This window comes from Shewanella hanedai (genome assembly GCF_007197645.1).
In the GTDB taxonomy this organism is placed as follows: Bacteria; Pseudomonadota; Gammaproteobacteria; order Enterobacterales; family Shewanellaceae; genus Shewanella; species Shewanella hanedai.
Genome location: NZ_VKGK01000019.1, coordinates 57,672 through 115,342 on the forward strand (window position 1 = coordinate 57,672; position 57,671 = coordinate 115,342).

Consider the following 57,671-nt stretch of genomic DNA (forward strand, 5'->3'; position numbering starts at 1 on the left):
GCCCATGGCGTTGGCGGGATCACAGGCTCATTACTTATCGGCCTTTTTGCCAGTGACGCGATAGATAAAGTTGATGCTGGGATATCGCAATTTTTTGTGCAGTTGTTTGCGGTGATTTTTATCGTTTTATATTCTTGGCTACTGACGAAATGGATCCTTAAGCTTGTTGATGCTAACGGAGGGTTAAAGATATCTGATGATGAGCAAGATCAAGGTCTTGATTTTGCTGAGTTTGGTGAGGAAGCCTACCATCATGAAGATAACGCCAAAGATCAAGTTATGGATGATGAAAGCAAAAGCGATAAAGCAGATTAAGTGTGTGAGTCGGCCTAAGAAAAAACCGCTCAATGAGCGGTTTATAATTTGTTAATTCCAAACATTATCACTGTACGACGACTATTTATCGTGGCCGTGGTGACGATTATTGTGAGCAGGCTTTTGTACATTCTGCATAAAAGTCGCCCGGTTAGCTTCGATCACCTTGTCTGAAGGGAGTGGTACAATTTCAAATGCAGGATCAAACTCTGTGGTTACTTTGGCTAAAATCTCTAAGAAAGAAGCATCCCCTTTAATGGTAGCGGCCTTACTGTCTAGCAATGCTTTCATCGATGTTTGCTTAAGGTTTAACTTCACGATATCAGATTGATTAATATAGAAGGTTGCTGTTGCTCCAGGCTTTTCTGCCTCAATTTGCGCGCTACTTAAGTTACCGTTGGCCAATTCAACTACATAGATCTCTTTAGTGTCTAAGAGTACTAAATTAACTTCGAATTGATAGTTTTGCGCCTTTATTGAGTCCACTTGAATTGCAATAAAATCAAGTAATGAGCCGATAGGCATTTCAGCAATCACATCGGCAGACGCTGATTTGATGGCACCAGCTTGACGGCCAATACGCAATTCTTGAGCGCCAGATAAATAAATGTTTCTCCACCCCGCACCTTCTGATTGATAACCTAGCTGCTCATAGGTATCAGCGAGTAGATTACGAGCATCATTATTACTTGGATTATTGACGACCACTTTGTTCAGCGCTGTGGCAACAAAGTGATATTCACCTTTTGCAAAATCAGCATTAGCACGCTTTAATATCGCTTTATCACCTCCCATGTATTCGACAAATTTAGCGGCTTCGGCTTTAGTTGGTAGCGGATTAAGATTGGCTGGGTTCATGTCGAAAAACCCTAAATACATGTTATAAACAGCTCGAGCATTATGGGAATAAGTGCCGTGGTAACCATTGGTATGCCACGCATCTTTTATGGATTTAGGCAGCGCTTTTTCAATCTCCCAACCAATATCTTGTATAACAACACCATTGTTGGCTAAACGCAGTGACTGATTATGGACAAATCCATAGTTATCACGCTGTAGTTTAAGGAAATCATTGATGTTATCGTTTTTCCACACAGGTGAACTATGGGCGCCAAAGAGAAATTCAGCTTCACCACCCCACTGCTGAATCATGTTGTTGATCTCTTTTGACCACTTAAGTGCATTTCGTACTTTGGCACCACGCAATGTATACACATTGTGCATGCCTTTGTAGGTGACTTCTGCTGACCATATCGTCTTCATACTGGGAATATAGGCCACGGCTTCTGATACCGCTTCAGTACCTGACGCATCCATAAATATGACTTCTAACCCATCAATGATTACTGTTTCAAACTTACTGTCATGGTTGGTTTCATGGTGTGGTAACACATAGGTTATCTCTCCTTTGGCAATACCATTGGATAGCGCTGCATCGACGATAGTGGTTTCAGATGGCACCATGGTTGCCCCATATTGATATGAGGTTCGACGTGACATCGCATTACCAGCGAGTACGTTTTCATCAACCATCTCTTTCGTTATATTTGCTGAGCCATAAACCTTCACATCAGGGAACAGCTCCTGAACACCTCGAGAGCCACCAAAGTGATCGGCATGGGAGTGCGAATAGACCATTGCCACTACTGGGTCGTTGTTGCCAAAAGGTAGGTTCTTCAAGGCAAATTCAAGTGATGCTTTAGCAGCCTCTTTTGTTGTCAGTGGATCAAATACTATCCAACCATTGTCGGTGCGTACTAAGCTCATGTTGGCTAAGTCAGTACCGCGAATTTGGAAAATATTCTCATTCACTTGATACAAGCCATAAGCTTCATTGTTCATTTGTGCTTGACGATAAAGTGACGGGTTAATGGTATCTGGCGTCTCTTCACCGATGAATTCGAAGGCATCAGCTAAGAGTGCGGATGTTTTGCTATCGAGAGGCGCAATAAGGTTTGCTCGCCCTTCTTGGAAGGAGGTGGTGTCTTTGAAATTAAGGTCTTTAGCAAATGCTTTGTTGTACGCTTTAGTCGCTTCGCTGGCAGGCTTACCTTGATACATAAATGAGGTAGTTAATGCGTGTTCATCTTGACCTGCACCATGGTCATTAGTACCTGCAATAGAGCCAAAAGAAAGAGCCGGAAGGATAATAGACGCGAGTAGAGACTTTTTCATGCTTTGCAACCTAAATTAGAGTTCAATGAAACGATACTCACTTGTCTTTATTTAATGACACGTGAAATGTGATTGATAACAAGCAGGTTACGACCGTGATACTGGAAAGTAACAATTATCAGCTGCTAAGTTATACTAACTAATCAATTCAGGTGTCAATAAATATAGATAAAATTGTTTTAAAACATTGGGTTGAGTTGTTTTTGTTACTTGTACAGGTATGTTTACCTATCAATAACCTTAGTGTTAGCATAATTAGCTGCCACTAATACTGAACAAGCCTTTTTACCCTAATTGGGGTCAATAGACTCCCTTTGAAATCCCTTCAGAGGTCATCGAAGTGAAAAAGTTAGATGTTTACAATTTCAATCAACCTTTCGAATATTGGAACGAACTAGCACATTCCAAGGGTAATTGGAGGCAATGGGTTTTGTAACTGATGAAGTTTAATCACACTTAAAGCTGAACACCTGCTTCATCTTCAACAACTATCTCAGTTTCCTCAAGTGCTGCTGCGATCCAGCGTTGCATTTCAGGGCTTTCAGTCACGTATTTCATGTAGCGGCGCGAGTTGTCGGATACTGCAATGCCGTATGATTGAAAGCGCATCACAACGGGTGCAAACATCATGTCGCTGATGGACCAAGTGTCGAATAACCAGCTGCCAGAGTTGTCGGTGTCGAATGTGTCCATTTGGCTTGACCAAATATCATCGACGCGTTGAATATCCTTTTTGGCGGCATCGCTGAGCTGGATACAGCGGGTGGCGCGGACATTCATCGGCAGTTCATCACGCAGTGCGTTAAAGCCTGAATGCATCTCGCAGGCGATGGAGCGTGCTTTGGCTTTTTGGCTTGGATTCTTAGGCCAAGCAGTGCCAGACATATACGTTTCATTGATGTATTCGCAGATTGCTAACGAATCCCATACTCTGATGTCTCCGTCGACCAAGGCTGGTACTTTTAAGTTAGGTGATATGCCTTCTAGCTGGCGATAAAAGTCTGGAGTGAAGAGCTTTAGTTTTACTTCATTGAAGGGGATGCCTGATTTTTCAAGCATTAACCAAGCCCTCAATGACCAGCTAGAGTAATTCTTATTTCCGATATAAAGTTCCATTCTATCTCCCTAATCTTGTACTTAGTGTTGTGACTGTTTCGCTACTATATGAGCTTGCACTTATGTTGACTAACGAATAGATTTGATGTCATCTATCAATAATTCGAATGGGTTAACTTACCAGTGAGGGAACGATGGATATTGATGCACTAAGGAGTTTTATCGCTTTTGTGGAGACGGGCAGTTTTACCCGAGCAGCAAAACAAACCCATAAAACTCAATCTGCAGTGAGTATGCAGATGAAGCGGCTGGAAGAGGAGTTGGGTAAGGGCTTGTTTGAGAAGGAGGGAAGAAATTTAATCCTCTCAGTTCAAGGGCGACGTCTGGCTCTATATGCTAAGCCGATATTGCAGTTACATGATCAAACCGTGGCAGCGTTGAAGTCACCGGATATTAGGCCGCGTTTGCACCTTGGTTGCCCCGATGACTACGCCGACTCTATTTTGCCGTCCATTGTTAAGTTGCTGCATGGCTATTTACCTAAGCTAGATCTACAAGTGACTTGCGCCTCCAGTTACCTTATTCGAGTCATGCTCGATAGTGGGGAACTCAATGCTGCTATCGTGACGCGCTTACCGGACTCCGATGAAGGTTATCTATTGACGACCGATGTGGGTGTGTGGATTGGCAGTGAAAAGTTTGAACTTACGGTGCAAGATCCGCTGCCTATCATCCTGTTCCAAAAAGATTGTAAGTTCCACTTAGCCGCCATAGATGGCTTGATGAAACAGGGAAGGGGGTACCGTTTGATGGCTTCGAGTAGCAGTGCAACGGCAATTAAGGGCATGGTGAAGCAAGGGATCGGACTTGGAGTGATGGCAAAATTGAGTGCGGGTAGTGATAGCTTAATTATAGAGTCTGAACGGCTACCACCTTTGCCCAGTATTGGTATTGCGTTGGTGATATCCTCTCGTGCCCATTCGCCGTTCTCTGCTGAATTAGCTCAACAAGTGGTGCAGGGGTTTTCAGAGATGAAAATTGATCGGTAAAGCAGGGACCTAGGCGCTAGAAAGCTAGTACTAGCACCTAGGTTATTGAATCTATCAACATCTATTAGGGTTTAGTTTTATAGTCAAACCTCATGGGTAACCCTTTTCTCATCACCAATAGGGTGATCTCCTCTTGAGCCAGTGCATCCCAAAGCGGATTCGCGCCTTCGTGTACCCACTGATTATTTGCCTGTAACACCACATCACCGGATTGAAGTCCTAAGGTTTTGTAAAACTCACTTCTATCGATTTCGGTGAGTTTTAGCAGATGTACCCCTTCAATTTGATGTTCAGTAGCATGAAAATGTTGCGCCAGTTTCTCTTTGTTTTGCAGATGTTGTGATAGCCAGTGCTTGGATAGCTGCATTTTAGCTGTGGTGGGCAACTGCTTAAATCTTTCGGCTTGGGCGCTGGAGTCTGCTCCACGGTGTGGATGGTTTGACTTGTTTTCGGTACTTGGCGATCTCATCGAATCTGTTGATGCGACCCGCTGATTTTGAGTTTGTTTGAGTAATAAAAACTCCATCTGCCCGTTATTGTTCAACAGTACTCGCTCAGGCTCAATGGTCGCTAATGTCACCTGTTTAGCAATCGTGTCGCCATGCTTATACTCAGTGACCGCTTGGGTATTAAGGTCTTTAAGGTGTGCGTTTGAATCTTGTTTAGGTTGATTTATTGAGGTTGAAATTAACCCCAAAGGTAAGCTTGAAGGAATGGGCAGGCCTAAACGGATCAACTCTTGATTGATATAGTAACCATAGCCGTCGGCGGTATTCGCCCCTTTGGTATAGAGGCCGTTGACGAATAATACTGGCACGTTGCCAAGTCCTAGGCGCTGAGCAAGTTCACGATCTGCGTCTAGTTTGTCCTGATATTGGTTGAGATCGATGCAATGGGTAAAACTGCTTTTATCTAAGCCCAGCTGATTGGCAATGATAAGGTATCGTTCTCTATTTAGCTGATTGATATTGCTATATAACGCTGCTTGATAGGCCCACTGACTATCGGATTCCATGGCACAAAGGTTGGCATTAGCCGCGGCTTGTCCGTAGCGGTGGAAGGTTTGCGGAAGATCGTAAAAAACCAGATTGACGAGCTGACCATAGCGGGCTTCTAGCTCCCTGAGTTCTGGTTGAAGTCGTGCGCAGTGGGAGGATTGATAACTGCAAAATAGCGACAGTTTTATCTCTGCATCTGGGCTGCCTTTGATGGCTTTATCTGTCTGGGGTAGGTGAACTCTTGGCGCCGAAGGAGGCGTCAGAAGTATTTCAATGTCTGAGGGAGCTGAGACGTCTGTATCTGAGAGCCGTAGCTCTATTTTTGTGGTTAGAGTGGCGTCAAGGGCTGCTTTTCTCAGCTGGTATTTATGCCACTCGAGATCAAACAGTTTGAGTTGAATTTTGGCATCTATTTCAGTCATCGAAATCAACTCATTATCGAGTTTGGCAACGATATTAAGACCTTGGTTTTTTGAGCCTAACTCTGTGTGTACTGCAGTGGGTTTGTCATTGAGTTTAGCTTGCTCCGGATCGCTGCATCCAATCAAAAACAAGGGCAGTAAAAATCTGAGAGAGAAAAGGCCTATCTGCATGATGTTGAACCTAGTTAATCGTGAGATATCAGATAAAGCCATGGGCGCACACGTGCGTCCATGGCGTACATGCACTGCTTATTGTGGTTTATCTGTATTCGAGTTCCACATCAGTTCAGAGATTAAGCTCTGGGTTGCCACATTGGGGTGGAAACAATCACCGCCATTGATGTGTGATGCACCGAATTGGAAGGTGCCGCCAGAGGGGGTGCTTTCATCAACATACTCAGCCACAACTTCAATACCGTTAGGGTTGAGGCCGTTGCTATTTGCGTTGTAAGCGGTGGCTTCTTCAGCAAGAATGGCGTTATAGCGTTTTTGAGCAGCAGCAACACCGGCGATCCGCGATGCCATGGACTCGCCATTTAAGTTGCCAGACTTGGTGACGATTGAACACACATCGTAACTGGTCCAGATAGATTCACAGTTGATGTACGCATCACCCGCTTGTTTATCTATCCCCGCTTGGCGAATATCTTGCACTCTAGGGACACTACCGAGTAAGACACTGGCGCCTTCTGGCATGCCGGCAACTAAGGTGTTCAGACCTGTTCGTATCGCTTGGCGCCATTCATCATCGCTATAGATAGGATCGTTACAGTTTGCAGGATCGATACAATCACGGCTACACAGATCATTACCACCAAAAATCAATTCAACATGATCCGGCGTCGGTGTTTGGGCGACAATAGTGCTCGCTTGAGCGGCAAAGCTTGGCTCGGAACCATCTTCACGAATACCTGTCAATTCAGCTCCTGTGACTGCGCTATTGTTAGTGTTGATTGAGCTGTCGAGTACCTTGTAGCGGTCGTAGACACTGTTAACCGCTGAGCTTGAACCATCAAACCAAGAGTGCTCAGGCTGATCGCCACCAGCAAGGCATAATAGAGACCACCAAGAGCTGTTATAGGTACAGTCAGCACCAAATGCCCGGGTAATGCTGTCTCCGATTACGGCGATATTAGCCACGCCAGCCACGGGGCCAGGCGGAGGCGTGGTCACTTCATTATAATTTTCGACCAATGAAATACCGTTAAAGTTGGAGTAACCGTTCATCAGCAAATAGTAGGTACCTGCTTGTATGTTGGTGACGGTACAGGTTTCATTGTTACCGCTTTTATAGGGGCGGCAATCATAGGTGCTGGTGGTTGGTTCTGCGCCGAATCTAAGATAAAGATCAGCATCTCCACTGCCGCCGGACATGGCGATATTAAGATCTTGAGCTCCAGCGGGAACTTCAAAAGAGAACATGAGTTGCTGACCACTACTGCCAGTTAGGTTCGTCAACGCAACGCCATTTTCTAGCACCGTGGTGTTCGATGCCGGTGGCGTTGTGCCTAGTTCATCGTAACTTGCCGTGAGTGCTAATGCAGAATAGGCAGAGTAGCCCTTTAGCATGACATGATAGTCACCAGTTTGAATGTTGCTGATGTCGCAGGATTCATTGTTACCGCTATTGTATGGACGGCAATCGTAGACAGTGTCTGTAGGAGCACTGCCAAATTTCACATACAGATCCACATCTCCGCTACCGCCACTGGTATTAACGTTTAAATTGGTGGCTCCTTCAGGTACGGCTAAAGTGAAAAAGGTCTCACTTGCTGACGCCCCGCTTAATCCTGTGACTGTGGTACTGTTTTCTAATGCTGTTGCTGCTAATGCATGACCAGATAGCATTAAGATATTGATCGCTAATATGCTTTTGAACTTTTGACTATTAATTACATTTTTCATCATAGAGCCTCGTCCATTATTCCCCAGAGTATTAAGTTTTTTTATTATTAATCTTGTTTATTTAACAATATTTAACCTAGCAAGAATAAATAATGAACAGTATGTAATAGAGGATAAATGGCTCTAAAGGCGGCAAAAATATCCCTTGAGCTTACTTTGCAATTTCAATCTTGCATTGGATAAGAAGTTCTGTGATATTGGATGCAACAAAAAAACAACATATGTTTGTCATTTATTTAGATAGAGGTGTTAAGTGCAAAACCTCATCGTTTCTCATAACTATTTTTCCTTGATCTCCGGTTATTTAAATCAATTGAAACGACAGCATTCGGATATAGAGGAGCTGTCCGATGCTGGATCGGTAGATACTCAGTTAAATGAATTGAAATCGGTTTATTTTGTTGAAGATATTGAGTGGGTGATAAAGCAGATCACTTCATTTTCTAATGATCTCTCTTTTGGTTTAACAATAGGAGAGAATATTCATCCATCTGACTATGGTCTGGTGGGTTATGCATTAATGAACTGCTCTAATTTGAATACCGCTCTCACACTATCCTCAAAATACAAACCTGTGATGAATCAGGCATTCAAGTCCTGCTTTATTAGAGGGGAGGTGGACTCTAGCTATCAAGTTACGACGGATCTTGATGATAAATACCTTGCCGCATTAATTGAGTTAGATTTCGCATCAGGTATTCAGTTAGCTAAGTTGCTAGTGGATAAACAAGATCTGTCTCAGCTTAAATTACGGCAAGTCAATTTTCGACACGGCCCTTTGAGTTCCCTGTCTCATTATCAACGCGTGTTTAATTGTCCGGTTCACTTTTATCAGCATAAAAGCGAGATCATTATTGATAATAGTGTGCTGGCATTAGAGGTTCGTTCGGCAAACTCAGCGATATTAGATATGTTGATAAGGAAAATAGATCAAGCGGTAAAGTCTTATTCTTTAGGTCTGACATTCTGTCATCAAGTCATCAATTATGTGGCTAACAGTAGAGGAGAAATTCCTAGCGCAAAGCAGGCTGCTCGCCATTTTAATATTAGCTTGAGTACCCTTAAAAAGCGTTTGATGTCAGAAGGTAGAAACTATTCCGAAATTTGTGACTCCATGAGAAAAAGTCTGGCAATTAAAATGGTCGCAAACCCCATCGTCCAGATTAAAGTTGTGCATTGTTCTTTAAATTTCTCCAGTTCAAGTGCGTTTAATCGCGCCTTTAAACGTTGGACATCCATGACACCTACCGAGTATCGGCAAAGAGCTATCGCCAGTCAGCAACCTAAGGTCAAGGCTCTTGTCTCTGATAGTGTAAGCAATTAATAATTTAACTTCTTGATAATAAAATGAAATTATTTAAGAAAGCTTCTCCCCCAAACTTGTCATTTATTCCATTCATAAATACCTATTGCTTGCTAACTGCATGTTTTTAATCAATAGGTTAATTGAAGTGTCAGCTGGTTATCCATGGTTCACAGCATTGGGTATGAAAGCCATATTAATACAGAATAGATTGGTATCGACTCAAAACATATTTGACATGTTCAACATTTGTCGATAAATTGATTGTATCGACTCGAAACTATGTGTTGAAAGTTATTGATTCGAGTTATTTTGAAACTAGCAATGAGGTTGATATGGCAAATTTAAATCCGGTTGATATAGAGAATGCGTCTGATGCACAGAAGCAGTTATTTAATGAAGTGAAGGGAGCATTTGGCGCAGTGCCAAATATGTTCAAGACCATAGGTCATTCATCGGCAGCACTTGAGAGCATGTGGACCTCGTTTGGCGCACTTGGTAAAGGCAGTATTTCACCAGCACTTGGAGAGAAAATTGCTGTGTTAGTGGCGGATATTAATCGTTGTGAATACTGTCTTTCTGCCCACACCGTTCTAGGTAAAAATGCTGGTGTGACTGAGCAGGAAATGAGGTTGGCTCAGCTTGGTTCTTCGGATGATCCTAAGGTGCAAGCAGCTTTAGATTTTGCGAGAAAGCTTGTCACTCAACATGGTCAAATTAGTCGAAATGATTTTGGATTAGTGAAGCAAGCAGGCTTTTCTGATGCGGAAGTGGCTGAGATTTTGGCTCATGTTGCCCTTAACATCTTCACTAACTACACCAACGTAGCGTTTGATGTGGAAGTTGATTTTCCGATAGTGAATTTAAGCTGATAAAGAAATATTTCGTGGTTTTAATTAAAGCAACCTCCTTGCCTTAGTCGGCAAGGGGGTAAATAAAATAAGGAGCTTCTATGCAAGTGCATGTATTTGATACACACGTGACAACTTCAACTTCGCAATATGTTCATTTCGATGTGTTGGTGGATGATAAAAACAAAGATCGAGTAAAAGAGTTTGCTCAGGTTTATTTATCCTCATTAGGTATCGAGGTTGATAGTATTAATCAATCTCGGTGTGACTTTTGTCATTCTGAGATAGCAAACCCTGAGGTGATAACAGCAATAGAAAAACATGGCTATAGTATTATCCCTTTATAAATCAATTGAGGATATTTCGATGATAAAGTGTGACGTACATGATTATGTTGAAATAGCTTGTCTATACAAGATTGAGGTGCTGTTGACACTGCACTCCGGTGAAGAGATAACAGGAGTGGCGAGTACCACAAGTATTAATAGTGATAAGCAGGAGTTGCTGGTCATTATTCAAGGCGATGACACGACAGCAGTGGTGTTAGAGACGATCAAAAACATGCAAGCTTTGACGTCTAACCCTCACTTTTCCAGTGTTGATATCTACTGATATGCTAATTCGAGTGAAAATGAAGCTGTGACAGGAGCTCTCTTGTCACACTTGCAACTGCACATTTCTGTTTATAAAAGAAACTTATGTTATTCCATATAGCGAATTGCTCTGATAAGCGGATGCTTTATTTGTAGATTAGGTTAAGATCGGGAGTCTGCCATTTATGCCGTCACTAAAAGAGCTAAACACTATGCGTTATGAAGTTTGGGAACAGTTGAAAGTCGAGGCCGAAACCTTGGTTCGAAAAGAACCATTATTGGCCAGCCACGTGTATTCATCTGTATTAAACCATGAGTGTCTAGGCTCTGCACTGAGCTTTATAGTGGCCAATAAATTGTCAGACGGTGTGGTTTCGCCTTTCACTTTCCGTGAACTATTTGATAAGGCTTTCATCCATTGTGACCAGATGTTGACCAATGTCGCGACCGATATTAAGGCCGTGAAGGAGCGAGATCCTGCGGTGGGCAGTTACTTGATGGTCTTATTAAACCTGAAAGGATTTCAGGCGATTCAGGTGCACCGTTTAGCAAACTGTTTATGGCATCAAGACCGAACTGAATTGGCACAATTTATTCAGAGTCGAAACTCTGAAGTCTTCGGTGTCGATATTCATCCGGCGTGTAAAATGGGCACTGGCATTATGTTCGACCACGCAACCGGTATTGTTATCGGCGAAACTGCGGTTATCGAAAACAATGTTTCTCTGCTTCAGGGCGTGACCTTAGGTGGTACGGGTAACCAGCAAGGTGATCGTCACCCTAAGATCCGTGCAGGCGTCATGATAGGCGCGGGTGCTAAAGTGTTAGGTAATATCGAAGTGGGTGAAGGTGCCAAAATTGGAGCTGGATCTGTGGTATTAACCGATGTGGCTGCTCATACGACTGTGGTGGGAGTACCTGCAAAAGTTGTCGGCACACCAGTATCAGCGTGTCCGGCAGAAACTATGGATCAGATGTTTGAGTGTGACCGCTAGTATATAAATCATGGGCTAGTTATTAGCCCATGATTTTCCGCGTTATATTTCCTATTCATTAATCAATATCTCTTGAGTAAACCCGATAACCTCTGTCGGTTGCCTTGGCTTTATACATAGCAACATCAGCGTGCTTCATGATCGATTTTTTGTCTGGCCCATGTTTCGGATATTCGGCAATGCCAACGCTGATGCCTACGACTAAGGCGTGGTTCTCACATTGAATATCTTCTGACAGCGCTTGTTGGATTATTTTAGCCACCTCTACTGCTTCAGCTATTTTTGTGTCCGGAAGCACTACCGTAAACTCATCTCCACCAAGACGTGCGGCAATTCCTCCTTTAGGAAGGCTGCGACGAATTCGCTCTGCGACGACTTGAAGTACGTGGTCACCTTCGGCGTGCCCTAAAGTGTCGTTGACCATCTTAAAATCATTTAGATCCATCATTAAGCAGCTAAAAATATGGTGTTCGTCGTCAATTAACTTATCTAACTCATCATAGAATTGGTGACGGTTTGCTAGGTTGGTGAGGGGATCATGGTGAGCCTGATAATGTTTCTCGTGTACCGTCTGTTGTAGTTTGAATATGGTCTCTTTACTCATTCTAGAGATGACAAAAACAAAAGCGCCTCCGCCGCAAAATATGGTGGCAACAATAAGCTCTAGGCTGCCAATATCTCTGTCAATCAACATCCAAATGTAGCCTAAGTATCCAATAATAAACATAAAAATCATAGTCAGCAGTAAAACCCAACCATTATGCTGATGGTCAGGTATATTGCAGATTTGGCGGGTTGGGGAGAGTGCAGAGATGAGCCCCAACAAGCCTGTGGTTACTAGTGCAATAGCGATATTACTCATAAGTCTTATAGTGTTATTAAGTGTCAGAACTGGCAGAAAAGTGGCATTAGATAAATAAGTATAGATGAAGATTCTGACTCTGATAGCCCTTGGTTAAATGGGCTTTAAAGGTGGGGAACTTGCTGCTGATGCTTGATATAGTAAGGTTTTATCACTGTTAACGCTCAGCTCTAAGGTTTTTAAAATCGTTAATCATCGCTCGATGAAGTGAGTGCCAGCTTTGGGTTTAACGATTAAAAATCATATACCTAATGAGCTGCTTGATACCAACGCTTACTGTCGGTATCAAGTTTAGGGGCATGCTAAACATAGATTCCGCAATCATTGGAATACATAGCCCTGAGGTTTAACTTGAGCTTTGATTCGCTAAACAATTTTGAGGAAGGCGGAGATGATCGGATCATCTTGGCTTTTGGTTTTACAGCAGCACCCGAGCTCAAAAGGGGGGATGTCGATTGGTGAGGGGATCACCTGTATTCGATCTCTCACCGGACTATTGGTTATGACCACTTCAGGGGTGATACTGACGCCACAGCCTAAGGCAACCATAGAAGCGATCGCTTCTTGGCCTGACACTTGTGCATAGATATTGGGAGTCAACCCAAGCAGCTTAAACCAGTTATCAACTCTACGTCTGCCCGGTCCATGTTCAGGAACGATAAAAGGTAGCCGATCCCACGGAATATAGGACTCGCTGAGTAACTCTTGTACTTGGCAATGATAGGTCGGGGCAATAATGATCAATGGCACATCATCTATTTTGACAAAATGAAGGCTGTCGGGAAAAGGATCCGGCAGTGCTGCGATGGCGATATCGGCGCGATTATTTTTTACCTCATTAACCGCATTTGCTGCATCACCTGTGGTGAGCGCTATTTCGACCAGCGGGTGCTCGCGCCTAAACCTGTCCAGTAAGCCGGGTAAGTGGCTGTAGGCGGCAGTGACTGAGCAATAAAGGTTGAGCCGTCCACGTAGCAAGTCTTGTTTAGGGTCAATTTTTGTCTTTAACTTGGTCCAATGATCCAGTGTTTGCTCGGCAAAATGACGGTACTCGACGCCAGCATTGGTTAAGGACACGCTACGGTTATCCCGCTGAAACAGCTTAGCTCCCACCTCATCTTCTAACCGCTGCATGGTTCGACTTAGTGCCGATGGACTCACATGCATGGCTTGTGCTGTTCGAGAGAAGTGCAGGCTCTCCGATAGATGTAGGTAGAGCTTGATGGTTTTTATATCCACAGGACAGAGACCTTATAGCATATTTAGTGTTGCGTTTTTCGCAACATTACATCCCGAATATATCATTTTAAGCAACCTAAAGCATGGGTTATAGTGAATTCAATCGCTGCTCGACCACGTTGGTTTGAGCGACTCTCCTAAATTCGAATCGAAAGGTGGTATATCAGATGGCTAACTATTTTAACTCTCTGAATTTGCGTCAACAACTAGAACAACTGGCTCAGTGCCGCTTTATGGATCGTAATGAATTTAGTGACGGTTGTGACTTCATTAAGGGTTGGAACATTGTCATCTTGGGTTGTGGCGCACAGGGCCTAAACCAAGGTTTGAACATGCGTGACTCAGGTCTGAATATCGCATATGCACTTCGCGCTGAAGCGATCGCAGAGAAACGTGCGTCATTCCAAAAAGCGACAGGTAATGGCTTTCGTGTCGGTACCATCGAAGAGTTAATTCCTGATGCAGACTTAGTGCTTAACCTTACACCTGACAAGCAACACACCGATGCCGTTACTCGTGTGATGCCGTTGATGAAACAAGGCTCGACTCTTTCTTACTCCCATGGTTTCAATATCGTGGAAGAGGGCATGCAAGTACGTGAAGACATTACCGTTATCATGGTTGCTCCTAAGTGCCCAGGTACCGAAGTTCGTGAAGAATATAAGCGTGGATTTGGTGTACCAACACTTATCGCCGTTCACCCTGAAAATGACCCTAAGGGACAAGGTTTCGATATTGCTAAGGCTTACGCTAGTGCAACCGGTGGTGACCGTGCAGGCGTTCTGCATTCATCATTTATTGCTGAAGTTAAGTCTGACCTTATGGGTGAGCAAACGATTCTTTGTGGTATGTTGCAAACAGGCGCAATTCTTGGTTACGAGAAGATGGTTGCCGATGGTGTAGAGCCAGGTTATGCCGCTAAATTAATTCAGCAAGGCTGGGAAACAACGACAGAAGCGCTTAAGCATGGTGGTATTACCAACATGATGGACCGCTTGTCAAACCCAGCTAAAATCAAAGCATTTGAGATGGCAGAAGAGCTAAAAACTATTCTTAAGCCACTATTTGAAAAGCACATGGATGACATCATCGGTGGTGAGTTCTCTAAAACCATGATGGCTGATTGGGAAAATGATGATGCGAACCTACTTAAGTGGCGTCAAGAGACGGGTGAAACAGCCTTTGAAAATGCACCTCAAAGTGATGAGAGCATTGATGAGCAGACTTACTTCGATAAAGGTATTTTCCTTGTCGCTATGATTAAAGCGGGTGTTGAGCTTGCCTTCGATACAATGGTATCAGCGGGTATTATTCAAGAGTCAGCTTACTATGAATCTCTGCATGAAACGCCGCTTATCGCCAATACGATTGCACGTAAGCGCCTTTACGAAATGAACGTTGTTATCTCTGATACTGCAGAATACGGTTGTTATCTATTTAACCACGCAGCAGTGCCAATGTTGCGTGAGTATGTACAGAACATGTCTTCTGAGTTCTTGGGTCGTGGATTAAATGACAGCGGCAATGGTGTTGATAACCAGCGTTTGATTGAAGTTAACGCCGCTATTCGTGGAACAGGTGTTGAGAAAATCGGTGCTGAGCTTCGCGGTTACATGACAGCCATGCAAGTGATTGTTGAAGAGAAGTAATTAATTTCAGAAAAGACACAGGTCCAATATAAAAATTGGGCCTGCTAATAGAAATACACAAGAACATAAAGTTAGTCATTGAAGTAAAAGATAATTTCATGAAGAGGTTAGGACGTTACTTTAGTGTGAAAATGCCAAATTTTGATTTCCATCTGCGCATTTTCTCACTTGGGTAAAAAGGTTTTTGTTGTGTTTTTTGTTGGCTTTGTGTTATTGATTAATCACTCTTCTAAGGAAGAGACTGAATTTAAGCAAACTAATTAGGAAACAGGTAACTATGTTCAACCAAGCCGCCCTACTCATTATTGAGGTTATTACCGTCGTGATTATTACATCACAGCGGGGGCAAGGTATGGCATATCGACAAACCTAATTAAGGTAAAGATTGCAACCAACCCCCCGCTCCGAAAGGAACGGGGGGTTTTTCGTTTAAGGCCTGAATTTAAGGTTTTACCCTACAAATAATGATCCAACAATAGGGTCAGAAAATAGTGAGAGATGCAGATGGAACAAGAGCAGAATAAACAAGGTCAAATGATGCGCGGTGCAGATGCCGTGATCAAGGTATTAACTGCTCACGGTGTTACCAACATCTTTGGTTATCCTGGCGGCGCGATCATGCCCATCTACGATGCCCTTTACGGTGCACCTGTTGAGCATCTGCTAAGTCGTCATGAACAAGGTGCTGCTTTTGCTGCCTTAGGTTATGCCAGAGCCAGTGGTAAGACGGGCGTTTGCTTTGCAACATCAGGCCCCGGGGCGACAAACCTAGTGACCTCACTTGCCGATGCGCTACTTGATTCTGTTCCTGTTGTCGCCATTACTGGGCAGGTTTCTACCGCAGTGATTGGTACTGATGCATTCCAAGAGATCGATGTGCTAGGCATGTCGTTGTCATGCACTAAACACAGCTTCATGGTCACTGAGATGGATGAGCTGGTTCCTACCTTATACAAAGCATTTGAGATCGCAGCTTCTGGCCGACCAGGCCCTGTGCTGGTGGACATTCCTAAAGATATCCAGATCGGTATGCTTGAATACAAAACACCAGTTCAAGATCGTGTTGAAGAACCTTTGCTTGATAACAGATTAGTAGATGAAGCGACCACCTTATTGACTCAAGCCAAGCAGCCTATGTTGTACGTTGGTGGTGGAGTCGGCATGGCTGGCGCCGTTGAGCCACTGCGTAGATTCATCAAAGTCACTGGCGTTCCGTCGGTGGCAACACTAAAGGGCCTAGGTTCGATTGCTAAAGACACGCCTGGTTACCTTGGTATGTTAGGCATGCACGGCTCTAAGGCTGCAAATATCGCGGTACAGGAGTGTGACCTATTGATCGTTGTCGGTGCACGCTTCGATGACAGAGTTACCGGCCGCTTAGCCTCTTTTGCTGAACACGCCAAAGTGATCCATCTTGATATTGATGCCGCTGAACTCGGAAAACTTCGTTTACCTGAGGTTGCCATTGATGGTGATCTTCGTCAGGTGCTCCCAGCACTGGCTACATCGCTTGATATCGCTCCTTGGCAAGCTGAAGTTGCGCGACTTAAAGAGGAACATCAGTGGAACTATGACAGACCTGGCGAGTTAATATTCGCTCCTGCGATGCTGAAAAGTTTGGCCAATAAGCTACCAGAAGACAGTGTGGTGTGTTGCGATGTGGGTCAGCACCAAATGTGGGTGGCTCAACATATGTGGTTCCGTAAGCCTGAAGACCATCTATCCAGTGCCGGCCTTGGTACCATGGGCTTTGGTTTGCCAGCAGGAATTGGCGCGAAGGTTTCTCGCCCTGAAGCCACTGTGGTTGTCGTTTCTGGTGATGGCTCTTTTATGATGAATGTCCAAGAGCTAACGACCATTAAGCGTCGTAAACTAGCGGTTAAAATTCTGCTTATCGACAATCAAAAACTTGGCATGGTTAAGCAATGGCAACAGCTGTTTTTTGAAGAGCGCTACAGCGAAACGGATCTTTCCGACAATCCAGATTTTGTCACATTAGCTTCTGCATTTGATATTCCGGGCCGCACCATTACCAACACTGATGAAGTTGAAGCTGCGTTAGAACATCTCGTCAATTGCGACGGCCCATACCTGTTACATGTGAGGATTGACGAGGCCCATAACGTCTGGCCACTCGTACCTCCAGGAGCATCAAACAGAGACATGATGGAAGAGATGGATAAATCGACCTAGGTTAGCCGCTTGAAGCTATCAGATAGAAATAACAACAGTAAAAGAACAGCATGATGGAGATACAGAGATGAAACATACGGTGAATTTAATCTTAGAGCAGCGTCCAGAGGTGCTTGAACGAGTATTGAGAGTCGTACGCCATCGTGGGTTTAAAGTGACCAAGATGAACATGGCATTAGCGGACGGAAAAACCGCCGGTGTCGATATGACGGTCGAGAGTGACCGTGGTATTGAGTTACTCACTAAGCAGTTGGATAAACTTATCGATGTGATTGAGTGCAATGCATTAGCGCACTAAATATCGGCAAGGCTCGTTAGTCCCAGATTGATAAACATATAAGCCAGCTCAAAACTGGCACACAAGAGATTGAGGATAGGATATGACCGCGAAGAAAGCAGAATTTATATGGTTTAACGGTGAGATCATGCCTTGGGGTGATGCTAAGGTCCATGTGATGTCCCACGGCTTGCATTATGGTTCTTCTGTTTTCGAGGGGATACGTGTCTACGATACTCATCTCGGGCCTGCTGGCTTTCGTGTCACGCCTCACGTTGAGCGCTTGTATGATTCGGCTAAGATCTATCGCATGCCAATTCCATTTACGTTCGATGAGTTGATGAAAGCTTGCACCGACATCGTCCAGAAGAACAATTTAAAGAGTGCTTATATCCGCCCTTTGGCCTTTTATGGTGATGTGGGTATGGGTATTACCCCGCCAATCGATGCTGTGTGTGATGTTATGGTGGCAGCGTTTCCTTGGGGCGCTTATCTGGGTGAAGACAGCATGGAAGCGGGTGTCGATGTGGCGGTTAGCTCTTGGAATCGCTTAGCACCGAATACCATTCCGACGGGTGCCAAAGCGGGGGGTAATTATCTCTCTTCTATCCAAATCTCCACCGAAGCTAAGCGAAATGGTTTCCATGAGGGCATCGCTCTGGATGTAAATGGCCTCGTCAGCGAAGGTGCTGGTGCGAACTTATTTGTTGTTAAGAAAGGGAAAATTTATACTCCGCCCGCAACTGCTGCTATTTTAATGGGCCTGACCCGTGACTCGATTATGGTACTTGCCCGTGACTTAGGTTACGAAGTGGTAGAAGAAGCCATGTCACGTGAATTCCTCTATCTTGCCGATGAGATCTTCATGACAGGCACCGCTGCCGAAATCGTTCCTGTGCGCAGTGTCGATAGAATCGATATTGGCGTGGGTAAACGCGGCCCGGTGACTAAGCAGATCCAAGACAGTTTCTTTGGCCTGTTTACTGGTCAAACCGAAGACAAGTGGGGCTGGTTGGAAGTGCTATAAAAGAAGGTCCTAGGATTTAGGGATCGTACCTAGGTCCTAGGCTAAGCAAAGACAAAAAAGAATCATCAAACCTAAGACTCATGACTCTTGGGCTTAATAATTAAATTGAAGGTTAAATCGTTTGCTCTTCCTAGGATCTAGGACCTAGCATCTCAAACCTTATCAAAAGGATTAATCGCAATGCCAAAATTACGTTCAGCTACCAGTACCGAAGGTCGTAACATGGCTGGAGCCCGCGCTTTATGGCGTGCAACCGGTGTTAAAGATAATGATTTCGGTAAGCCGATTATTGCGATTTCTAACTCATTTACTCAGTTTGTTCCAGGCCATGTTCATCTTAAAGACATGGGTTCTCTGGTTGCTGGCGCTATCGAAGAAGCGGGCGGCATCGCCAAAGAGTTCAATACGATTGCTGTCGATGATGGCATCGCGATGGGCCATGGCGGCATGCTGTACAGCTTGCCATCTCGTGATCTTATCGCCGATAGCGTTGAATACATGGTCAATGCTCACTGCGCGGACGCACTCGTGTGTATCTCAAACTGTGACAAAATTACCCCAGGTATGTTGATGGCGGCACTTCGCCTTAATATCCCTGTGATCTTTGTTTCCGGTGGCCCAATGGAAGCGGGTAAAACCAAGCTTTCTGACAAGATCATCAAGCTGGACTTGGTTGATGCCATGGTAGCTGGTGCCGACAGCCGTGTGTCAGATGCTGACAGTGAACAAATCGAACGTAGTGCTTGCCCTACCTGCGGTTCGTGCTCTGGTATGTTTACTGCCAACTCAATGAACTGCTTAACTGAAGCTTTGGGCTTATCGCTGCCTGGTAACGGTTCTATGTTGGCGACTCACTCTGATCGACGTGAACTTTTCCTCGAAGCCGGTCGTCGCATCATGGATCTCGCGACCCGTTACTATAGAGATGACGATGAGTCTGCTTTGCCGCGTAATATCGCTAACTTCAATGCTTTCGAAAATGCGACTGTGTTAGATATCGCCATGGGCGGATCGAGTAACACGGTTTTGCATCTGATAGCAGCAGCGCACGAAGCTAAAGTCGATTTCACGATGGCCGACATCGACAGATTGTCACGTCTAGTGCCACATCTGTGCAAGGTTGCGCCGTCAACGCCTGAATACCATATGGAAGATGTGCATCGCGCTGGTGGCGTAATGGGTATCTTGGGCGAACTTGATAGAGCTGGCTTGCTTCATAACGATGCATATCACGTTGCAGGTAAGAATTTAAAAGACGTATTAGCCAAATGGGATATTGCCCAAAGCGATGATGCTGCGGTACATAAGTTTTACTCTGCAGGCCCAGCAGGTATTCCAACGACTAAGGCCTTTAGCCAATCGTGTCGTTGGGACAGTGTCGATAATGATCGCGTGGGTGGTTGTATCCGCAAGCGTGAGTTTGCCTTCAGTCAAGAAGGTGGTCTAGCGGTTCTTGCCGGTAATATCGCTATCGATGGCTGTATCGTTAAGACGGCTGGTGTCGATGAAGAAAATCATACATTTATCGGTTCAGCTCGAGTGTATGAAAGCCAAGATGATGCGGTTGCAGGCATCTTAAATGGTGAAGTGGTTGCTGGTGATGTGGTGGTTATTCGCTACGAAGGCCCTAAAGGTGGCCCAGGTATGCAAGAGATGTTGTACCCAACCAGTTACCTTAAATCTCGCGGCTTAGGTAAGGCGTGTGCATTGATCACCGACGGTCGTTTCTCTGGTGGTACTTCGGGTCTCTCTATTGGCCATGTTTCGCCAGAAGCTGCGGCAGGCGGCACCATTGGCTTAGTTGAAACTGGTGACAGAATAGAGATTGATATTCCAGTACGTTCAATCAAGTTAGCCATTAGTGATGTTGAGCTGGCTGCGCGTCGCAGTGCTATGGAAGCGCGCGGTAAGCAAGCGTGGAAACCTGTGGGTCGTGTAAGAGAAGTTTCATTAGCCCTTAAAGCCTATGCATTACTCGCGACCAGTGCCGACAAAGGTGCAGTTAGAGATGTCAGCATGCTGGAGGATTAACATGACCGAGTTAGCCACACACACACAAATAGATTTGGCCCATTATTATTTACAGAAAACTTTGCTGTCTTCTGTTTATGATGTCGCCAAAGTGACGCCACTTTCAAGCTTAAATAAGTTGTCGGCCCGTCTGGGCTGCCAAGTGTTTCTTAAGCGTGAAGATATGCAGCCGGTGCACTCATTTAAGCTACGTGGCGCTTATAACCGTATTTCACAGTTAACCTCTGCTGAACGAGAGTGTGGCGTGGTGACTGCTTCGGCAGGTAACCATGCTCAAGGTGTGGCGATGTCAGCCTCGGCACTTGGGCTTAGCGCCATCATTGTGATGCCTGAAACCACGCCAGAGATTAAAGTTGATGCTGTTAGACGTCTGGGTGGTGAGGTGGTACTTCACGGTCAGGCGTTCGATCAAGCCAGTGCTTATGCTCAAGAATTGTCAAAAACTGAAGGGCGCGTTTATATCGCTCCGTTTGATGATGAAGCGGTGATTGCCGGTCAAGGCACAGTGGCGCAGGAGATGTTGCAACAACAGCGCGATATCGAGATGGTATTTGTGCCTGTGGGTGGCGGCGGATTGATTGCTGGTATCGCCGCATTTTATAAAGCTGTAATGCCACAAGTTAAAATCATAGGTGTTGAACCGGAAGATTCCGCGTGTTTAAAAGCGGCGCTCGATGCGGGTGAGCGGGTGGTATTGCCGCAAGTGGGCTTATTTGCTGATGGTGTGGCGGTTAAGCAGATTGGCGCTGAGCCATTTAAAGTGGCGCGGCAGTATGTGGATGGCATGATAACAGTGACCTCTGATGAGATCTGCGCTGCGGTGAAAGATATTTTCGAAGATACCCGTGCGATTGCCGAGCCTGCTGGCGCGTTAGCACTTGCTGGGCTTAAAAAGTACATGGGCACTCAAGGTAAGGGCGAGAAAGTGGCTGCCATTTTGAGTGGTGCTAATGTGAACTTTCATAGTTTACGTTATGTCTCAGAGCGCTGTGAACTTGGCGAGAAGAAAGAGGCGATTCTGGCGGTTAAAGTGCCAGAGAGACCGGGAATATTTCTAAGGTTTTGTGAGTTACTCGAAAAGCGAGTGATGACTGAGTTCAACTATCGTTTCAGCAGTCGTGACAAAGCAGTAGTGTTCGCAGGTATTCGTTTGTCTGGTGGACAAGTTGAGTTAGATGAGATCATCGCACGGCTCGAAAATGATGGTTTTGAAGTGCAAGATCTCTCCCATGATGAGACCGCTAAACTGCATGTGCGCTATATGGTCGGTGGTCATCCACCGGAAGAGCTTGCTGAGCGCCTGTTTAGTTTCGAATTTCCTGAGCACCCCGGCGCACTATTCAAGTTTCTAACCACCTTGCAGAGTAAATGGAACATTAGTTTGTTCCATTACCGAAATCACGGTGCGGCTTACGGTCGAGTGTTAGCGGGCTTTGAAGTGCCAGAGTCTGATTATGCCGGATTTCAGCAGTTTCTAACTGAGTTAGGGTTTGTGTATCAGGAGGAGACGCAAAGTCCAGCCTATAAGCTCTTCCTCGATAATAGGGGTTAGGTAAGCTGAGAGATAAAAGGACGCAATCGCGTCCTTTTTTATATTCAAACAAGAGTTTGAATTAGATTGAATTCAAGGTTAGTCTTAAGTCCAGTTGTGAAAGACGTTCAGGTTAAATAAGATGCCAAAAGGCACACTGTAAATCGCTAAAATGATTCTAGATTTAACGATCTAATACGTAGGGAGCGAGTATTAAGTCTTTAGACTCGATGAAGTTTATAGACAAGGTACTCATTAAATAGTTAATCCTTTTCTGTTAGAGAAGGCTTTATTGAGGAAGTAAGATGTTAGTAGCACCGTATATCGACGCATTTAATCCCCCACGTAGAACCTTGATGGGTCCTGGTCCTTCCGATGTCTATCCTGAAGTGCTTGCCGCACAGGCGCGCCCAACCATCGGCCATCTCGATCCACTATTTGTTGGCATGATGGACGAGCTTAAATCGCTAATTCAGTATGCATTCCAGACTGAAAATGAGATGACACTCGCTGTTTCTGCGCCAGGTTCTGCCGGCATGGAAACCTGTTTCGTTAACTTGGTCGAAGCGGGCGAGAAAGTGATTGTCTGTCGTAATGGTGTATTTGGCGAACGTATGCGTCAAAACGTCGAGCGAGTCGGCGCTACTGCTATCGTGGTCGATAATGAATGGGGTGAGCCAGTCTCTGTTGCTGATGTTGAAGCGGCCTTGATTGCGAATCCGGATGCGAAGTTCCTCGCTTTTGTTCACGCAGAAACCTCAACTGGCGCGCTATCAGATGCAAAGAGTTTATGTGCACTTGCCAAACAACATGATTGTTTGTCGATTGTTGATGCTGTGACATCAGTAGGCGGCGTCGAACTTAGGGTAGACGAGTGGGGCATCGATGCCATCTATGCGGGCAGTCAAAAGTGTCTCTCTTGTGTGCCGGGTCTGTCACCAGTGTCGTTTTCCCCTGCCGCTGTTGCGAAACTAAAATCGCGCAAAACCCCAGTGCAGAGTTGGTTTTTAGATCAAACCTTAGTCATGGGTTACTGGAGTGGCACAGCCGATAATAGCGCTAAGCGAAGTTATCACCATACCGCCCCTGTGAACGCGCTTTATGCGCTGCATGAATCGCTTCGTTTACTTGCTAATGAAGGGCTGGAATCAGCATGGCAGCGACATGCCGATATGCATCAAGTGTTGCGTCAAGGTCTAGAAGGGCTAGGGCTTAAGTTTGTGGTTGATGAAGCTTCACGTTTGCCGCAACTCAATGCCGTCTATATCCCTGAGGGAGTGGATGATGCCGCAGTACGTAAGCAACTGTTAGAAAATTATAATTTGGAAATTGGTGCCGGACTTGGCGCCCTTGCAGGTAAAGCCTGGCGTATCGGTCTAATGGGTTATGGTGCTCGCCGCGAAAACGTCGCATTGTGCCTTAAAGCATTGGAAGATGTACTGAAGTAATTTTTTGATAAATGAAAGCCCCATTGAAGCAGTTCAATGGGGCTTTTTTAATACTTAATATTACCTTGTATTTTATCTATGTTAATTGGTATGACTACTGGTCTCGGACCAATCGAACAGATGCCGCAGTATTGCCTTTATGTGCATTGTTGGCCTGTCCGCTATAAAAGTAGACATACTCAGCCCTATTCTGATCACTTGGATTGGTGGTACTTGACCAATAAGAGGAATACAAAGGAGTATTAGGGAAGAAGGCACCATTAATCATAGGAGGGGCGTTATTGGTGTCTACCAAGCTTGCTAACTCCTCTATTGTGGGTAGTCGCCACCCAGTCGCTGAGCCACAAAAATCATTGGTGTTTACGCTATCTGTAAAGTGTTTGGTGTTACAGAAGGTGCTACTGTCATTTGCATCGTAGCCGAAACAAAAATTGGCTGATGTACTCACTCCTTCGAACCCACCATTGGTGTTAGGATTAGGGTCAAACCAAGAGTAAGCATCATCGGCGTCATGTAGATTTTCTTTACGTATCTCGTTACGATCACGTTTCACTTCCCAGATAAGGTTGGTCGCAACATCTTTAACACATGACCATTGGGTACCTTCACTTTCACTGCCGGTGTCGCTCCATGGAAGGGTTTGGTTAGCCAGTGGGTTGCCGATATCATTGAGCTTGATAAACGGCGCCGTCGTTTCTTGGATCACGGGGATATTTGACAATAGTTCATGTGTTGTTTCTATTGCCCCCACATTGATTGCGGGTCCAACGCCACCAACGGTACCTGTTCCACCAGAGTTATCGATCACATCTTGTGTAGTACAAGCGCCCAAATGACCTATAAACTCCAGTCGACCTTTAGTGCCACCACCGCTAGGGCCTGAGACATTTTGAACGCCAAATTCAAGGTTAAAGTCAACGCCATTACCGGTACCTGAAAACGTGCTATTGCCACTTTCGCTAGGGCCCCAAGATGCCATTGTCGATTGACTGTACTGGGTACGAGAAACTATTCGGTTAGCTGTTTGATTAGTCAGATTATTTAAATCAATGTAACCCATATTGTCTGACTTGAATTCATCGATAATGACCTTGCCGCCGCCACATGAGCAAAAATCTTGCTTCAATTTGTGGGTGACGTTGGATGCACTACCAAAATCAAACCATGATAAGGCGCCATCCCAAACAATGCCTTGGTATTGCGTACCGTCAAACACGTTATTTACCACTGGGTGGCTACCAGCACTGTTTACCCAAGAATTAGCAAGACTGAGATCCACTGTGACATATTCATTACAGCTTTCAGGTAATACGTCAGTGTAAATCACCTCATGACATTGTTCGGTTACACTAGGGTCATTAGGATCACAATCATCATCGTTCAATGCACCGTCACCGTCTAAATCGATAGGTGTCGAGTCTGGATTTGCAGGATCGCTACCCGCATCTTTCTCCTCTTCGTCACAATAGCCATCGCCATCAGTATCCACACAAGGTTGATCGCCAGCATTGAAACATAACTGCAGCAGTGTGGTATCGACTTCTGTGTTTTCAGATACGAGAATATCAAGCCCATCACCACTGGTATTGCTCGCGTTGAGCACCGTGATGAGGTTAGGTGTGTTTGGCAAACTCGGAATGTTAAATAAACCATCAATGATGTACGCCACTCCACCATTTAACGTGCCGTTAGGCCATTGATTGACGAGGGTGCCCGGCGCAGTGGTAGTAAAGCCAGTGACCATGTTGCTCATCGCGGTATGGGCCAGAAATACCTTATCGTTGGTTGCATTTGGACCACTCGCACGGGCATTAATCATGAACTGTGCTTTAGCGATACTGCTGCCATTGGGTAAGGCTAAGGTATCAATAAAGGTATTGTCCTTGTCGCCAATTTGATCATAAGTGACGAGGTTACCCGCTAATGCTAACAGAGCTGCACTAGGGCTGTTTTGATCAGAACCTGGCGTGAAATCATCGGGCTCACCACCCACGATTTCGTAGTAAGTCTCACCTTGATCAACATCACAGGTAAATTTCTCTTTTAGAACAGAAATCACCTCTTTAACTGGCGTACCTGTGGGTTTTTGCGGAGTTTTAACGCGACAAGCTGCAACGGCAACAAAATCGACATTAGTGGTCGGCATCATTACTACGTCTAGATCAGTTTGCCCAGTTTGCAGTTTGTCGAGCAGAGACTGAGAACCAGATTGATCTTGTATGTTTTGTAGATTTTTAAAATACACATGGGGCGATACACTCTGCCAAGTGGTGCGAATGTCGCTCACGTCACCACTGACATTGGCGCTTGAGCTTAGGTTGGTGGCATCGCCTATGGCAAATATATCGAAATAATTTGGCGTATCAGTAAGGGTAAATCCGCGCTCTTTTAATCCCATGACCAAAAGACCATTGGACAGATCACTCGGTAAGTTGGCTAAGGTATCGGCAAACACATTAGGGTTAGCTGGCGTTATGCTGGCATCGAAATCATATGGGTGAACTAAGTTATTCGGTACCGTGCCTAACCAAGTGGTTAATGCAGCAGATGGAGCCGTATTCTCAATGTTAGTCGAAGCGAAATCATCCGCGATGCCGTACATAAAGATTTGTTTCTCTTCGTCATCTTTACATGTTAATTGCTCAAAAGCTTTTTCATAGGGAAGCGGCTCTTTTTCGCCAGCTCTGATGTGGTAAGCGATGTTACTGGCTTCTTTTTGGCTCAGCCTAAACATCTCATCGGTGACTGGTGATTCAACTTGGAGTTTAGGCACTTCTGCAACACAAGATCCCCCATCATAGGCAGTAATACACGGCATTATGTTTGATAAATTAATCGGTGGGTACGGATCATCAGGATTGCCTTCACAATACTCAGGTACTCGGTCACAAATACTTTGAGAGTGCAGGGTGAGATCCACTAATGACTCGGCCATCGCTTTAATGTCAGCATCATAGGCTTGTTTCAACGATAATCCGTTGCCACCTAATCGCTCTAGGTTCGAGTTGAATGCTTGCAATATGGCTTCATTTTGCTGACCGCTGCCATCGAGTTTAAAGTTTTGCGCTAAATAGCTTTTGGCTTGTTTTAGATTGAGTGGGATAGCATGACCACAGCACCAATCTTCTCCTAGCTCTTGTGCGTATTGAACCACACCTAAGGCCAGTAGATTGAATGGCGACGCTTCCTCTTCTCCCACAGGGAACGACATAAATCGTTTACCCTCGAAAGCGATGAAACTTCCTATTCCTGTAGCTTCAGGTGGGGCAAGTTCAATCAACACCCGTGCATTTTCTTTTAGTTTTTCAATGTCGATCCCTTTGTAAACTTCAGTAATCGCGACGGGTGTTGCATCACAAATAAAATCTGCATCCTCGTCTATACAGGCCTTAACCTGAAATGAAGCAGGGATCCCTTTCAGTTCTGTTTTGGGTTCCACCACGGGATCGGGTTTATCTGGTTTTGGCGGTGCGGCTTCCTCATTACCTCCACACGCTCCCAGCCCCGTTATCATGATAAGTAAAATACTTAACCTTGTTAAAACTTTCATCTTCAACTCCTCATAGAGTGCTATTTATCTTGTTAGCCACTGACTGTTCTTCCTTGACTCTTTTTATATTTGCCTCAATTTTTCCGGCAAAATTACAATATCAGCGATGGGGAGCGACTCATTAAAATACGAGGGCCAAAAGGGGGGCTGTTGGGGATTTACCCAATTTTACCCATAAGTTATAAGTTCTTTAAAACAATGATTTATATGGTTTTGGCCAAAAATAGTGATGTTGTTGTGCTAATGGGGAACTCGGCTCAGCGACCTGCAAATATCACCGACATCAGTGTGAGTATTTACTCCCTTGTGGTGATAAGGCGCATCTCTAATCGCAGCATTAAGTTACTAGGGAGATCAATGAGGGGGAAGGAGAGCTGCATTTGGCAGGGGGACAATGCATTACAATCGATAGAGATAGAGCCTATTATTCTTTGGTATTTTTGATGGGTATTTATGATCAATCTTTAATCTAAAAAGCTTGCTTAAAAATGACAATATCACTAATCTCCACGCCCCTTTGGGATTAGTAAGAAGACACTCCGTTTTCTTCTCCTTCATATGAGTAAAACATGGCGCTACATACAGGGCTAGAGATAGATTCTAACGTGGATCAATACACCTCGTTATTTGAATCTATTGCACAGGACATTGCTGATAATGGTTACAGTATTAAACCTAATGCCTTACCGATTGAGTTGGCTAAAAAACTAAGTGCTCGATCTCAAGCGATATCTGATACTCACTTTAAAGCGGCAGGCATAGGCCGAAGCAGTGAGCTTATGCTGAATAATGAGATCCGAAGCGATGAGATATGTTGGATTGTTGGTGATAGTGATCTTGGTGCAAGTTGGTTTGACTGGGTTGAGGGACTAAAACAATATGTAAACCGGACTCTTTTTCTGGGACTGGACGAATTTGAAAGCCACTTCGCTCACTATAGCGAAGGCGATTTTTATCAAAAGCATAAAGACGCGTTCCATGGTGAATCAAACCGAATTTTAACTTTGGTGGCTTATCTGAATGAGGATTGGAGTGAAGACTGTGGCGGCGAGCTTCTTGTTTATCCCGATGACTCAGATGAAGTGATAGCTAAAGTCATTCCACACTTCGGCACCATTGTAGTTTTCATGAGTGAAGAGTTCCCTCATGAAGTATTACCCGCTAAGTGCGACAGATATTCTATCGCCACTTGGTTTAGGCGCAAGTCAGATCCGTTGAGTTAAGGCTAAGAAGGGCGGCACTTTGTGCCTGCGAGCCTAGAACGCTGCGCAGCGAGATCGCTTCGCTTCGAGGGCGTTCGCAGGCTCACTGCTAGGACGCTTTGCTGCGAGATCTTTCGTTGCTAGTGAATGATGGTTGTCCCATCATTTTATTCGTTACATTTTACTTTCTTAGTATCGGGTAAGCTACTGAAGGCCATACCTTCATTGTTGTTTATCGCTTCACAGCGTCTCGCAGAAGCATCTGCACATAAGCCCACGGCAGGTGATAAGTTAAATTGAGGCCATGGTTAACCACAAACCATCAAACACCAACTCAGTCCAACAACCCCTAATGAACCCAACTCCAAAAAATACTTCAAACTTGTTATTCAACAAGTTTTCGCAATTTGTTGTCTGGCAAGTTAATCAGTTTTGATTTCGCAGATAAAAAAGTGGCCCTATATCGCTATAGGGCCATTTATATTTATGGTTGTTTAGTCTTATTTATTAAACAACTGGATGATGATCAGGGTGATCAAAGCTGGGCAGATGTACTTTACATATAGCGGCCAGATGCGCCAGAACAGGCTGTTACTGTTAACGCCTTCTTGAGCCTGTATATCCTTAAGTAGGTCATTACGTTGCCATACCCAGCCTAGGTAGATTGCAATACCGAGTGCAATAAGGGGTTGGGCTCGCTCGGTGGTTAAGGTGATCATAAAGCTGAACAGTTGCTCGAAATTAAATACTACCGTCAGAGATAACACGGTGACTAAGGCGCCAATGAGATAGGTTGCCTTGTTACGGTGCATAGACTTTTTCTCCATCAGATAGCTGGTAGGCACTTCGACTATCGAGATGGCTGAGGTTAGGCCTGCTATGGTCATTAAGACGAAAAACACAAAAGCCAATATGTATTGCAGATGACCGCCTAAGGTATCAAACAGGGCGGGTAGCACAGTGAAGACTAAGGTATCAGAGTTGAGTAAACTGCCGTCAGCGGCAAATATCTGTACGCCGTTATGTTGTGCAACATACATGGCTGGAATGATCATCATGGCAGCTAAGAAAGCGACACTGGTGTCGGTTAATGTGACATAAGCGGTAAGTTTACCTAGGTCTTCATTTTTATTGAGGTAAGCGCCGTAGACCATCATGGCACCTGTGCCGATGGTCAATGAGAAGAAGGTTTGTCCTAATGCGCCAATAAGTACATCAGCATCCCATATCCGAGAGAAGTCAGGCACAAGAAGTGCTTCTAACCCTGTCATCGCACCTGGTTGATTGAGTATGTAGATAACGCCCATGACTAAGATAATGAGTAATAGCGGCATTAACCTTTTTGACCACAGCTCGATCCCTTTCTGTACGCCTTGGCGTATCACCAAGATCACCATTAGGATAAACAGCACGGTGAAAACGACATTACGCGAGAGGGAGAAGTTCATCAACCAATCGGAGACTTGATCAAAGCCAAACATTTCAGCTATCGGTGCTAAGGCGAAACTGACAAACCAGCCGGAAAGAATGGTGTAGAAGGTACAAATCAATGTGGCGGTAATGATTGAAATCAAGCCAATCGCTTTACCGATTTTTCTACTGATCACACCTGAGCCAAGTTTTGCCATGGCATCGGCGGGATTGGTTTGTCCGTGACGGCCGATCATGAGCTCGGCGACCAACATGGGGTAACCTAGAATGAGAATAAGCACCATGTACACAAGCAGGAAAGCGCCGCCGCCATGGGTTGCAGCTTGAGTGGGAAAGCCCCAGATATTACCGACACCAACAGCAGAACCTGCTGCTGCCATGATAAAACCTATTTTGGAACTGAAGTGGGTGGATTCTGCACTGCTCATGTTTATTTCTCGCTTACTTTCTCTCTTCAAGAGGGCGCATCATAGAGGTTTATATAAAATGGTCAATGCTGCGTTGTGGCGTAAAACTCTTTTATATTGAGATTTAATGTCGTCATTTTTTATTTTTGAGCTTTTTTTTGGTGAGCAAAGCCATTAATTTGAAATATATTCGCAAAGGGTTTTGTCTGAGACGTATCAGCGCAAGATTATTGCGTTGAAATTAATTTTATCATTGAGAGCTAACCCTTCTCCTTGTTGAGAAGAGTCGTCGAAAGAGCTGTTGAGAAAATCTGCCAAGAAGCGTTACCGATAAGAGAACCAGTAACGCTTGGGATTAAGAGGGAAGCGGGATACTGGTCTGGTTTTTTACGTGCTTAAGTACAAAGCTGGATTTAATGCCGCTGATATGTGGATGAGTGGTGAGCTTCTCAAGCAGGAAAACTTTAAACTCCTTCATATCAGCCACCAGAACTTTTAATTGGTAGTCAGAGTCACTGCCTGTTAACAGGCAGCATTCCTGCACTTCGTCATACCCTGCGATGGTATCTTCAAAGGACTCTAGAATAGCTTGAGAGTGCTTCTCTAATCGAACTTGGACATAGGCGGTGAGTGAGAGGTTAAAATGCTCTGGGGATAGCAAGGTGGCATATCCTGCAATATAGCCAGATTCCTCCATTGTTTTCACACGTCTGGAGCAGGGAGAGGCGGATAATCCCACTTTTTCTGCCAGCTCCTGATTTGATAATTTACCTTGGCTTTGAAGTAACTTTAAGATGGCCAGATCAATCTTGTCGAGTTGTAGCTCTGCCATAGCAGTGGATCTCTATTTACCTTAACCTGAGGTTAAGCATACGGTTAAAATGCAAAATGAAGAGCGTTGGCGCTTTCATATTACCGAGTGTTTTCCAGCTTCTTTCTGTTTTTCATTAAGGCTGAGTAGAAGTTATTCAAATAGGGGAAGGCTTGATTCACCACGAAGATGGATACGAGTCCAATCACGCCGCCAAGTGCTGTTGAGGCAAGCACATCCTGAGACCAATGCATGCCAAGTAGCATACGACTAAACCCCATCCCGATACTCCAGATAAATAGCATGCCAGGAATGAAAATATTACCCGCTAATAGCAGGTAGTAGCTGGTGATCATGGTTAAGGTCAGTGCAAATAACGTGTGCCCAGAAGGAAATGAAAAGCCCACTTCATGCTTCCAATGTTGTTTAACCAGAGGAGAGAGAGTCAGATCTGAATGAGCGTGTTCGAGTCTATCGAGTGCGCTGCTCATCTCTACTTTTCGTTGCGCTTTGGGCAGCGAGTAAAAGTTGTCAGTGTTAAGGAGGTACTGTGACTCTAACCAAACCGCATTGGGCCTAGGTTCATTAAAGTGAGGCTTGAGATAACTGTTTAAGGTCAGTGTGGTACACATACCTAATGAAATCGCGAGAAAAAGACTAATGAATTGCGGTTTAGACAAGCGCTGATAGCTCAGGAATAACACCAGCAGTACAGTGGCAACACCATAGGGAGCGGTGCCAGTTGATGTTAGCCAAAAAAGAGCGTTCGCCAGTGTCGAATCTAGGGCTATCAATGGAAAAAGTGATGTATTGAGCAGCAATAAAATGGCGGGAATGATAGCCAAAATTGTCCAGCCGAAGATCATTGGGGCAATAGGGGAACGAATAGTGGTTGAAGGTGCTTTCAAGGATAAGGCCCTTTGGTACAGTTTATGAATGCAGGATAAGCAGATTAGGCTAACGTGCAATAAACTCATTGCCAAGAGGATGGCCTGATAAACAAGCAAATCGAATGAATTAACATCAGGAGGTTAACCATCTTTTAACACTTGTGTAATGGATGAGAAAAATCCCGATGGCCAATGTTCGCCATCGGGGACTTCAAAACCGTGTTTTTAAAGATGGAGTGTTGCTTATGTTAGTGACTCCTTACATAAGCAAGATTGTGGCGGGGTATACACCATTTACGCTTCAGCACTTCGATGACGTGTAATGAACATGAGTGCTAAGAGGACTGTAAGCAGTAAGCCTGTGCCCATTAGGAGCGCGTAATCTTCAAGCTTGAGTATTGAATAAAGGACACCGTAAAGACTCACTAACATGGCGGCGATTATCCCTCCTTTCTTCACACTGGCAGTGGCACTGCCAACATAGGCTGATATTGATAAAATCGGAATGCTGGCGGCAATAGAGTAGGCATAGTTAAAAGCCAAATGCTCAGAGAGTGAGAGCAGCAGTAGATAAAATAGCGTGACAGCACAACCTACCAAAAGGTACTGAATTAAATTAAGGCGTGTGTTCTGACCCAATTCAAAGATCAACAGCACGATAAAGGTAAGGGCGATGAATAACATGCCGTATTTTACCGAGCGTTCAATTTTTCCATAGTGAGTGACAGGTTCAAACAGTTGACTGCTTGCCTGAACCTCGGTGAGATCGACATCTTGATCGCTACTGAACACTTGAGGGTAGTTTCGGGTCAGGTGACTGATTTGCCAATCTGCACTGAAGCCAGTATCGGAAATATCTCGGTTGGTGGGTAAAATTCCGTTGAAACTAGGGTGTGGCCAGTCTGTGGTGATCTTGATATCGGTATGCTCCCCCAAAGGCAGTGCGCTAATAGACTGTGACCCACGTAGTGCGATGGCAAAGTCGACTTCAAACTTCCCCTGTGTGAGCTCCACTGAGATGGGCTGCTGAAAACCGCGCTCTAACCCTTGTAGTCGCTCAAGTCCTGTCCCCGGCATTATGCCGTTATCGGCTAGAGTTGATAGCGTCTTACCCTCTGTGTTGAGTAAGCTAAATTGTTCAATTTTTTCAATCGCCTGATTGGCTGAAATACCGAAAACAAGACGGGCATTATCTATTTTAAACTCAACGAGGTTTTCGATGTCCAGCTTAGGTATGACAAATTTAGCTTTGCCAGTGACAGCCGCACTATAGACAAGGGATTGATATATGCCTCTGGAGCGAAAATCGTGTTTAAGATCCATCGCTAAGGTCAAATTTTTAGGAAGTATGACAAGCTCACTTTGATACTCTGACTTGAATTTTATCGGCTCCCCTGCATCATTTACCTTCTCTTTTATCACTTGATAACGGTAAGGGACGACAAGTGCAGGCCCTGAGACCCGTTGTTGTGGCCCCCAGGATTGGCCTATTTCGTTGATGACCTCGTGATAGAGATATTGGCGGTCAGAAGTCATGTTCATCACGATCCCTAAAGGGATGGCCGATAACAGTGATATGCCGACCAAGATGATTATTTTGTGGGTGATATTGCTGGCAGCTGTCGTGAATAAGTTGAGCATTGCTGATTACCTTTCCCTTTATTGAGTAATATTTCCTGTCGGTATTGAAACAGAATAGTGCGAGGGAAGGGGGGCAAGGCGATGATCAATAGTGGCAAAAAAGAGGCAATCTGTGATTAGTAAAACAAAAAAAAGCGCCTAAGCGCTCTTTTTCAATTGAGAGTGAGACGATGAATACCGTCTATTCTCGAATAGGGTTGAAGTTATTAGTCAGCCGACTCTTCACGCTCGTTAAGCTTCTTCTCAAGTGCATTGACTTGTGCTTGCAGTGCTTCAAGTTTTTCACGGGTTTTTAATAGTACGTGTTGTTGTACTTCAAACTCTTCGTGGGAAACCACATCTAGCTTCATTAGCTGGTTTTGCAGGATCTGTTTGCTCTTTTCTTCGAATTCACCAGCAAACTGCTTCAAGCCACTTGGCAGGTTTTCGCTCAGTTGCTTAGCAACTTCTTCGATTTTCTTTGGATTGAACATGGTCTATTTCCGCCATCGGCTAAATGTATATTAAGTAAGATTGTACCTGAGGGTGTCATTTTAAGAAACCAGCGAGATCACTAATCAGCAAGCTAGTGAGCTAAAAAAATGGCCAGTTCAGTAAATTGAGCTGGCCATTTTCAGATTAACTATCGCTGCTATGCAGTGATTTTTAGCTCTTCGTCAAATTCAGGAAGAGGCTCATGTCTTTCAGCTAGGTAGGTGTAGATCACAGGTAACACAAACAAGGTAAATACCGTGCCGATTGCTAACCCTGAGACGATCACCAGACCAATATTGAATCGAGCAACTGCGCCAGCGCCAACGGCGAACAAGAGTGGGATAAGACCCGCTATCATGGCTGCTGTTGTCATCAAGATAGGACGTAAACGAACCGTCGCTGCGAGCTTAATCGCATCAATCTTACTGAGGCCGTTATGGAGTTGCTCCTCTTTGGCGACTTCACACATCAAGATCCCGTGCTTAGTGATTAAGCCCACTAAGGTGATGAGACCGACCTGTGTGTAGATGTTCATCGACGAAAGACCAAAGACGTGTGTCCAAGCAAGCGCGATTAATGCACCACTAATAGCCAGAGGGACGGAGACCAGTATCACTAAGGGATCTCGAACACTCTCGAATTGACTCGCTAAGACTAAGAAGATGATCGCAAGTGCTAAACCAAAGGTCGCAAACAGCGCAGAGCCTTCGGTTACGTACTGACGAGCCTCGCCTAAAAAGTCATAGTCATACCCTTTAGGCAGGTCGTTATCACCAATATTCTTGAGGAAGTCGATGGCATCACCGATGGCAACGCCTGGTGTAGCAACTGCACCAACAGTCAACGCATTCATCTGGTTAAAGTGAGGCAGTGAACGTGGCTCAGCGATCATCTCTATGTCCACTAAGCTAGACAGCGGGATAGAGTTACCATCGGCAGCTTTAACGTAGAAACCGTTAAGTGCTTCTGGGTTGTCTCGGAACTGACGCTCAACTTGTGGGATCACTTCATAAGAGCGGCCATCAAGGTTGATTCGATTGACATAACCATCACTCATCATGGTGGTCAGTGTCACGCCGATATCTTGCATGGTAATGCCGTAACTGCCGGCAAGGTCACGTTTGATATGGATTTTCATGGTGCCAGAATCGAACTTGAGGTTGATTTCTGAGTAGACAAATAACGGGCTATTCTGCACCTTCTCAAGCACGTTACTGCCGATCTGAAATAGGCTTTCGAAAGAGTTCGAGGTGGTGATCACAAACTGGATCGGTAAGCCACCAGACGAACCGGGAAGCTCAGGCATTTGGAAGGTGGTTACCGCCATGCCTGGGATCTGTTTGAGTTCATCACCGAGAATCTTCTGCATATCTTTCTGGCTGTTATCGCGTTCACTCCAAGGAACTAATGGTGAGATACCAAAAGCTTGGTTCGAGCTTGGAATACCCACAAAGGCCAGTGAAGCCTCGCTTTCTGGGTGTGACTTGATGATATCGGTCACCAGCATCATATTCGATTGAATGTAATCTAAGTTGGCCGTTGACGGCGCTGTGCCCATCATCATGACCACACTCTTATCTTCATTCGGTGCCAACTCAGAGGGAATGAAACTGAACAATACCGGTAGAGTGCCAAATACGATGAGGGCAAAGGCGAGCACCACTGGTCGACGTTCCATCACAGCATTTAGCATGCGTTGGTAACGGTTGGTCATCCCAGAGAGGAACGTCTCTACACCGCGCTCAAAACGGTTAGGTGCTGAGTGTGGCTTGAGGATTTTCGAACACATCATTGGCGACAGCGTCAGTGCGACGATGCCGGAGATAAACACCGCCCCAGCCAAGGTGAGCGCAAATTCCTTAAAGAGTGACCCTGTGATCCCGCCCATCAAAGCAATGGGTGCATATACAGCAGCCAGAGTAATGGTCATCGAGATAACGGGCACCGCAATTTCACGGGTACCGATAATAGCGGCTCTAAAAGGGGTTTCACCTAACTTGATATGCCTGTCGACATTTTCCACCACCACAATGGCATCGTCCACCACTAAGCCGATGGCCAGTACCATTGCCAGCAGTGTCATGAGGTTTAATGTAAAACCAAACATCTGCATGATGACGGTGACACCGATCAGCGAGAGTGGGATTGTCACGATAGGAATAATTACCGCACGCAGTGAACCGAGGAAAAGCGTGATCACGATAATCACAATGATCGACGCTTCACCTATGGTCTTGATCACCTCTTGAATCGACTCATCGATAGCCAATGAGGAGTCATAAAGAATACGGGAGTTGATTGACACAGGTAGGTTACGTTGGATATCGGGCATAAGTGCACGTGCATCGGCAGCAACAACAAGCGGGTTTGCTGTCGGTGTTACATCGAGTGCAACAACAACGGCCTCTTGACCATCGGCCAGTGCGCGGTAAACATCGTGGCTTTTTTCAAGGCTCACCTCGGCAATATCGCCTAAGCGAACAACGAGTCCATCTTTACTGGCAATCACCAGCTTCTCTAGCTCTTCGACAGTGGCAACTTGCGTATCAGCAGTACCATTGAAGAGGGTAAATGCACCATTTGCTTGGCCCACAGCCGATTGATAGTTGTTTGCCTGTAGAACCTGCATCACGTCAGTTGAAGAGAGATTGAACGCGCCCATGCGAGCGGGATCGATCCATATTCTCATGGCGTATTTAATGCCACCATAAAGGTTCACTTTGGCAACACCGTTGACGGTGAAAAGTTGAGGTTTAACGACTCGCTCAAGATAATCGGTTATCTGGCTCGAGTTGATTTGGTCACTGGAGAAGGAGATGTAAAGCACCGATGTTTGCGATCCCGTTGACATATCAACAGTGGAGTCTTCGGCCTCTTTCGGCAGCTGAGAGCGGACTGAGTTAACCTTGGCAAGGATGTCTGCCAGAGCGCCATTAGGATCAGTATTGAGCTTCATGTAGACCGTGATCTTAGAAGTGCCCAATGAGCTGTCTGAGGTCATAAAGTCGACGTTGTCAGCCTGAGCTAACGCTTGTTCTAAGGGCTGAGTAATAAAGCCCTGAATGAGGTTTGCATCGGCACCATAATAGCTGGTGGATACTGTGACCACAGTGTTGGTCATCTCTGGGTATTCGCGAACCTGCATGCTACTTAGGGAGTTAAAACCTAGAAGTAGCAATAGGAAGCTTATCGAGGCGGCGAGTACCGGCCTGCGAATGAAAATATCAGTAAAGCGCATTGCCAGCTCCTATTATAGTTGTGGCATAGTGTCGGGAAGATTTAATGCATCATCCTCGGTCACTTTGACTTTGCTGTTGTTACTGAGTCGAACCTGACCTGAAGTCACGATAAGGTCATTGGCGGCAAGTTCTCCAGTGACGAGGGCGTTATTTCCGTTACGCTCCAGTACTTCAACATTGATCTGTTGTACACGCTGTACAGTCTCACCTTCCTCTTGGCTCTCATGGATTAGATAGATAGAGTTACCGTAAAGCGTGAAGTTAATTGCTGTTTGAGGCAGTACAAACTGTTGCGTCATTTCAGGTAATAACACTGAGACTCGGGCAAACATGCCACTGCGCAGTTTTGCATCGATGTTAGGGATGGTTGCTTGTATCTGGATCAAACCACTTTGGTAGAAAACGGCAGGTTCAATGGCTGAAATTTTACCTTCGAATGGATGAGTCGGATAAGCATCCACATAGACGTGAATGGTTTGTCCTTTAGAGATTCGTGGCAGTTGGGTTTGCGGCACGGTAAAACGGATCTGCATGGTGCTGATATCTTCTAAGCGAACAATATCGGTTCCCGTTTGAAGGTACTCACCTAAGTTCACGCTACGAATACCCACTAAGCCTGCAAAGGGGGCATCGATAGAACGACGATCTATGGTGGCCGTTAGGCTTTCAATGTCAGCCTTTAAGGTCAAATATTTAGATTCGCTGTTATCCAAATCTTGCTTAGATACTGAGTTGTTTTTATAAAGACGAGTGAGTCTTTGGTAGTCAGCTTCAGCGGCTGGTAACTGAACCATCTTGCTCTTTAGGTTTGCTTTCTCAACGGATGAATCAAGCAAAATAAGGTTTTGCCCTACTTTAACTTCAGTGCCATTTTCAAAGTTAATGCTATCAATCACACCTGCAAGTTCATTGGCTATCGTCACACCTTGGTTAGGTTCAACAAAACCGATGGCATCGATAGTCGGCTGCCAATTTTGTGGAATAAGCGTCATGGCTGTGACAGGGGACTGTGGCTCGGGCATATTGGCAATGGCATCGGCAATCTTGCCTTTAACCATGATGTTAAAACCAATAACTGAGCCGAATGTGACTAGTGCAATGATGAGCATTATCAGGGTCCATTTTTTCATTTTCCTGATCGTTCCTTTTTAAGTTGATTCTGGTTGTTTGAGTAGGGTTTTCCAGCAAAGATCGCAGACGGTAACCAATTCGTTTTTATCGTATTCAATTTGGCCACGACGTATGCTTCGACCTAGCGCCATTGCGGGTTCTAGTGAAATAGCAAACATGACCTTGTTTTGTAAATTATGAAACGTGCCATCGATTCTTCCGGCTTCGAAAATATGATGCAGTCCCAGAAAAGTGTCTTTCTCGAACGTTTGATGAGGATCTGAATCGACGCCTGGTAGATGTAAGTATTGTTCGTAACTTAGGTTTGCCGGAGTACGCTGTCGTCCAAATTCGATGATGTTGAACCAGATCCGTTTGAATCTCTGCTCTAAGTCACCCTCTTGGCAATTGACTAAAATATGACTCGCCACTTCACGGAGCACATGTTTTCTTAATTCAGAGACCAACTCCTCTTTATCTTTGAAATAACGATAAATCGTTCCAGCTGCCACACCGGCTTCATTGGCAATCTGTTGCATGGAAAGACCTTGCAACCCTTTGCTAGCGATGATCGTTTCGGTGGCTCTGAAGATGAGCTCGCGTTTATTATCCATATTTTTTCGGTATGATGCAGGGTGTGAATGAATGTTCATTCATTATTCTATGTCAGCTGTTTAAAGATGGCAATCATGAAATAGAGGATGTGAGTAAAATTCTGGTATGATCGTCAGTCATTCAATATTGTTTATATTCAATTCACCTCGAAATACAGGACTCTGTATTTGGAAGGGGAGTTGGGTACAGTGCTTTGGTAAAAGTTAAAAGATGAAGCTAAACCCCGGACAAAATGACGCCGTTCACTATGTTTCTGGCCCTTGCCTAGTATTGGCGGGTGCGGGTAGTGGAAAAACGCGCGTGATCATTAACAAAATCGCCTATCTGGTGCAGAAGTGCGGCTATAAGGCCAGAACGATTGCGGCGGTGACTTTTACCAATAAAGCGGCCCGTGAGATGAAAGAGCGTGTTGCTCAGTCTATGGGACGAAAAGAAGCACGTGGTTTATGGATCTCAACTTTCCACACCTTGGGGTTAGAGATCATTAAGCGTGAGCATAAGGTCATTGGTTTAAAGCCGGGCTTTTCCTTGTTTGATGATCAGGATTCTTTGGCGCTGTTAAAAGAGCTGACCGAAGATGAGTTTGACGGTGATAAGGATCTGTTAAAGAACCTCATGACGGCGATTTCGAACTGGAAAGGGGATCTCATCGTCCCAGATCAAGCCGTTAAGATAGCTGTTGATGAGCAAGCAAAATTGTTTGCCCATCTGTATCAGCGTTATGCCAAACACATGAAGGCGTATAACGCGCTGGATTTTGACGATCTCATCTTAATTCCGACTCTCTTGCTTAGGCACAATAAAGAGGTTCGGGATAAATGGCAGCAGCGTATTCAATATATGCTGGTGGATGAATATCAAGATACCAATACCAGTCAGTATGAGCTCGTTAAGCTGCTTGTGGGTCAGCGCGCGCGTTTTACCGTGGTAGGAGATGACGATCAATCTATCTACTCATGGCGTGGTGCAAAACCGCAAAATCTGGTGCTGCTTGGTAAGGATTTCCCAACCCTTAAATTGATTAAGCTTGAGCAAAATTATCGCTCGAGCCAACGTATTCTGCGAGCGGCCAATATACTGATCGCCAATAACCCTCACGTTTATGATAAAGCACTATTTAGCGAACTTGCTTATGGCGAGCCGTTAAGAGTCTTGATTGCGGCCAATGAGGAGCAGGAAGCAGAGCGAGTGATCGCCGAGATGATCCGCCATAAATTTATGGGGAAAACCAAATTTGGTGATTACGCCATATTGTATCGTGGTAACCATCAGTCTCGTCTGCTTGAACGTTCATTAATGACCAACAGAATCCCTTATAAGTTAAGTGGTGGTACGTCGTTTTTCGGTCGAGCAGAGATTAAAGACATCATGGCTTATTTAAGGTTGGTGGTGAATCCTGATGACGATAATGCATTTTTGCGTGTAGTGAACTTGCCTAAACGAGGCATTGGTCCATCCACGCTCGAACGGTTAGGTAATTACGCCAATGGGCGTCATATCTCTATGTTTGAAGCCATTTTCGAGGCGGAGTTGAATCATCATTTAACGCCTGCTGCGATGGGGGCTCTGTATAAGTTCGGTCAATTCGTTATTGATACTGGTGAAAAAGCGACTCGCGGCGATCCGGTTGATGCGGTTAAGCACCTTATTCGTAATATCAATTACGAAGATTATCTTTATGAGACCAGTACCAGCGCCAAAGCCGCAGAGATGAGAATGAAAAACATCTCAGAGCTTTATCGTTGGGTGACTGAGATGCTTCAGGGCGATGATTTGGATGAAGGGATGACCCTGCCTGAAGTGGTGACGCGCTTAACGCTCAGAGACATGATGGAGCGTAACAGCGAAGATGAAGGCGGGGATCAGGTTCAGCTGATGACCTTACATGCATCTAAAGGACTTGAGTTCCCTTATGTGTTTATGGTGGGGACTGAAGAGCGAATATTGCCCCATCAAAGCAGTATCGACGAAGGTAACGTCGAAGAGGAACGCCGCTTGGCTTATGTGGGGATCACCCGTGCCCAGAAGGAGCTTTGGTTTGTGTTGTGTCGTGAGCGCCGCCAGTTTGGTGAAACCATGCGTTGCGAGCCAAGTCGATTTTTGCTTGAGTTACCTCAAGATGATTTGATTTGGGAGAACCGTAAGCAAGTTCAAAGTGAAGATCAGCGCCAACAGACGGGTAAGTCGAACATCGCTAATCTCAGAGATATGTTTAAGAAGTAACGCTGATACTCTTCCATCACCATAATGGAAGAGTGTTTATTTAACCTGAACTCGGATTATTTAGGCACAAACGAGCTCTGACAATTCTCCAAGGCTAATGACGTCGCCTAAGCCTTGGCCTTGCCCCTGCTCAAATCCTATTTTTTGCATCGCAGCTTTCTGATTTGAAGTACTAATGCCGTCAACGAAGACGCTTAACTCAAGTGCCTGTGCAGCTAAGAAATGCGCGTTGAGTAACTTAGTGTGTTGCTCGCTATCAAGGTGACAGGCATAACTTGGGTCTAGCTTCAAACCTTGAAGAGGCAAGAAGGTGAGGCTGCTCAGCGCGCTATGAACACTTCCATATCCACTCAGGGCTAAATTAACATCCAGTTTAGTGAGTTGTTCAAAAGCATAGATGTGATTGTCGGTATCGAAGATAAAGCCTTGCTCATCGAAAAATAGCCATATTTGCTGACGATTAAAATGGCTCTGTTTAAGCTTATTCTTGAGCTGCCTTAATCCGTGCTTATGCTTTAAATGTTGCCCTGATATGTTGAGGTGCAAAGGCAAGTGTTCGAGTGTTTTTTCTCGTAACCCTGAATACTCATTATTTAGGCTTTCTAATAGAAAGATATCGAGTTCTTTGGTTAAGTTGCAGTGCTCGGCAATATTGAATAGTTTTGCTTGTTTAATTTTACCTAGGCTAGGGTGGTTCCAATAGAGCCGCGGTTCCAGTGCCAATGTTTCCCCAGTCGATAGGTTTTGAATTGGCAGGTAACTGATTAACAGCGAGTTATTTGAGATGGCGTTTCGAAGTTCTTGCTCTAACTCAATATCTTTATCGAGTTGCTTATGGGACTTATCATCGAAAATAACGTAACAACCTTTACCGTTTGCTTTTGCTTGATACATGGCGGCATCGGCATCTCGTAACAGGGATTCGCTGGTGTCTGACTTATGATGGTTAAACGCGATCCCGATACTCCCCCCGGATTTAAAATGCTGACTTGCGAGCTTATAGGGTTCTGACAGACCGAGGAGTACGCGTTCTGCAACTTCTTCTGCATCTTGCGTGCTATTGATTTTATCGAGAAGAATGACAAATTCATCGCCACCAATGCGGCCTAATGTATCATTTTCTCGGATACATAATTTGAGTCGCTTTGAGGTTTCGATTAAGAAGCGGTCGCCCTCAAGATGACCTAAAGTGTCATTGATGAGTTTAAACCTATCTAAATCGATAAACAGCAGGGCGAATCGGTCGAGTCTATGTCTGCGAGTGTGCTTAACGGCTTGAGAGAGTTTCTCCATAAACATCGCGCGATTAGAAAGACCTGTTAGTGTGTCGTGATTGGCATCATGAACCAGCTGTTGCTCCATCCTTCTTCTTTGGGCTATCTCTTTCTCTAAATCTTGATTGAGCAATGCCAGTGCTTGAGTTCGTTCAAGCACCTTATCTTCAAGTTGCTCATAACTTGAAATTAACGATTCTGCCGATAACTTACGTTCAATCGCATTGGCGATATGTTGAGAGACGAACGTGAGAAGATCGAGATCATTTTCCTGATATCTTCGTGTTTTACTGGTGCTATAGATAGTTAATGCACCACGGACTTGCTCATGGATGAACAGAGGTATGCCAATCCATTGATAGATATCTTTAGTGTTATTCAGCTCGGGAGTTTTCGAGTAGATCTCTCCTGAATCCACTAAGGATTGGATGTCACTATTTTGTAACAGTAATGGTCTACGATTCTTAATAACGTATTCAGTTAGCCCATCACAAATTTGTCTGCTGTTTGGTGTGGGGGTTTCGGCTTGGCTGACATAAAAGGGAAAACTGATCATAGAGCGCTGTTCATTTAGCAGGGCAATATAACAGTTGCTGACAGGGATTAAATGACTAATTACTCGGTGAAGTTCAGAGTAGAAGGTCTGCGTATCAATATTCGAGGTCGACAAGTCGGCGATTTCAAATAATGATTTCTGTAGTTGTTCAGCGCGACGCCTTTCATTAACCTCTTGTTTCAGTTTGTCATAGGCAACGCTAAGCTCTTTTGTTCTTTGTTTTATCGCTTGCTCGAGTTGTTCCTGATGCTGAAGTCTTTCCATAATATTGGAGATTTGATGGCTAACAAAGCTGAGTAACTCGATGTCCATGTCAGTGAAACTAATGTTTGTAGAGTAACTCTGAATAACAAGTACACCGACTACACTATGATTTATCTTAATTGGCGTACCAAGCCATTGGTGGCAAGGTGCACCAAGACTCTCTATCTGTTTATCTAAGATCAGTTGATCAAACTTTTCCTGATCGCACAGGAGGCTTTTACCCGTTTTGAGCACATAACCGGTAAGGCCGCTAAACAGTTTCTCTGAAATGAACTCTTTGGAAAATATTTCAATGGGGTGGTCGTCTTTCTCGTCGAGAAAAAAAGGCACCTCAAGCACATTGTGCTGTGGGTCCAGTAATGCGACAAAGAAATTATCAGCGGGAAGTAGAATGCTGAGAGATCGGTGCACCTGCGAATAAAATTCGCTTGGTGAGTTCACCTCTGCCGCTAAGTTGGATAACTCCAGCAGCATGTTTTGTGTGACTTCTGCACGCTTATACTTAAGAGCTAAGCTCTTTAAGCGTGCAATCCTTTTTTGCATAAGCTCAGATTCACGATGTGAGTCTCGAGTTGGTTCATCCCTAAACATAGTATCCGCCAATCGCTATTTTATTATTTTATGGAGCTAGGATTTGGACTACTTTTACATAAGTTGTATAAATAGCATGAAAAAGCATCACAGCCAAGGTATTTACTCGATAAGTATTGCGGGAAATTCAGGCAAATGAGCAAAAATAAGCATAATGAGTTAAAAGTTGAGCAAACGAACACGTTAATCGAATATATCTGTAGACGGCAGGGTAAATAATCCATATTATATGCCTCGCTAACAAGGCAGGCACCCATAGCTCAGCTGGATAGAGCGCACCCCTCCGGAGGGTGAGGCCGAGGGTTCGAATCCTTCTGGGTGCACCAAGCACTCCGATTGAATAGAACGCTAAGTTAGTAGTAAAATGTTATTGAAATAGTCAGTGGTGATTGTAGCTCAGTTGGTAGAGTCCCGGATTGTGATTCCGGTTGTCGTGGGTTCGAACCCCATCAGTCACCCCATTTCAATTTACAATGATGTACAGAAGGTGACTTCTATAAATATCAGTCTCGGTGATTAGCGCAGTTTGGGAGTGTATCCTGATTGTGATAAGAACGGACCAGAGGGTGACCTCTTTAAGTATCAGTTTCGGTGATTAGCGCAGCCCGGTAGCGCATCTGGTTTGGGACCAGAGGGTCAGAGGTTCGAATCCTCTATCACCGACCAAATTATATATGTATTGAATTTATTCGATGTTGTAAGAAGAAAGATTAACGGTGATTAGCGCAGCCCGGTAGCGCATCTGGTTTGGGACCAGAGGGTCAGAGGTTCGAATCCTCTATCACCGACCAAATTTACTAGAAGCCCTTAGAGAAATCTAAGGGCTTTTTAGTTTTCAACTGATAGAGTTAGAAGTTCGAATCCTGCTTTTTAAAAGTGCATCCGACCAAATTAAAAAATATTGAATTTATTCAGTGTTGTAAAATATAAGTCTCGGTGATTAGCGCAGCCCGGTAGCGCATCAACTCTTATTAATAGAGAAGTGAAACAAGAGCGGACCAGAGGGTCAGAGGTTCGAATCCTACTCTTTATAAAATCAGCCGACCAAATTTACTAGAAGCCCTTAGAGAAATCTAAGGGCTTTTTAGTTTATGGCGGAATAGAGAGTTAGAGGTTCGAATCCTGCTTTTTATAAAATCAGCCGACCAAATACGAAAAGCCTTCTGACTCTTATAAAACAAGAACAGAAGGCTTTTTTGATCCCGCATAAATAACTCAAGGTAGCAGGAAGTCCAGTAGAGGGGCTTTAGCTCTTTATCTGGGGAAATCACTTAGGGTATTAAGAAGTAAGGGTTAATACCAATCAGTATAAAGATTTGATCGCTCAGCGAGAATTTAGCGGTACTGAGGCAAGGTCATTATTTGCTCCTGCATTAATGACATTCACCACATCCATGTGGTTTGCAACGAGTGAAGAGCATAGTTATTCTACGGTCAAGTTCGTTAACACAGCATCAGCACCGCTAAAACTCGCCTGTAAGGAGTGTTTTTGGCTGCCTACTTCTGCGTTGAATGAACTCACAAGGGAACAACCATTTTGTCATCCATTCGCCTTGAATTAGTTTGCCAACAAACACTCTGAGTAGATCAACTTCTTATACTGATTGGTATAAGAGCTCTGTGCGTGCATAAAAAAGGCCTAGGGGGTTAATCCTAGGCCTTATATTGCAACATTGCTGTTAGCTTAGCTTTCAATATCAGTCGGCGGGAAGATGTAACCCATAAAGGCATTCGTTTTAAGTGGAATAAAACGGTCTAATTGAGGCATCTCTTCAATACCAGTAACGATCACTTTAATATCCAATCCTCTGGCGACATTAATAATGGCACGACAGAGTTCGCCACTGTGCTCACTTTCATCATAATAGGCGAAAGATTGATCTAGCTTCACATAGCTAGGTCTGAGTGATTGTAGGTAGGACATAGAGCCAAACTGGCGGCCGAAGTGATCAATACCAAAATGTGCACCGTTATCACGAATGATAGTACAGATTGAATGACAAGCATCAGGGTCGCTGTAGACAGCGGCTTCAGGAATATCAAAACAGATACGCTCTGGCAGTGATGTTGCTCGTAAGAAGGTGTTGAGCCATTCATGGAACTTAGGATCACTTAAACTTTGAAAAGTTAGGTTGATCGCAATGGGTTCATGATTCTTGTGGAGTAGCCCCTTCTCTTGCATGTCTTCAATTAAGCATCTATCCAGCAAAGTGCCTAAGGATAATAACTCCACATAGGGCATAAATTGACCTGCGTGAATGATCTTGTCTCCCATATTAAGCTGACAGTAAAGCTCTCGTTGTAAGATGTTATCACTGTCATTGAGGTGGACTGGTTGCCACTTAAAATTGAATTGACGCTTTTGAATAGCGGCACTTAAGTGTTCACGCCACTGTTCTCGAGTGAATAACTGTTTTTCATTGGTTTCAAACCAGTGGAAAACTTTATCATCTTTTATGGCTTTTTGAAGGGCATTATCTGTTTGGGCTAAAATATCTGAAACAGACATTTGTCCTATACGTTCGGCAACACCAATGGAAAAGTTCTCATTAGGCTTGCAGCCCGCTTTCGACATCTCTTGATTTATGGTTCGGATCAAGGTCTGTAAATATCGGCTCGTCTGGTCGTGCTCTGAACTGGTGATCAGAAAGGCAAATTCATAGGCTGCGATTCTGGCGATGACAGAGCTGGCAACATCATCTAGCTGCTCTTTCATTTTTTCTGCAAGTAATTTGATGGTTTCATCTCTTACTTGGTAGCCATACTTACTGTGCACTTCCTCTAGCCAGTCGAACTTTGCCATGACTAAGGCACCACCGGCTGGCTCATTTAGCCAACTGCTCAGACGGCCCATCATATATTGTCGGTTTGGCAGACCTGATACTTGATCGACTAAGTTCTTCTTACGCAGCTCACCAACTTCTTCATCGAGGGAGTTAAACAGTTGCTTTAACTGGTCAGACATACCGTTAAAAGCTAAAACAACAGACTTAAGTTCAGCTGTTTTAGGGATCTGCATGTCAGGTCCGAATTTACGTTGAGCTATCTCTTTCGCATGAACTGAGATTTCGTTGAGCGGTTTTAGTATCCAGGTAAGGCCTACCCGAGCAAATAGAATGGCGATGAGAAATAGGATTGAAAAGACAATAATGGCATTCGTTAAGGTTCGCCAGAGTTCATGGTAACCGAATCCTGGGTGAGCTGTGATTTCTAAATTTGCTAATTGGATCCAACCAGATGTTATCGTGCTCTCTTTTTTTATTGTTTTGAAAAAATCGAGTGCTATAAACCATTCAGGAACGCCGTCGACATGCACGGGGTTATCCCAAGTTTGTTGCTTACCATCTACTAACCAAGTTAATTTAACTTGTTGATAATAGCCACCTTCGAAGATGACATTGATCAGGGTCTCTGCACCAACAATGTCACCAGCTTCAAGATCTGGTACTAACATTATGCCCAGGGAGTTACTGGTGTTATTGAGGTCAGATTCCATCTGTTTGGTTAAAAAGCTTTGAGTCTCAGTGAATTGTACATAGCCTAGACTCGCCACAACCAGTAAGAATAGGCCGAACAGTAGTGAGTATATCTGTCGAAACAGTGTCATCTTTCTAGCTACTCCAATCTTAATTTGGGTTTTCTGAGTCTTTCGACACCCAATCTATGTTTGAGATCGTTCCATTTTGCAAGTTTCTTCGATGAACCTGCGAGAACCCCTCGTCCTTTTTCCTTGTTAAGCCAAAGCTGTCGACCATTAAAACTGTATACCGGCAGTAGATCTTTCCTCTGAGTAGCAGGTTTTATCTTACGATCTAAATTATCGAGAACTAAAGGGATAGACCCCGGAGTTTCGTAATAAGCTAGTACCATATGGTATTGGTTGACCGTTGTTGCTTTTACCATGGTAATTCGTAATTTATCTTCTGCTACACCGAGCTGGAGTAGTGTGAAGTACTTAGCAATTGAAAAGTCCTCACAATCACCACCGTTCACACCAATAAATTCCATTGGTGTGGCCCAGTAATTACTCTCTCCCCAGAGCTTAATATCGTCGACGAATCGAAATAAATTAAAAAAGCTATTAACCTTAGTTATTTTCTCTCTTTCACTTAGGTTTCTTGTTTCATCGAGTACTCGAAACCAAGCTTTTACTCGTTTCCCCGCACGTTCACCGTATCTAGCTTCAAGAGTTGAGGTGATATGACTCTTATTGAGCTTTTGTGTGGGGGAAGCATAAAGGCAAGAAGTGGCTAACATCACAGCGATTAACAAGAATCGGCAGACTTTGATATAAGTTAAATTATGATTAAGTCTGCCTTTCATGATGTTAGATTTAATTCCTTATTGCACTTCGTCGTCTACCGTATAGATGTTCCACTTCATATCAGCAGTTGTATCTTCACCTGTCACTTCAGCGATTACGCGTCTGTTTCGAGCTTGTGCTGCTGCTGTTTCGCTAAAATCTACTGGACGATCAAAACTGTAGCCGATAGCTGTTAATCTATCTGATTCTATTCCAAAGCGCTCACTAAGTGCTGCTGTGACCGCGTTAGCTCTATTTTGAGAGAGTGTTAAGTTATGTTCGTAAGACCCTGATTTACTCGTATGACCTTCGATAGTCACTTTAGTATTAGGGAACTGACGCATAAAAGTCGCGATGACTTCAACTTGATCATAGTACATAGGGTCAATGTAAAAAGAGTCATTTGGAAATAAAATTTTGAGCTCTTGACGTTCGTTAATGGGTTTTATCTTTCCACAGCCATAATTATCAATGGTTGCCCCAAGAACGGTATCTGTACAGAGCTCACGAGCAACAATAACGCCATCGGTATCATTATCGTTTAGATCGTGTAATTGGGTGGTCGCGCCATCCATCGTCACGATATCTCTCATGGAACAACCAGCTAATAAAACTATGCTTGATATCAGAATGAAGGTTTTCATTAGTATACCCCCCCCTCGTAGTTTCGCTCACCTTGCCATACCTCAGGAGGAGTGACTCTTAAAGACTCTAGTAGTCTTCCAGTTGAGTTTAAGACACGGTACTCAGAAATGACCTGGTCATATTCCGTTTCAATGTAATCTTTACGGGCTTCAAATAGCTCATTCTCAGTGTCGAGTAAATCGAGTAGTGTCCGCTGCCCTAAATTAAATTGCTGGTTATAAGCAACCTGTGTATCTTTGGCAGCGATAACATGCTCGCGAATATACAGTTTCTGAGGCTCAAGTAGCTCATAAGCATTCCAAGCAAGGCTGACGCCTTCTACAACTTGACGATAGGCTCGTTGGCGGATCTCTTTAGCTTCACCAATTTTGTAGGCAGCTTCTTTTTCTCGCGCTAGATCTTTACCACCAGAGAATAGGTTGTATTTTATTCTGACCATGGCGACGAGATCATTACTGTGACCCCCAACGTTAGAGCTAGAAATTCGGCTAAAGCCATCTTCACCGTTAAGGTTATTGTTCCAGTTTCCTGCCAAATCTAAAGATAGCTTTGGGTAATAATTGGATTGCGTCGATGATTTCTCATTTTTAGCCGCTTCAATATCACTGGTTGCTGATTTGATGATCGGATGGTTCTCTTGAGCGAGCAAAATACTGGTGTTCAGATCTTCTGGCAGCATCTCATCATCTGGTACGGGGATAATTAAATCTTGAGGCTCAGACGCAACCACTTTGATAAATTGCGCTTTAGCATCAAAAAAGTTGTTTTTAGCTGAGATTAGGTTGGCGTTTGCACGAGCTAAACGGCCTGTTATCTGAGACAAATCAGCGATTGAGCCTAAACCTGAATCGGTTCTTTGCTTGATTTGGTCATAGATATCCTGATGACTGAGTAAGTTTTTCTCAGCGAGCATCACGACTTGTTCAGTACGAATATAATTAATATATACTTTGGTTACATCGAGTGCCATATCTTCAGCAGCAGAGAAAAGTGCCCACTGGTCTGCGCTGGCTTCAAAGCTGAATCTATCGACTTCGCTGCTGGTATAGAATCCATCGAAAAGCATCTGTTTAATGCTAAAGCCAGCCTCACCACGTTCAAGCCCGATGACACCATCTTCATCGACCTCTCCTTGGTTTTTCTTTCTACGAGTAGAAGGGCTATTCGTTTGTTCCCAGCCATAACCGCCGGTTAAATCGACAGTAGGCATGTAGCCTGCAATAGCTTGGTTAACTTGTTCTTCACGCGCTTTAAATCGATTGAACGCGATACGGATCTCAGGATTCGTATCTAAAGTTTGTGCAACGGCTTGTTCCAGTGTCTGACTGTAGGCCGAAGCTGGAATAAACAAGGCGCTAAGGGCCAATGCCAACGCATTGTGTTTTAACTGCCGAATTGTACTGGTGTTCATTGTTAACCCTCCAGGTTGAACTTTAAGGCTTAAAAATCAACGCTCTCTAAGCGCGGTATCTTTAGCTCTTAAAATTGGATTAAGTATGTATTCTAGAATGGATCTCTGGCCAGTAATAACATCAACTGAAGTCAACATCCCTGGTATGATTGGCATCTCTATGCCGTCGTCCCTTGTTAAGCTTGAAAGCTCAGTCCGTACTTTTACAAGATAGAAGCTGTTCCCTTCCTCATCTTGCGATGTATCAGCACTTATGTGTTCTACCGTCCCATTAAGGCCTCCGTAGCGTGTAAAGTCATATGCTGTGACTTTTACAACTGCTGGCAGTCCAGGGTGTAAAAACGCAATATCTTTAGGGGTTATTTTCGTTTCAATGAGTAGTTGATCTTCTGATGGAACTATCTCAATGATATCAACACCAGGCTGAACAACTCCTCCTAATGTATTGATATGTATACTCTTGATCGTGCCGTTGACGGGAGATGTGATCTCTGCTTTATTCACTTTATCTTGAGCGCCTACTTGAGCTTCACTCATTCGTGACAACTTAGTTTGCAGATCACTCAGTTGAGTTCTCGTCTCGGCTGCGAAGGTAAAGACGGCTTCGCGTCTTTTTAAAATAGCTTCATCTTGTGAGGCTTTTACCTTAGGACGCAATAATCTTAGAGTGGCAAGTTCACCTTGAATGTCATTGACAGTACGCTCGAGCTTAAGTAACTCAACTTCAGGGACGATTCCTTTTTCAGCTAAAGGTCTTGTCAGTGATAGCTCGCGGGAGACTAACTGGAAGCTTTTGGTCAAGGTTTTAATCTTTGATGCTAATTCTTGTGTTTCCTGCTGTCTTTGCTGTATTTGACGAACTAATATTTCAAGCTGATTACTCAAACTGTCTAATCGACCCGAGTATTCCTCTTTTTGGCGCTTGATCAGTTCAGGTTCTAGTTCTGTTAGCTCATCAGAAAAGATCAGCGGCAATTTCGTTATTTTGACCTGCTCACGCCAGTTTGATGTCATATCAGTAATGACGATGCTGTTTAACTCGGTCTCTAATCGTTTTACATTGGCTTGCAGGCTATATACTTCTTGCTCTTGCTGTGCAAAATCGGAACGAAAACGAGTGGCATCAATACGAACAAGTGCCTGTCCTTTTTTGACTATCATGCCTTCTTGCACATACATATTTTGCATTATTCCGCCATCAAGACTTTGAATAACTTGTATTTGTGAAGATGGGATCACTTTTCCCAAGCCTGTCGTTACTTGGTCAAGTTCAGCAAAATATGCCCAAAGAAGAAAGCATGCAGCTAAGGATGTGAGGGTCCAGATAATTAATCGATGACTACTTGGCGCATCTGTCATCATAGCGCCATATACATCATCGACCATTTCTAAATCTTGGGTAGTTAAATGCTTACTCATTGGTTTGTCCTCCAGTGAGCAAGCCTTTACTTAGTTGATCGAGCACCTCTGCTTTTGGCCCATCAATGAGCACATGGCCTCTGTCTAATACGATAATTCTGTCCACGAGCTTTAATAGGTGCATCTTGTGAGTGATAAGCAGCAACGTCCGGTCACGGGTGACATTTTGCATTGCATTAATAAATTGTTTTTCCGCGCGAGCATCTAAACTTGCACTGGGCTCATCCATCATCAGAACTGGTGGATCATTCAATGTCGCTCTTGCTAGTGCAACGGTTTGTCTTTGTCCGCGAGACAGTGACTGACCGCCTTCACCTACTTGCTGATCTAAGCCTTCACTGTCAAGATCGGTAAATTGACTAATACCTGAAAGTTGCACAGCTCTAATTAGCTGGTGCTCAGTTACCTGACGGGTACCGAAGAGAATATTGTCTCTGATTGTGCCGTGAAAAAGTGTTATGTCTTGGGGTAAATAACCAAAGTTACGCCTTAGATCTGTGGGATGGATCTGAGCAGAATCGAGTCCATCGTAGCGCAAGCTGCCTTTGGTAGGTTGATAAAGTCCCACAAGCATTTTAGCTAATGTGCTCTTGCCTGAACCGTTACGACCTATGATGGCAATACGCTCACCGGGTTCAATGTTAATTGACATGGTATGCAAGATAGGTTTTTCTGAACCGGGGTAGCTGAAGCTAATATTATCGGCGTTAATCTTTCCTTCTAAGCGTTGTCTGCTAACCAGATGACCTTTATTTTCAAACTCATCTTCCTGAGTCATGATCTCGTTGAGTTGACGTAGCGCACTGGCTGTATGATTTCCTCGTGTCATCAAGCCCGCTAGTTGCGCCATTGGGGCGATTGCACGACTTGATAAAATGACTGCTGCAATAATGCCACCCATAGATATCTCATTATCTGCAACCCGGTAAACACCTAAAATCACCACGCACACGACAGAGAGTTGCACGATAAAGTTAGCCAGATTGGTCACTGCAGTGGAAATCTTTTTAGATTTTAATTGCCAGTTTGCGGTATGACCGATCATTTGTTGCCAGCTCTTTTGAACTAACCCTTCAGCTCCGCTGGATTTTATCGACTCTAATGACGCAAGAGATTCAATTAAGTGACCGTGTTTTAAACTAGAGAACTTATTACTCTCCTCAATTGCAGCTTTTAATTTTGGCTGCATGATTAAGGTGTAACCAATGATAATGATGCTTCCTATAAGAGGAATGACAGCAAGATCACCTGCTACTACATATATGATAATTAAAAAGAATAAAGCAAAAGGCAGATCGACCAAAGTGGTGATAGTTGCAGAGGTTAAAATCTCTCTAATACTATCAAACTCGCCAAGTTGTCTGGCCATTCCTCCTACACTAGGAGAGCGCTTTTCTAGTGGAATGCCAATAGCTTTAGCAAATAGCCTAGAGGACACGATGATATCGACTTTCTTTCCTGCCACATCGATAAGGTAGGATCGCAGTTGTCTTAATATTAGGTCGAATATGTAAGCCACACTCGCACCAATTGCCAATACCCACAATGATGAGAAAGCTAAATTTGGCACAACTTTATCATAAACATTCATGATAAAAAGTGGAGAGACTAAGGCAAACAGGTTGACTAGAACCGAAGCCAGAAGAGCATCTCGATAGATAGGTGCAGAATCTTTGAGGGTTTGTAGCAACCAATGGGTTTTGCTGTCATGAAGGTGAACATCAAAGCCCATGTCCCCACGGTACTGCTGTTTAACAAGAAATAGATAGCCTACGTAGATGGCCTCTAAATCCTCAAGTGTCAGTACTTGCTCGCCACCAGTCTCAGGCAGTTGGATTACCGCTCTATCTTTATCGACATCTAATTCGCGAAGAAGACAGGCTTTTTTATCTTTAAGAAGCAGTACACAAGGTAAAAAGATAGGTGATATCTGGTTTAGGCCTTTTTGGGTTAATTTGGCAGCTAAACCAGCGCGCGCAGCAGCTTGAGGAACCAAGTCAGGAGTAAGTACACTGCCGGACAACGGAAGGCCTGCCGCCATAGATTCACTAGAGCAGGGACTTCCGAAATATTCGGTTAATAGTACTAAACTGTCTAACAATGGATCGACAGTGACGCGTTGAGACGCCGACACTGTCCATTGCTCAGTTTTTTTAGGGGCTGCTGTTACGGACACCTAAAAGCTTATCCTTAAGGTTGTGTTATAAGTTAATTGCATCATCTTACACAATTATAAACAAAAAACTCTATTTTTTGATTTAAATCATCATTTTGCTTTACTTCCTTAAGGGATCAGGTGAGTAACTTGGTTCTCCTCTAATGTCGGATCCGAGCCCGGCCCTGTAGGTGATGGAGATGTCGCATCAGCGATAGTGTTGATAATTAATGGGCCATCGCCGTTAGAGCCTAGCAAGCCATTAATAATGTCACTTTCGGTGTCACCGAAGATGTCGCTGAGGTCCACTCCGTCCAGAACAATGTGTTGCTCAAAGGTTCCGTTATGGTCTGCATCGATATCAATGGTGGTTGTGCCTGTCGTATCATTGATGGTGAAGTGCAGGTACAACCCTAAGTTCTCTGCGGTTTCACCTTGCAATAAATCACTGAGATCAAGCTTATCTTCGTTTAAATCAAAGTCGATAATATGATCGGTACCTAGCTCATCCTTATTCCAGACAAAGGTGTCACTACCAGAGTCGCCTCTCAGTACATCATCGCCTAATCCACCGATAAGAGTATCGTCTCCAGCACCACCTCGAAGGGCGTCATTATGCTTACCACCGTCAAGAGTATCGTTTCCGGTATGACCATAAAGAATGTCGCTACCAGTTTGTCCGTAGACCATGTCGTTACCACTCCCCGCGTTGACTACGTCAGCTTTTTCGCTGGTTACGTCTGCAGATAACAGCAGTCCATCTCCATCGGTAATTTTATCTGAGCCAGTAAGTGACCCTGTCATGATGTGATGACTAAGCAGGGTTGCAGTACTTAACTCGATATCATTATCAGTGTTGCCACTGACTGAATCACCAGTTGAACCAGCGTAGATAATATCGTTACCACTGCCTGTTTCAACATGATCTTGACCCGCACCTGAACTGACATTTTGTGCCGAACTAGTGCTATAGGCGATACCGGATGTGACCAGAACATCATTGCCTGATTGGTCTGTAATTGTGCCCTGTAAACCGCCACCAAAACTGACATCCATCTGTTGAGGATTCGCTGCATTTTCACCGTTTCTGACAATGATTGAGTCATTACCGTCATTACCATCTACGGTAAGGTCGACATCGACAGGTACACCATTAAAGTCAGTTGGTGTGACACCAATAATCAGTTTAGTGGTTGATATATCACCATCAGCATCTCTGATTGTATAAACAAAGGTTTCAGTTGCATCATCTGGTATGACATTGGTACCAGCGGTTAGCTGGTATTCATATGTTCCGTCAGCATTGAGAACTAAATTACCGTAGGTACCTAGGATAACGGTACCTACGCCTGTGAAGACGTCCGTACCGTCATCATTGGTAAAGGCTACCCCCACAACAGTAAGACCATCAGAACCCAAGTCATTATTAAGTACGTTACCTTCCTTATTTGGTAGGTGATAACCCACTCCCTCAACGACTTTTGCTACTAATTGGTAAGTGTTACTTTGGCTTTCAAAGGTTCTAACAGTTGTAACTAAATCACCATTTTCATCTATAAAACCAAGCACCTTAATAGTATAGAACTCGCCTTCATACTCGAAGGTGACTTCAGGTTGACCGATATTGATAATATCTCTATTAAATTCGGCATCACCAGTGTTCGGTGTCTCATTGTGGTCAAAGTTAATGTCGATCTGTACGGTCGTCACCACACCAAACGAATCGGTAATGGTAAAGTTAACCGTTAGGGTTGCTTGTGTAATTGATGACGTCACAGGGAAGTTAAAGTGAGTGAAATCACCCAACACAATGTCTTGGTTGAGCTGAAGGACTCCATTCAAACCAGCATCATTATCAACAAAGCTATAACCAGAAGCGTTAGCGGTATTAGCACTTCCCCAACGCATCTGATCAAGACCAGCGTCATTATCATCTGAATCAAAACGAGTGAGATGTGGACCACCACCAGTCCAACTAGACCATTCACCAACAATACCGGAAGCGACAAATCCATCTGTTAATACGTCGACGCCATTGGTATCCAAGGTCGCTTCTGCATGATCATCCAGAATGCCAATTTCTAACGTTGTTGAGCTGCTATCGCCGTCGATGTCGTATGCCGTAACACCAAAGTTATCACTTATTTCGTCATCGTTTACGCCATGGGTTTGTGCAGCATTAAGGGTGTAACTGTATGTCACAGTGCCAGTGCTGGTATCGTAATCAGTGATTCTTAATGTACCGTGCTCTCCTTCAATCACTATCGCTGCGGCAGGCGTTACAGCAAGTAACATAGCAATCGTAATGGTTGTCGTTACACCACCATTGGTCATTTCTAACCTGTTCAACCCATCTGGGGCTGAAACAGTAAACTGCTGCGTCTGTACTACTGGGTCAACTTCAGTACCAGTACCGCCAGATAATTCGCTTTCATCTAAGGTTATTTTAGCTGGTGTTGTTATCGATACCGGATCATCTGTCGCTGTCACATTAATGGTTAATGTTGAGCTATCAGTGCTTGAACCATCTGTTAACGTATAAGTGATGATTGGGGCTATACCACTGAAGTTCGCCACAGGGGTAAAGGTGTAGTTACCACTTGTGTTGATTACTATGGTGCCAACACCATTGATGTTTACTGTTTGTCCTGCATTGTAAACAGTTCCGTCGCCTGCAATCGTAAAGCTTTGAACTGTAACAGGGCCATCAACACTTGTTGTACCACCGATAACATTTCCGGAAGTTGGACCAGTATCTTCAACAATAGTGACCACTTCATTTGGATCCGTGAAGTCATCATTAACGCTATTGACGGTGATATTTACAGTGCCTGTGTCGGTATCACCATCGATGTCAGTCGCGATATAGTTGAAGCTGACACTACCGTTATAGTTAGCCGTAGGTACAAATGTCATAGTGCCATTGGCTGCAATCACGACAGTACCGTTACTTACGGTAATGTTTTGAGCTCCACCAGTTAGCGTGACACCGTTAATGCTTACCAATGCTAGTCCGCCATCATTGGCCACATCATTGCCAAGCAAGTTAATAGCAATCGAGCCATCTTCATTGACTGTGTAGCTGTCATCGTTAGCCACAACAGGGTCATCGGTGCTGTTCACTGTGATAGTGACGCTACCGGTGTCAGTGTCGCCATCGGCATCAGTCGCCACATAATTAAAGTTGATAGTACCGTTAAAGTTTGCTGCTGGAACAAAGGTCATGGTGCCATTGGCGGCGATAACCACAGTGCCGTTACTTACTGTAATATTTTGAGCTCCGCCGGTTAGCGTCACACCGTTGATGCTTTTAACTGCTAGACCACCATCATTGGCCACATCATTGCCAAGCAAGTTAATCGCAATAGAGCCATCTTCGTTGACCGTGTAGCTGTCATCGTTAGCTACAACAGGGTCATCGGTGCTGTTCACTGTGATGGTGACAGTGCCAGTGTCTGTGTCGCCATCTACATCGGTCGCAACATAATTAAAGTTGATAGTACCGTTAAAGTTTGCAGCTGGAACAAAGGTCATGGCGCCA

Annotated in this window: 40 protein-coding genes and 4 tRNA genes (2 of these 44 cut by a window edge); 21 read left to right on the forward strand and 23 right to left on the reverse strand. The window is 44.4% G+C overall.

Annotated elements, in window-relative coordinates:
* A protein-coding gene (locus FN961_RS15530) for an ammonium transporter (protein ID WP_144041094.1) crosses the window boundary here: on the forward strand, window positions 1-315 show its 3' portion. Its footprint begins 957 nt before the window's first position; only the last 315 of its 1,272 coding nucleotides appear in the window; its start codon lies off the left edge, out of view; its stop codon occupies window positions 313-315.
* 81 nt (window positions 316-396) lie between these two features.
* Here the strand turns inward: FN961_RS15530 and FN961_RS15535 are convergent, their stop codons facing one another.
* Complete coding sequence (locus FN961_RS15535; protein ID WP_144041095.1) at window positions 397-2,490, reverse strand: alkyl/aryl-sulfatase; 2,094 nt, start codon at window positions 2,488-2,490, stop codon at window positions 397-399.
* 456 nt (window positions 2,491-2,946) lie between these two features.
* Entirely contained in the window at window positions 2,947-3,606 is a 660-nt protein-coding gene (locus tag FN961_RS15540; RefSeq protein WP_144041096.1) for a glutathione S-transferase family protein, read from the reverse strand.
* A gap of 134 nt (window positions 3,607-3,740) precedes the next feature.
* On the opposite strand from FN961_RS15540, the gene FN961_RS15545 reads away from it, so the two are divergent.
* Complete coding sequence (locus FN961_RS15545; protein WP_144041097.1) at window positions 3,741-4,595, forward strand: LysR family transcriptional regulator; 855 nt, start codon at window positions 3,741-3,743, stop codon at window positions 4,593-4,595.
* A gap of 64 nt (window positions 4,596-4,659) precedes the next feature.
* On the opposite strand, the gene FN961_RS15550 is transcribed toward FN961_RS15545, so the two are convergent.
* A complete protein-coding gene (locus FN961_RS15550) occupies window positions 4,660-6,186 on the reverse strand; it encodes a thioredoxin domain-containing protein (RefSeq protein WP_185972808.1) in 1,527 nt (508 codons plus the stop codon).
* 78 nt (window positions 6,187-6,264) lie between these two features.
* Window positions 6,265-7,923 carry a pre-peptidase C-terminal domain-containing protein gene (locus FN961_RS15555; RefSeq protein ID WP_144041099.1) on the reverse strand — a complete coding sequence of 553 codons (1,659 nt, stop codon included), beginning with the start codon at window positions 7,921-7,923 and terminating at the stop codon, window positions 6,265-6,267.
* A gap of 250 nt (window positions 7,924-8,173) precedes the next feature.
* On the opposite strand from FN961_RS15555, the gene FN961_RS15560 reads away from it, so the two are divergent.
* The 5 genes from FN961_RS15560 (at window position 8,174) to cysE (ending at window position 11,662) form a co-directional block, all read left to right on the forward strand.
* Window positions 8,174-9,244 (forward strand): AraC family transcriptional regulator, encoded by a 1,071-nt coding sequence (locus FN961_RS15560; RefSeq protein ID WP_144041100.1) that lies wholly within the window; start codon window positions 8,174-8,176, stop codon window positions 9,242-9,244.
* Window positions 9,245-9,558: 314 nt separating this feature from the next.
* The gene (locus FN961_RS15565) at window positions 9,559-10,095 is read left to right on the forward strand and encodes a carboxymuconolactone decarboxylase family protein (RefSeq protein WP_144041101.1); all 537 of its coding nucleotides are present in this window, start codon (window positions 9,559-9,561) and stop codon (window positions 10,093-10,095) included.
* An 80-nt stretch (window positions 10,096-10,175) separates the two neighbouring features.
* Window positions 10,176-10,421, forward strand: a complete 246-nt coding sequence (locus FN961_RS15570) for a DUF2024 family protein (RefSeq protein WP_144041102.1) — start codon at window positions 10,176-10,178, stop codon at window positions 10,419-10,421.
* Between the two features lie 19 nt (window positions 10,422-10,440).
* Entirely contained in the window at window positions 10,441-10,686 is a 246-nt protein-coding gene (locus tag FN961_RS15575) for a Rho-binding antiterminator (protein ID WP_144041103.1), read from the forward strand.
* 193 nt (window positions 10,687-10,879) lie between these two features.
* The gene (gene cysE / locus FN961_RS15580) at window positions 10,880-11,662 is read left to right on the forward strand and encodes a serine O-acetyltransferase (protein ID WP_144041135.1); all 783 of its coding nucleotides are present in this window, start codon (window positions 10,880-10,882) and stop codon (window positions 11,660-11,662) included.
* Between the two features lie 58 nt (window positions 11,663-11,720).
* On the opposite strand, the gene FN961_RS15585 is transcribed toward cysE, so the two are convergent.
* Window positions 11,721-12,524, reverse strand: coding sequence for a GGDEF domain-containing protein (locus FN961_RS15585; RefSeq protein WP_144041104.1), 804 nt, complete (start codon window positions 12,522-12,524; stop codon window positions 11,721-11,723).
* Window positions 12,525-12,890: 366 nt separating this feature from the next.
* The gene (ilvY, locus tag FN961_RS15590; protein ID WP_144041105.1) at window positions 12,891-13,763 is read right to left on the reverse strand and encodes an HTH-type transcriptional activator IlvY; all 873 of its coding nucleotides are present in this window, start codon (window positions 13,761-13,763) and stop codon (window positions 12,891-12,893) included.
* Between the two features lie 167 nt (window positions 13,764-13,930).
* Between ilvY and ilvC the strand changes: the two genes are divergently transcribed.
* The 8 genes from ilvC to FN961_RS15630 all read left to right on the forward strand — a co-directional run bounded on the left by ilvC (window position 13,931) and on the right by FN961_RS15630 (window position 23,919).
* Window positions 13,931-15,412, forward strand: a complete 1,482-nt coding sequence (ilvC, locus tag FN961_RS15595; protein ID WP_144041106.1) for a ketol-acid reductoisomerase — start codon at window positions 13,931-13,933, stop codon at window positions 15,410-15,412.
* A gap of 277 nt (window positions 15,413-15,689) precedes the next feature.
* Window positions 15,690-15,785 (forward strand): leader peptide IlvL, encoded by a 96-nt coding sequence (locus FN961_RS15600; protein WP_144041107.1) that lies wholly within the window; start codon window positions 15,690-15,692, stop codon window positions 15,783-15,785.
* A gap of 164 nt (window positions 15,786-15,949) precedes the next feature.
* On the forward strand, window positions 15,950-17,605 hold the full coding sequence (gene ilvG, locus FN961_RS15605; RefSeq protein WP_221936128.1) for an acetolactate synthase 2 catalytic subunit: 1,656 nt from the start codon (window positions 15,950-15,952) through the stop codon (window positions 17,603-17,605).
* A 67-nt stretch (window positions 17,606-17,672) separates the two neighbouring features.
* Window positions 17,673-17,903: an acetolactate synthase 2 small subunit gene (gene ilvM, locus FN961_RS15610; protein ID WP_144041108.1), complete on the forward strand. Its 231-nt coding sequence runs from the start codon at window positions 17,673-17,675 to the stop codon at window positions 17,901-17,903.
* A gap of 82 nt (window positions 17,904-17,985) precedes the next feature.
* A complete protein-coding gene (locus FN961_RS15615; protein ID WP_144041109.1) occupies window positions 17,986-18,909 on the forward strand; it encodes a branched-chain amino acid transaminase in 924 nt (307 codons plus the stop codon).
* A 180-nt stretch (window positions 18,910-19,089) separates the two neighbouring features.
* Window positions 19,090-20,940, forward strand: coding sequence for a dihydroxy-acid dehydratase (gene ilvD, locus FN961_RS15620; protein ID WP_144041110.1), 1,851 nt, complete (start codon window positions 19,090-19,092; stop codon window positions 20,938-20,940).
* A 1-nt stretch (window position 20,941) separates the two neighbouring features.
* On the forward strand, window positions 20,942-22,492 hold the full coding sequence (ilvA, locus tag FN961_RS15625; RefSeq protein WP_144041111.1) for a threonine ammonia-lyase, biosynthetic: 1,551 nt from the start codon (window positions 20,942-20,944) through the stop codon (window positions 22,490-22,492).
* Window positions 22,493-22,776: 284 nt separating this feature from the next.
* Window positions 22,777-23,919, forward strand: a complete 1,143-nt coding sequence (locus FN961_RS15630) for a pyridoxal-phosphate-dependent aminotransferase family protein (RefSeq protein ID WP_144041112.1) — start codon at window positions 22,777-22,779, stop codon at window positions 23,917-23,919.
* Window positions 23,920-24,013: 94 nt separating this feature from the next.
* Here the strand turns inward: FN961_RS15630 and FN961_RS15635 are convergent, their stop codons facing one another.
* Complete coding sequence (locus FN961_RS15635) at window positions 24,014-27,469, reverse strand: Lcl domain-containing protein (RefSeq protein WP_144041113.1); 3,456 nt, start codon at window positions 27,467-27,469, stop codon at window positions 24,014-24,016.
* 569 nt (window positions 27,470-28,038) lie between these two features.
* Between FN961_RS15635 and FN961_RS15640 the strand changes: the two genes are divergently transcribed.
* On the forward strand, window positions 28,039-28,692 hold the full coding sequence (locus tag FN961_RS15640; RefSeq protein ID WP_144041114.1) for a 2OG-Fe(II) oxygenase: 654 nt from the start codon (window positions 28,039-28,041) through the stop codon (window positions 28,690-28,692).
* A 479-nt stretch (window positions 28,693-29,171) separates the two neighbouring features.
* Here FN961_RS15640 and FN961_RS15645 read toward each other — a convergent pair whose 3' ends face one another.
* The 8 genes from FN961_RS15645 to FN961_RS15680 form a co-directional block, all read right to left on the reverse strand.
* Window positions 29,172-30,530 (reverse strand): sodium-dependent transporter, encoded by a 1,359-nt coding sequence (locus tag FN961_RS15645; RefSeq protein WP_144041115.1) that lies wholly within the window; start codon window positions 30,528-30,530, stop codon window positions 29,172-29,174.
* A 334-nt stretch (window positions 30,531-30,864) separates the two neighbouring features.
* Window positions 30,865-31,341, reverse strand: coding sequence for an Lrp/AsnC family transcriptional regulator (locus tag FN961_RS15650; RefSeq protein ID WP_144041116.1), 477 nt, complete (start codon window positions 31,339-31,341; stop codon window positions 30,865-30,867).
* 80 nt (window positions 31,342-31,421) lie between these two features.
* Window positions 31,422-32,186, reverse strand: a complete 765-nt coding sequence (locus FN961_RS15655; protein ID WP_144041137.1) for a phosphatase PAP2 family protein — start codon at window positions 32,184-32,186, stop codon at window positions 31,422-31,424.
* A 318-nt stretch (window positions 32,187-32,504) separates the two neighbouring features.
* Window positions 32,505-33,851, reverse strand: coding sequence for a cell envelope integrity protein CreD (gene creD, locus FN961_RS15660; protein WP_144041117.1), 1,347 nt, complete (start codon window positions 33,849-33,851; stop codon window positions 32,505-32,507).
* 206 nt (window positions 33,852-34,057) lie between these two features.
* Window positions 34,058-34,324 carry a ubiquinone biosynthesis accessory factor UbiK gene (ubiK, locus tag FN961_RS15665; RefSeq protein WP_144041118.1) on the reverse strand — a complete coding sequence of 89 codons (267 nt, stop codon included), beginning with the start codon at window positions 34,322-34,324 and terminating at the stop codon, window positions 34,058-34,060.
* 158 nt (window positions 34,325-34,482) lie between these two features.
* Window positions 34,483-37,563 carry a multidrug efflux RND transporter permease subunit gene (locus FN961_RS15670; protein WP_144041119.1) on the reverse strand — a complete coding sequence of 1,027 codons (3,081 nt, stop codon included), beginning with the start codon at window positions 37,561-37,563 and terminating at the stop codon, window positions 34,483-34,485.
* A 12-nt stretch (window positions 37,564-37,575) separates the two neighbouring features.
* Window positions 37,576-38,694, reverse strand: coding sequence for an efflux RND transporter periplasmic adaptor subunit (locus FN961_RS15675; RefSeq protein WP_144041120.1), 1,119 nt, complete (start codon window positions 38,692-38,694; stop codon window positions 37,576-37,578).
* A gap of 18 nt (window positions 38,695-38,712) precedes the next feature.
* Window positions 38,713-39,327, reverse strand: a complete 615-nt coding sequence (locus tag FN961_RS15680) for a TetR/AcrR family transcriptional regulator (protein WP_229814708.1) — start codon at window positions 39,325-39,327, stop codon at window positions 38,713-38,715.
* Between the two features lie 172 nt (window positions 39,328-39,499).
* On the opposite strand from FN961_RS15680, the gene rep reads away from it, so the two are divergent.
* Window positions 39,500-41,512 (forward strand): DNA helicase Rep, encoded by a 2,013-nt coding sequence (gene rep, locus FN961_RS15685; RefSeq protein ID WP_144041121.1) that lies wholly within the window; start codon window positions 39,500-39,502, stop codon window positions 41,510-41,512.
* Window positions 41,513-41,572: 60 nt separating this feature from the next.
* On the opposite strand, the gene FN961_RS15690 is transcribed toward rep, so the two are convergent.
* A complete protein-coding gene (locus FN961_RS15690) occupies window positions 41,573-44,197 on the reverse strand; it encodes a sensor domain-containing phosphodiesterase (RefSeq protein ID WP_144041122.1) in 2,625 nt (874 codons plus the stop codon).
* Between the two features lie 249 nt (window positions 44,198-44,446).
* Here FN961_RS15690 and FN961_RS15695 point away from each other — a divergent pair.
* From FN961_RS15695 to FN961_RS15710, 4 genes are all read left to right on the forward strand, one after another.
* Window positions 44,447-44,523, forward strand: a tRNA-Arg gene (locus FN961_RS15695).
* Between the two features lie 59 nt (window positions 44,524-44,582).
* Window positions 44,583-44,658, forward strand: a tRNA-His gene (locus FN961_RS15700).
* Window positions 44,659-44,786: 128 nt separating this feature from the next.
* Window positions 44,787-44,863: transfer RNA gene (locus FN961_RS15705), tRNA-Pro, on the forward strand.
* 48 nt (window positions 44,864-44,911) lie between these two features.
* Window positions 44,912-44,988: transfer RNA gene (locus FN961_RS15710), tRNA-Pro, on the forward strand.
* Between the two features lie 893 nt (window positions 44,989-45,881).
* Here FN961_RS15710 and FN961_RS15720 read toward each other — a convergent pair.
* From FN961_RS15720 to FN961_RS25845, 7 genes are all read right to left on the reverse strand, one after another.
* Window positions 45,882-47,804 carry a bifunctional diguanylate cyclase/phosphodiesterase gene (locus FN961_RS15720; protein ID WP_144041124.1) on the reverse strand — a complete coding sequence of 641 codons (1,923 nt, stop codon included), beginning with the start codon at window positions 47,802-47,804 and terminating at the stop codon, window positions 45,882-45,884.
* A gap of 8 nt (window positions 47,805-47,812) precedes the next feature.
* Window positions 47,813-48,520, reverse strand: a complete 708-nt coding sequence (locus tag FN961_RS15725; RefSeq protein ID WP_144041125.1) for a transglutaminase-like cysteine peptidase — start codon at window positions 48,518-48,520, stop codon at window positions 47,813-47,815.
* 18 nt (window positions 48,521-48,538) lie between these two features.
* A complete protein-coding gene (locus FN961_RS15730) occupies window positions 48,539-49,144 on the reverse strand; it encodes an OmpA family protein (protein WP_144041126.1) in 606 nt (201 codons plus the stop codon).
* A complete protein-coding gene (locus FN961_RS15735) occupies window positions 49,144-50,556 on the reverse strand; it encodes a TolC family outer membrane protein (RefSeq protein WP_144041127.1) in 1,413 nt (470 codons plus the stop codon). Before FN961_RS15735 ends, FN961_RS15730 begins: the two co-directional genes overlap by 1 nt.
* Window positions 50,557-50,592: 36 nt before the next feature.
* Window positions 50,593-51,975: an HlyD family type I secretion periplasmic adaptor subunit gene (locus FN961_RS15740; RefSeq protein ID WP_144041128.1), complete on the reverse strand. Its 1,383-nt coding sequence runs from the start codon at window positions 51,973-51,975 to the stop codon at window positions 50,593-50,595.
* Complete coding sequence (locus FN961_RS15745) at window positions 51,968-54,151, reverse strand: type I secretion system permease/ATPase (RefSeq protein ID WP_144041129.1); 2,184 nt, start codon at window positions 54,149-54,151, stop codon at window positions 51,968-51,970. Before FN961_RS15745 ends, FN961_RS15740 begins: the two co-directional genes overlap by 8 nt.
* Before the next feature lie 108 nt (window positions 54,152-54,259).
* Window positions 54,260-57,671, reverse strand: part of the annotated coding region (locus tag FN961_RS25845) for a beta strand repeat-containing protein (RefSeq protein ID WP_185972810.1) (this coding region is incomplete at its 5' end). The annotated region continues 550 nt past the right edge of the window; 3,412 of its 3,962 annotated nt are in view.

Excerpts from the sequence above, each read along its gene's own strand:
- FN961_RS15540 (WP_144041096.1), bottom strand. The coding sequence starts at position 3,606 with ATGGAACTTTATATCGGAAATAAGAATTACTCTAGCTGGTCATTGAGG.
- FN961_RS15565 (WP_144041101.1), top strand. The coding sequence starts at position 9,559 with ATGGCAAATTTAAATCCGGTTGATATAGAGAATGCGTCTGATGCACAG.
- FN961_RS15550 (WP_185972808.1), bottom strand. The coding sequence starts at position 6,186 with ATGCAGATAGGCCTTTTCTCTCTCAGATTTTTACTGCCCTTGTTTTTG.
- FN961_RS15640 (WP_144041114.1), top strand. The coding sequence starts at position 28,039 with ATGGCGCTACATACAGGGCTAGAGATAGATTCTAACGTGGATCAATAC.
- FN961_RS15720 (WP_144041124.1), bottom strand. The coding sequence starts at position 47,804 with ATGACACTGTTTCGACAGATATACTCACTACTGTTCGGCCTATTCTTA.
- rep (WP_144041121.1), top strand. The coding sequence starts at position 39,500 with ATGAAGCTAAACCCCGGACAAAATGACGCCGTTCACTATGTTTCTGGC.
- FN961_RS15680 (WP_229814708.1), bottom strand. The coding sequence starts at position 39,327 with ATGAACATTCATTCACACCCTGCATCATACCGAAAAAATATGGATAAT.
- cysE (WP_144041135.1), top strand. The coding sequence starts at position 10,880 with ATGCGTTATGAAGTTTGGGAACAGTTGAAAGTCGAGGCCGAAACCTTG.
- ilvM (WP_144041108.1), top strand. The coding sequence starts at position 17,673 with ATGAAACATACGGTGAATTTAATCTTAGAGCAGCGTCCAGAGGTGCTT.
- FN961_RS15555 (WP_144041099.1), bottom strand. The coding sequence starts at position 7,923 with ATGATGAAAAATGTAATTAATAGTCAAAAGTTCAAAAGCATATTAGCG.
- FN961_RS15740 (WP_144041128.1), bottom strand. The coding sequence starts at position 51,975 with ATGAGTAAGCATTTAACTACCCAAGATTTAGAAATGGTCGATGATGTA.
- FN961_RS15585 (WP_144041104.1), bottom strand. The coding sequence starts at position 12,524 with ATGAGTAATATCGCTATTGCACTAGTAACCACAGGCTTGTTGGGGCTC.
- FN961_RS15545 (WP_144041097.1), top strand. The coding sequence starts at position 3,741 with ATGGATATTGATGCACTAAGGAGTTTTATCGCTTTTGTGGAGACGGGC.
- FN961_RS15730 (WP_144041126.1), bottom strand. The coding sequence starts at position 49,144 with ATGAAAACCTTCATTCTGATATCAAGCATAGTTTTATTAGCTGGTTGT.
- ilvG (WP_221936128.1), top strand. The coding sequence starts at position 15,950 with ATGCGCGGTGCAGATGCCGTGATCAAGGTATTAACTGCTCACGGTGTT.
- FN961_RS15655 (WP_144041137.1), bottom strand. The coding sequence starts at position 32,186 with ATGATCTTCGGCTGGACAATTTTGGCTATCATTCCCGCCATTTTATTG.
- FN961_RS15575 (WP_144041103.1), top strand. The coding sequence starts at position 10,441 with ATGATAAAGTGTGACGTACATGATTATGTTGAAATAGCTTGTCTATAC.
- FN961_RS15675 (WP_144041120.1), bottom strand. The coding sequence starts at position 38,694 with ATGAAAAAATGGACCCTGATAATGCTCATCATTGCACTAGTCACATTC.
- FN961_RS15690 (WP_144041122.1), bottom strand. The coding sequence starts at position 44,197 with ATGTTTAGGGATGAACCAACTCGAGACTCACATCGTGAATCTGAGCTT.
- FN961_RS15630 (WP_144041112.1), top strand. The coding sequence starts at position 22,777 with ATGTTAGTAGCACCGTATATCGACGCATTTAATCCCCCACGTAGAACC.
- FN961_RS15650 (WP_144041116.1), bottom strand. The coding sequence starts at position 31,341 with ATGGCAGAGCTACAACTCGACAAGATTGATCTGGCCATCTTAAAGTTA.
- FN961_RS15635 (WP_144041113.1), bottom strand. The coding sequence starts at position 27,469 with ATGAAAGTTTTAACAAGGTTAAGTATTTTACTTATCATGATAACGGGG.
- FN961_RS15600 (WP_144041107.1), top strand. The coding sequence starts at position 15,690 with ATGTTCAACCAAGCCGCCCTACTCATTATTGAGGTTATTACCGTCGTG.
- ilvC (WP_144041106.1), top strand. The coding sequence starts at position 13,931 with ATGGCTAACTATTTTAACTCTCTGAATTTGCGTCAACAACTAGAACAA.
- FN961_RS15535 (WP_144041095.1), bottom strand. The coding sequence starts at position 2,490 with ATGAAAAAGTCTCTACTCGCGTCTATTATCCTTCCGGCTCTTTCTTTT.
- ubiK (WP_144041118.1), bottom strand. The coding sequence starts at position 34,324 with ATGTTCAATCCAAAGAAAATCGAAGAAGTTGCTAAGCAACTGAGCGAA.
- FN961_RS15670 (WP_144041119.1), bottom strand. The coding sequence starts at position 37,563 with ATGCGCTTTACTGATATTTTCATTCGCAGGCCGGTACTCGCCGCCTCG.
- FN961_RS15570 (WP_144041102.1), top strand. The coding sequence starts at position 10,176 with ATGCAAGTGCATGTATTTGATACACACGTGACAACTTCAACTTCGCAA.
- FN961_RS15645 (WP_144041115.1), bottom strand. The coding sequence starts at position 30,530 with ATGAGCAGTGCAGAATCCACCCACTTCAGTTCCAAAATAGGTTTTATC.
- ilvA (WP_144041111.1), top strand. The coding sequence starts at position 20,942 with ATGACCGAGTTAGCCACACACACACAAATAGATTTGGCCCATTATTAT.
- FN961_RS15725 (WP_144041125.1), bottom strand. The coding sequence starts at position 48,520 with ATGAAAGGCAGACTTAATCATAATTTAACTTATATCAAAGTCTGCCGA.
- creD (WP_144041117.1), bottom strand. The coding sequence starts at position 33,851 with ATGCTCAACTTATTCACGACAGCTGCCAGCAATATCACCCACAAAATA.
- FN961_RS15615 (WP_144041109.1), top strand. The coding sequence starts at position 17,986 with ATGACCGCGAAGAAAGCAGAATTTATATGGTTTAACGGTGAGATCATG.
- FN961_RS15735 (WP_144041127.1), bottom strand. The coding sequence starts at position 50,556 with ATGAACACCAGTACAATTCGGCAGTTAAAACACAATGCGTTGGCATTG.
- ilvD (WP_144041110.1), top strand. The coding sequence starts at position 19,090 with ATGCCAAAATTACGTTCAGCTACCAGTACCGAAGGTCGTAACATGGCT.